Annotated in this window: 49 protein-coding genes and 2 tRNA genes (2 of these 51 cut by a window edge); 24 read left to right on the forward strand and 27 right to left on the reverse strand. The window is 41.5% G+C overall.

The annotated features are described in order from the left end of the window. From Q0058_RS06135 to Q0058_RS06150, 4 genes are all read right to left on the reverse strand, one after another. Positions 1 to 579, reverse strand: partial view of a Calx-beta domain-containing protein gene (locus Q0058_RS06135; protein WP_298221960.1) — the 5' portion only. Its footprint begins 2,832 nt before the window's first position; the window shows 579 of its 3,411 coding nt (coding positions 1-579); its start codon is at positions 577 to 579; its stop codon lies off the left edge, out of view. Positions 580 to 693: 114 nt separating this feature from the next. Beyond that, positions 694 to 3,525, reverse strand: coding sequence for a T9SS type A sorting domain-containing protein (locus Q0058_RS06140; RefSeq protein WP_298221962.1), 2,832 nt, complete (start codon positions 3,523 to 3,525; stop codon positions 694 to 696). Between the two features lie 13 nt (positions 3,526 to 3,538). Beyond that, positions 3,539 to 6,136, reverse strand: a complete 2,598-nt coding sequence (locus Q0058_RS06145) for a T9SS type A sorting domain-containing protein (RefSeq protein ID WP_298221964.1) — start codon at positions 6,134 to 6,136, stop codon at positions 3,539 to 3,541. A gap of 101 nt (positions 6,137 to 6,237) precedes the next feature. Then, complete coding sequence (locus tag Q0058_RS06150) at positions 6,238 to 6,675, reverse strand: retropepsin-like aspartic protease (protein WP_298221965.1); 438 nt, start codon at positions 6,673 to 6,675, stop codon at positions 6,238 to 6,240. Between the two features lie 93 nt (positions 6,676 to 6,768). Here Q0058_RS06150 and Q0058_RS06155 point away from each other — a divergent pair, with 93 nt between their 5' ends. The 6 genes from Q0058_RS06155 (at position 6,769) to Q0058_RS06180 (ending at position 13,869) form a co-directional block, all read left to right on the forward strand. Continuing rightward, positions 6,769 to 7,536 (forward strand): TatD family hydrolase, encoded by a 768-nt coding sequence (locus tag Q0058_RS06155; RefSeq protein ID WP_298221967.1) that lies wholly within the window; start codon positions 6,769 to 6,771, stop codon positions 7,534 to 7,536. A 66-nt stretch (positions 7,537 to 7,602) separates the two neighbouring features. Next, complete coding sequence (locus Q0058_RS06160) at positions 7,603 to 8,739, forward strand: 1-acyl-sn-glycerol-3-phosphate acyltransferase (RefSeq protein WP_298221969.1); 1,137 nt, start codon at positions 7,603 to 7,605, stop codon at positions 8,737 to 8,739. After that, positions 8,729 to 9,757 carry an asparaginase gene (locus Q0058_RS06165; RefSeq protein ID WP_298221971.1) on the forward strand — a complete coding sequence of 343 codons (1,029 nt, stop codon included), beginning with the start codon at positions 8,729 to 8,731 and terminating at the stop codon, positions 9,755 to 9,757. The genes Q0058_RS06160 and Q0058_RS06165 overlap by 11 nt, the downstream gene beginning before the upstream one ends. A 63-nt stretch (positions 9,758 to 9,820) precedes the next feature. After that, positions 9,821 to 9,907 (forward strand) — tRNA-Ser (locus Q0058_RS06170). 720 nt (positions 9,908 to 10,627) lie between these two features. Next, positions 10,628 to 13,279 carry a T9SS type A sorting domain-containing protein gene (locus Q0058_RS06175; RefSeq protein WP_298221973.1) on the forward strand — a complete coding sequence of 884 codons (2,652 nt, stop codon included), beginning with the start codon at positions 10,628 to 10,630 and terminating at the stop codon, positions 13,277 to 13,279. A gap of 230 nt (positions 13,280 to 13,509) precedes the next feature. Continuing rightward, positions 13,510 to 13,869, forward strand: coding sequence for a nuclear transport factor 2 family protein (locus Q0058_RS06180; protein WP_298221975.1), 360 nt, complete (start codon positions 13,510 to 13,512; stop codon positions 13,867 to 13,869). Between the two features lie 71 nt (positions 13,870 to 13,940). Here the strand turns inward: Q0058_RS06180 and Q0058_RS06185 are convergent, their stop codons facing one another. Both Q0058_RS06185 and Q0058_RS06190 read right to left on the reverse strand, forming a co-directional pair. After that, positions 13,941 to 14,690: a uroporphyrinogen-III synthase gene (locus tag Q0058_RS06185; RefSeq protein ID WP_298221977.1), complete on the reverse strand. Its 750-nt coding sequence runs from the start codon at positions 14,688 to 14,690 to the stop codon at positions 13,941 to 13,943. 21 nt (positions 14,691 to 14,711) lie between these two features. Next, entirely contained in the window at positions 14,712 to 15,374 is a 663-nt protein-coding gene (locus Q0058_RS06190; protein WP_298221979.1) for a DUF4271 domain-containing protein, read from the reverse strand. A gap of 422 nt (positions 15,375 to 15,796) precedes the next feature. Between Q0058_RS06190 and Q0058_RS06195 the strand changes: the two genes are divergently transcribed. Genes Q0058_RS06195 through Q0058_RS06205 form a run of 3 tightly spaced genes read left to right on the forward strand, consistent with a single transcriptional unit; the run spans position 15,797 to position 18,267 of the window. After that, entirely contained in the window at positions 15,797 to 16,522 is a 726-nt protein-coding gene (locus Q0058_RS06195; protein ID WP_298222159.1) for a polyprenol monophosphomannose synthase, read from the forward strand. Next, entirely contained in the window at positions 16,522 to 17,862 is a 1,341-nt protein-coding gene (locus tag Q0058_RS06200; RefSeq protein ID WP_298221980.1) for a dihydroorotase, read from the forward strand. The genes Q0058_RS06195 and Q0058_RS06200 overlap by 1 nt, the downstream gene beginning before the upstream one ends. 9 nt (positions 17,863 to 17,871) lie before the next feature. Continuing rightward, positions 17,872 to 18,267, forward strand: a complete 396-nt coding sequence (locus Q0058_RS06205; protein ID WP_298221983.1) for a DUF4296 domain-containing protein — start codon at positions 17,872 to 17,874, stop codon at positions 18,265 to 18,267. Between the two features lies 1 nt (position 18,268). Here Q0058_RS06205 and Q0058_RS06210 read toward each other — a convergent pair whose 3' ends face one another. After that, entirely contained in the window at positions 18,269 to 19,273 is a 1,005-nt protein-coding gene (locus Q0058_RS06210; protein ID WP_298221985.1) for an NAD-dependent epimerase/dehydratase family protein, read from the reverse strand. A 149-nt stretch (positions 19,274 to 19,422) separates the two neighbouring features. Between Q0058_RS06210 and tyrS the strand changes: the two genes are divergently transcribed. Beyond that, entirely contained in the window at positions 19,423 to 20,718 is a 1,296-nt protein-coding gene (gene tyrS, locus Q0058_RS06215) for a tyrosine--tRNA ligase (protein ID WP_298221987.1), read from the forward strand. 41 nt (positions 20,719 to 20,759) lie between these two features. On the opposite strand, the gene Q0058_RS06220 is transcribed toward tyrS, so the two are convergent. The 5 genes from Q0058_RS06220 to Q0058_RS06240 form a co-directional block, all read right to left on the reverse strand. Further along, positions 20,760 to 21,740, reverse strand: coding sequence for an acyl transferase (locus Q0058_RS06220; RefSeq protein ID WP_298221989.1), 981 nt, complete (start codon positions 21,738 to 21,740; stop codon positions 20,760 to 20,762). 77 nt (positions 21,741 to 21,817) lie between these two features. Then, on the reverse strand, positions 21,818 to 23,512 hold the full coding sequence (locus tag Q0058_RS06225) for a T9SS type A sorting domain-containing protein (protein WP_298221991.1): 1,695 nt from the start codon (positions 23,510 to 23,512) through the stop codon (positions 21,818 to 21,820). 105 nt (positions 23,513 to 23,617) lie between these two features. Beyond that, complete coding sequence (locus tag Q0058_RS06230) at positions 23,618 to 23,941, reverse strand: T9SS type A sorting domain-containing protein (RefSeq protein WP_298221993.1); 324 nt, start codon at positions 23,939 to 23,941, stop codon at positions 23,618 to 23,620. Between the two features lie 104 nt (positions 23,942 to 24,045). Then, complete coding sequence (locus Q0058_RS06235) at positions 24,046 to 25,230, reverse strand: hypothetical protein (RefSeq protein ID WP_298221995.1); 1,185 nt, start codon at positions 25,228 to 25,230, stop codon at positions 24,046 to 24,048. Between the two features lie 209 nt (positions 25,231 to 25,439). Then, the gene (locus tag Q0058_RS06240; RefSeq protein ID WP_298221997.1) at positions 25,440 to 28,223 is read right to left on the reverse strand and encodes a TonB-dependent receptor; all 2,784 of its coding nucleotides are present in this window, start codon (positions 28,221 to 28,223) and stop codon (positions 25,440 to 25,442) included. 228 nt (positions 28,224 to 28,451) lie between these two features. Between Q0058_RS06240 and Q0058_RS06245 the strand changes: the two genes are divergently transcribed. Together Q0058_RS06245 and Q0058_RS06250 are read left to right on the forward strand one after the other, a co-directional pair. After that, a complete protein-coding gene (locus Q0058_RS06245) occupies positions 28,452 to 29,138 on the forward strand; it encodes a response regulator transcription factor (RefSeq protein ID WP_298221999.1) in 687 nt (228 codons plus the stop codon). A 70-nt stretch (positions 29,139 to 29,208) separates the two neighbouring features. Next, positions 29,209 to 30,252: an ATP-binding protein gene (locus Q0058_RS06250; protein WP_298222001.1), complete on the forward strand. Its 1,044-nt coding sequence runs from the start codon at positions 29,209 to 29,211 to the stop codon at positions 30,250 to 30,252. Between the two features lie 36 nt (positions 30,253 to 30,288). Here the strand turns inward: Q0058_RS06250 and Q0058_RS06255 are convergent, their stop codons facing one another. After that, positions 30,289 to 31,344: a glycosyltransferase gene (locus tag Q0058_RS06255; protein WP_298222003.1), complete on the reverse strand. Its 1,056-nt coding sequence runs from the start codon at positions 31,342 to 31,344 to the stop codon at positions 30,289 to 30,291. 99 nt (positions 31,345 to 31,443) lie between these two features. Between Q0058_RS06255 and trmB the strand changes: the two genes are divergently transcribed. From trmB to Q0058_RS06290, 7 genes are all read left to right on the forward strand, one after another. Continuing rightward, positions 31,444 to 32,118, forward strand: a complete 675-nt coding sequence (gene trmB, locus Q0058_RS06260; protein WP_298222005.1) for a tRNA (guanosine(46)-N7)-methyltransferase TrmB — start codon at positions 31,444 to 31,446, stop codon at positions 32,116 to 32,118. Next, entirely contained in the window at positions 32,119 to 32,745 is a 627-nt protein-coding gene (locus tag Q0058_RS06265) for a lysine transporter LysE (RefSeq protein ID WP_298222007.1), read from the forward strand. Then, positions 32,745 to 33,071 (forward strand): MGMT family protein, encoded by a 327-nt coding sequence (locus Q0058_RS06270; protein ID WP_298222160.1) that lies wholly within the window; start codon positions 32,745 to 32,747, stop codon positions 33,069 to 33,071. The genes Q0058_RS06265 and Q0058_RS06270 overlap by 1 nt, the downstream gene beginning before the upstream one ends. Positions 33,072 to 33,280: 209 nt before the next feature. Beyond that, positions 33,281 to 34,408 carry an Mrp/NBP35 family ATP-binding protein gene (locus Q0058_RS06275; RefSeq protein WP_298222009.1) on the forward strand — a complete coding sequence of 376 codons (1,128 nt, stop codon included), beginning with the start codon at positions 33,281 to 33,283 and terminating at the stop codon, positions 34,406 to 34,408. A gap of 92 nt (positions 34,409 to 34,500) precedes the next feature. Then, positions 34,501 to 34,740, forward strand: a complete 240-nt coding sequence (locus Q0058_RS06280; protein ID WP_298222011.1) for a NifU family protein — start codon at positions 34,501 to 34,503, stop codon at positions 34,738 to 34,740. Between the two features lie 211 nt (positions 34,741 to 34,951). Beyond that, positions 34,952 to 36,007: an NAD(P)/FAD-dependent oxidoreductase gene (locus Q0058_RS06285; RefSeq protein WP_298222013.1), complete on the forward strand. Its 1,056-nt coding sequence runs from the start codon at positions 34,952 to 34,954 to the stop codon at positions 36,005 to 36,007. 104 nt (positions 36,008 to 36,111) lie between these two features. Next, the gene (locus Q0058_RS06290; RefSeq protein ID WP_298222015.1) at positions 36,112 to 36,438 is read left to right on the forward strand and encodes a 2Fe-2S iron-sulfur cluster-binding protein; all 327 of its coding nucleotides are present in this window, start codon (positions 36,112 to 36,114) and stop codon (positions 36,436 to 36,438) included. A 49-nt stretch (positions 36,439 to 36,487) separates the two neighbouring features. Here Q0058_RS06290 and Q0058_RS06295 read toward each other — a convergent pair whose 3' ends face one another. From Q0058_RS06295 to Q0058_RS06335, 9 genes are all read right to left on the reverse strand, one after another. Then, on the reverse strand, positions 36,488 to 37,492 hold the full coding sequence (locus tag Q0058_RS06295) for a T9SS type A sorting domain-containing protein (RefSeq protein ID WP_298222018.1): 1,005 nt from the start codon (positions 37,490 to 37,492) through the stop codon (positions 36,488 to 36,490). A gap of 140 nt (positions 37,493 to 37,632) precedes the next feature. After that, the gene (locus Q0058_RS06300; protein WP_298222020.1) at positions 37,633 to 38,286 is read right to left on the reverse strand and encodes a hypothetical protein; all 654 of its coding nucleotides are present in this window, start codon (positions 38,284 to 38,286) and stop codon (positions 37,633 to 37,635) included. Between the two features lie 5 nt (positions 38,287 to 38,291). After that, positions 38,292 to 38,990: a LytTR family DNA-binding domain-containing protein gene (locus Q0058_RS06305; protein WP_298222022.1), complete on the reverse strand. Its 699-nt coding sequence runs from the start codon at positions 38,988 to 38,990 to the stop codon at positions 38,292 to 38,294. Next, positions 38,987 to 40,021 carry a sensor histidine kinase gene (locus Q0058_RS06310; protein ID WP_298222024.1) on the reverse strand — a complete coding sequence of 345 codons (1,035 nt, stop codon included), beginning with the start codon at positions 40,019 to 40,021 and terminating at the stop codon, positions 38,987 to 38,989. Before Q0058_RS06310 ends, Q0058_RS06305 begins: the two co-directional genes overlap by 4 nt. Before the next feature lie 105 nt (positions 40,022 to 40,126). After that, positions 40,127 to 42,838, reverse strand: a complete 2,712-nt coding sequence (locus Q0058_RS06315) for a carbohydrate-binding domain-containing protein (RefSeq protein WP_298222026.1) — start codon at positions 42,836 to 42,838, stop codon at positions 40,127 to 40,129. Further along, complete coding sequence (locus Q0058_RS06320; RefSeq protein WP_298222028.1) at positions 42,835 to 43,314, reverse strand: T9SS type A sorting domain-containing protein; 480 nt, start codon at positions 43,312 to 43,314, stop codon at positions 42,835 to 42,837. The genes Q0058_RS06315 and Q0058_RS06320 overlap by 4 nt, the downstream gene beginning before the upstream one ends. Positions 43,315 to 43,449: 135 nt before the next feature. Further along, positions 43,450 to 44,157: an SGNH/GDSL hydrolase family protein gene (locus Q0058_RS06325; RefSeq protein ID WP_298222031.1), complete on the reverse strand. Its 708-nt coding sequence runs from the start codon at positions 44,155 to 44,157 to the stop codon at positions 43,450 to 43,452. Positions 44,158 to 44,204: 47 nt separating this feature from the next. After that, on the reverse strand, positions 44,205 to 44,987 hold the full coding sequence (locus Q0058_RS06330) for a DUF3050 domain-containing protein (RefSeq protein ID WP_298222033.1): 783 nt from the start codon (positions 44,985 to 44,987) through the stop codon (positions 44,205 to 44,207). Positions 44,988 to 45,077: 90 nt separating this feature from the next. Then, the gene (locus Q0058_RS06335) at positions 45,078 to 46,256 is read right to left on the reverse strand and encodes an acyl-CoA dehydrogenase family protein (RefSeq protein WP_298222035.1); all 1,179 of its coding nucleotides are present in this window, start codon (positions 46,254 to 46,256) and stop codon (positions 45,078 to 45,080) included. Positions 46,257 to 46,460: 204 nt separating this feature from the next. Here Q0058_RS06335 and Q0058_RS06340 point away from each other — a divergent pair, with 204 nt between their 5' ends. The 3 genes from Q0058_RS06340 to Q0058_RS06350 all read left to right on the forward strand — a co-directional run bounded on the left by Q0058_RS06340 (position 46,461) and on the right by Q0058_RS06350 (position 52,833). Continuing rightward, a complete protein-coding gene (locus Q0058_RS06340) occupies positions 46,461 to 47,087 on the forward strand; it encodes a response regulator transcription factor (RefSeq protein ID WP_298222037.1) in 627 nt (208 codons plus the stop codon). An 8-nt stretch (positions 47,088 to 47,095) separates the two neighbouring features. Continuing rightward, positions 47,096 to 48,853, forward strand: coding sequence for an ATP-binding protein (locus Q0058_RS06345; RefSeq protein ID WP_298222039.1), 1,758 nt, complete (start codon positions 47,096 to 47,098; stop codon positions 48,851 to 48,853). Between the two features lie 194 nt (positions 48,854 to 49,047). After that, positions 49,048 to 52,833 (forward strand): tail fiber domain-containing protein, encoded by a 3,786-nt coding sequence (locus tag Q0058_RS06350; RefSeq protein ID WP_298222041.1) that lies wholly within the window; start codon positions 49,048 to 49,050, stop codon positions 52,831 to 52,833. Between the two features lie 3 nt (positions 52,834 to 52,836). On the opposite strand, the gene Q0058_RS06355 is transcribed toward Q0058_RS06350, so the two are convergent. The 3 genes from Q0058_RS06355 to Q0058_RS06365 all read right to left on the reverse strand — a co-directional run bounded on the left by Q0058_RS06355 (position 52,837) and on the right by Q0058_RS06365 (position 55,021). Further along, positions 52,837 to 53,544 carry a methyltransferase gene (locus tag Q0058_RS06355; RefSeq protein WP_298222043.1) on the reverse strand — a complete coding sequence of 236 codons (708 nt, stop codon included), beginning with the start codon at positions 53,542 to 53,544 and terminating at the stop codon, positions 52,837 to 52,839. Between the two features lie 276 nt (positions 53,545 to 53,820). Then, positions 53,821 to 54,345, reverse strand: a complete 525-nt coding sequence (rimM, locus tag Q0058_RS06360) for a ribosome maturation factor RimM (protein ID WP_298222045.1) — start codon at positions 54,343 to 54,345, stop codon at positions 53,821 to 53,823. A 13-nt stretch (positions 54,346 to 54,358) separates the two neighbouring features. Then, positions 54,359 to 55,021: a 30S ribosomal protein S16 gene (locus Q0058_RS06365; RefSeq protein WP_298222046.1), complete on the reverse strand. Its 663-nt coding sequence runs from the start codon at positions 55,019 to 55,021 to the stop codon at positions 54,359 to 54,361. Positions 55,022 to 55,232: 211 nt separating this feature from the next. Between Q0058_RS06365 and Q0058_RS06370 the strand changes: the two genes are divergently transcribed. Then, entirely contained in the window at positions 55,233 to 55,727 is a 495-nt protein-coding gene (locus Q0058_RS06370) for a DUF6252 family protein (protein WP_298222048.1), read from the forward strand. 100 nt (positions 55,728 to 55,827) lie between these two features. Here the strand turns inward: Q0058_RS06370 and Q0058_RS06375 are convergent. Beyond that, positions 55,828 to 55,909 (reverse strand) — tRNA-Leu (locus Q0058_RS06375). Between the two features lie 109 nt (positions 55,910 to 56,018). On the opposite strand from Q0058_RS06375, the gene Q0058_RS06380 reads away from it, so the two are divergent. Further along, positions 56,019 to 57,407: a dipeptidase gene (locus tag Q0058_RS06380; RefSeq protein WP_298222049.1), complete on the forward strand. Its 1,389-nt coding sequence runs from the start codon at positions 56,019 to 56,021 to the stop codon at positions 57,405 to 57,407. Positions 57,408 to 57,539: 132 nt separating this feature from the next. Here Q0058_RS06380 and Q0058_RS06385 read toward each other — a convergent pair whose 3' ends face one another. Continuing rightward, positions 57,540 to 57,671: the 3' portion of a glycosyltransferase family 4 protein gene (locus Q0058_RS06385; protein WP_298222050.1), read on the reverse strand. It continues 1,128 nt past the right edge of the window; only the last 132 of its 1,260 coding nucleotides appear in the window; its start codon lies off the right edge, out of view — the gene reads right to left on this strand; the stop codon is at positions 57,540 to 57,542.

The following is a 57,671-nucleotide window of genomic DNA, read 5'->3' on the forward strand; positions in this document are numbered from 1 at the left end:
GGTGACTGTGTTTGAAATGGCTGTAAAATCTGAAGCATTAGCCGTTCCTGTAGCCGTGAGACAAGTAAGCACGACATTAGAATGAAATGGATTGCTCAAAGTGATGGTCATATTAGCGCCTTGCCCTTCTACAATGGTCCTGTTATTAATAGAAATGGCGGGTGCTTTATCATTGTCAACAATGTAAACGTATGAATTGTAAACGGTGTTGCTGGTGTCTCCGGAGATTGCCGTTCCTTTAATGATGAAGTTTTCAAAAGAAGGTTCAATATCAGCATCATTTGTGGTGGCTATCGTCAACGGACCGCTTGACAAAGTTCCGGCTGCTATGGTTACGGTAGTAGATAAAGCAGTAAAATCGGTGCTTTCAGCGGTACCAATCGCAGTATTCACATTAATGACTACCGCAGTGGTATGGGCATTATATAAGTTGACTGAAAACGTATAAGAACTCCCCTCCAGAACATTATAGCCAGACCCGCCATTTGAGATATAAAAACTCTGGTCTTGCGCCGAAGCTGTTGTAAAGAACACCCCTAAAAGGAAGATCCAAAACGAAACCCAAAAATGCTTTTTCATAATAAATTTTATTAATGTATGAGATCGAAATTATATCAAAAAAAGTAAACCCTGCAGTATGATTATTACTTCCAGAGTTTACTATGTATTGTTTTTAAGGTTCAGAAACCATCGTTATTTTCTGCTCACCTTGACTATTTTCTCCTGATGATTTGCTTTCACTTTTACCAAATAAATCCCTTTGGAAAGCGAAGACAAATCCACAGCCGCATTGCTGTAATGAACTGTTTTTGAAATTAATGTTTTTCCTAAAATATCCACCACTTCTATACTATCAATATTCGCATCGTTTTTCATCGCAAACGTGACGACATCTGAAGTCGGATTCGGATAATATTCAAAAACATCATTGTCAAATACATTTACGCCTAGGAAAGGAACAAATGCTGTCGTGCAAGTATTCGTCACAATCGCCGGATTGAAATCAAAGAAAATATCTGCCGTATTCGGGATCACATCGCCTAAAGCAAAACCGCTTTTTGGTTTTACCTGAAAAACAACATAACCATGACCAGTAACTTCATCATTATCCACCGAAGGCGGTAAATCGATACCGTCAAAATTCCAACTGAGTGCATTGCCGATACGTTTTAAAACAAACGGATGGCTGGAGGTAAGCGTTCTTACTGAGGTTTCGTCGAGTTGGCTGTCGAGCACATCACTCACTTTAACATTCACAGCATTGGCCGTTCCGGTATTTTCAAAACGAATGGTATAAGTCAGATAATCGTTTGCCGAAAAACTTGAGAACAAAACCTCGCCGCCATGTTTTTCAGATTTGTCATTCGGATCATAAGAACCGACGACCGTTTGCGTCAGACTTGAGTTGTTGTTGTTGGTATCGGAATCATTCGCAGGAACAGAAACCGAACACGAATTGGTCAGTTGTTGTCCTAAAGCAATAGTAGGAATGGTAGGAACCTGCATGTTTACAGTAATATAGCGTGTTTGATAAGGCAATAAATTCACGAAATCAAAGGTAAATCCGTTAGCGTTAGCGACTGCACCGGGTTCTGAAATACCTGTAATCGACAACAACGAATCTTTGACAAAAGTCACGGTGCCGGAAGCAATGGTTTGGTTGCCATAGTTCGAATAAGCAATTTGATTTTGATAAACAAATCCCGGACGTGGTGGCGCAGAATAGTTGTAAAGTTGTATTAACGAATCTGCAAAAGGCAGCACAGTGATGGGGAAATTATAAGTAATAATTCCTGCCCCAACGGGTACTGTAATGTTAGCATAACTGGCGGGAGCTACTGTATAATGTGATGCTAATGCACTGTCAATAGTGTAGCTTATATTATAACTATTGGCAGGATTAGATTCGTAAATAAAAAGCGCTCCGTCAGAAGACGAAGTATTATTGACTGGTCCGCTGTTGATGGCATAGTGAAATTCCCCAAAGCTAAAATTAGGTTCAAAACTATCCTGAACACCATTCGTATTATAATCTAAAAAAGCATTGAGTTTGATGCCATCTGATAAGTTGAGGTCAAAATTATCTAAGGCAGCAAAGTCTCCTATGGGCACTCCGTTTTGCGTAAGGCTGTAAGAGGTGGTCACCACGCCATTATTGATGTCGTCTTGCGTGATTACATAAGTTGCCGTAAACGTCGTATTGTCAATAGCACCGACAGCCATCACAGGGATTGGCCCTCCAAGAACGGAATAGTCAGAGCTTACAAGCATAACATTCGTCACGTCGCTGCAACTGTCATTGTTAACGGTGAAAGTATAATTCAAAACATCGCCCACATTCGTATAGCCATCATTATTAAAATCGACATAGCTTGCAGCACCATATGCTTCAATACTGAATTGGTCGTTGATCGAGAAATTCAGATTAAAAGAAGGATAGCAATTGGCCAACAAAATATCTTCCGCCAACACATTCAGCGTATAATAAGCAGGCATCAAATTCGGAATCGAAAAGGTCGTTCCGGTTCCCGTATAAGTCAATTGTTGCAGTAATGAAGTTAGTGAAATGGTCCATGTTCCCGCTTCAGGCAAACCTGATAAATTAATTGTCCCTGTCGACACTTCACAAGTGGGCTGGACTAAAGAATCAATCACCGGCGTTGCAGCTCTACAAAAATCAACCGTGATGGTTACTGTGGCGGTGTCGCAATTGTTCGGGTTGGCCAATTCACATATTTGGTAGACTAGAGCGTAAACTCCGCTGGGTGTTTGCGGATCGGCATAAACCTGCCCTTGCGAGTTTAGCCCAACATGAATGTTGGGGGAAGACACCAAAGAAAGCGAGACATTGTTTAAAGAAACCGGAAGGTTATTCAATCGATCATTACTCAGAATGGTTCCAACGCCCGGAGGTACAATCCCGCCCAGATTACTTAAGGTAACATTATCGTCATTGGCATTGATGGTTTGTGGGATATTGCTGTTGTATGTTGCTGAACCCATACAACCATTAGCATCCGTGACCACCACTGAAAATGTTCCTGAGGGCAAATTCAGCACAAAAACACTATTGGTTGTTTCACCAACCAGGGGGGAGCCGTTATAGCTCCATTGGTAAGTGTAAGGTTGCTGTCCGCCAATTGGGTTCGCAATGATATTAGAAGACGGGTCATTTAAAGTCGCAGTCATCTGGACGTTGAGTGTTGTATTGACAATCAATTCTAATGGATAAATTAAAACAGTTCCAACGGTTAAATCCTGAACGCGAATAAAAACAAGTTGTAGCGGAGCAGTAGTTTGATAATTGCCCGGATTTACTATCGCATTGGTATTGGCATTCGCGTCACTTTCTGAAACATGAAAACTGATGTTGAAATTACTCGGATTCTGATTTCCGAGCCACTCACTATTCAGACTTGTCAAATCAAAAGTATTGTCGCCACAATAATTGTCCAAAGACACGATTTGGGCAGCGCCGGTATAACCGATTAAGGCAAGAAGAAGTATTAGGATTGATTTTTTCATGATTACCGCTTTGTTATTCTTTGATTATTTTGATGGTTTTTTCCTCGTTTTTGGCTTTTACTTTCACAAAATAAATGCCTTTGGAAAGTAACGATAAATCGACAGTGGTTTCAAACGCCTCGATGCTTTTCGTCAAAACAGTTTGTCCTAAAACCGAAGTGATGGTCATCGAATCCATCTCAGAATCATTGGTCATATGGAATAGGTTTTTTACCGGATTCGGATACGAAGTGAATTTATCAAAGGCAAAACCTTTTGTGGTTAACGTATTTACGAATTGTGTCGTGCAGGTATTGGTGACAATCGCCGGATTGAAATCAAAGAAGATGTCAGCGGTATTCGGGATGATGTCGCCAAGCGCAAAACCTGGTTTTGGTTTCACCTGGAATACGATATAACCATGACCGATATTTGTGTCTGCTACCGATGGCGGCAATTCAATGCCGTTGAATTTCCAGGTCAGGCTAGAACCGACTCTTTCTAAAATGTAAGGATGACTTGATTTCACCATTCTTACGCTGGTTTCATCGAGTTTGTTGTCAAGAACATCATTGACCCGGATGTTGATCGCTTCAGCAGTTCCGGTATTTTCAAAACGGATGGTGTAAGTCAGGTAATCGTTCGCAGTAAAGGTTGAAAAAAGCACTTTTCCACCACGGCTTTCCGTTTTGTCATTCGGATCATAAGAGCCGACAATGGTTTGTGAATAGCTGCTGTTATTATTGACCGTATTGATGTCGCCTACAGGAATACTAATCGAAACACTGTTGGTCAGTATATTGCCGATAGTCACAATCGGAATCACGGGAACCTGCATGTTGACGGTAAAACTTCTCGATTCGTTAGGAAGCAGGTTGGTAAAATTATAGGTAAAACCTGTCGCATTCGAAACCGTTCCGGCTTGTGAAACCGATATAATGGAAACTAAATTGTCTTTAGTGAAAGTCACAGTTCCAGATGGTATAGCGACATTTCCGGCGTTGCGATAAGTGACATAATTGAAATAAGTAAAACCAGGTCTTGGCGAAACACCATAAGGATAAATCACAATTTCAAGGTCTTTGAACGGCGTCACGGTTACGGCAAAATAATAAGTCGTGATGCCAGAACCATTGGCTACAGTAATGTTGTTATAAGTGGCATTAGTGACTGTGTATTGTCCTGCATTGGCCGGATTTACGGTATAACTCAAATCATAAGAAGTAGCCGGATTGCTTTCATATAAGTAATATTCGCCATTGGAAGCAACGTTGTTCACGATGCCGTTGTTGTTAATTTCATAATGATACTCGCCTAACGGGAAGTTCTGCTCAGAAGCATCTTTGATGCCGTTGCTGTTGGCATCAAGGAACGCCACCAATCGGATGCCGTCGGACACATTCAAAGTTGAAGTTGCCGCCGCTACTGCAGTCACCGTTCCGACACCTGAACCAGTTCCGGTCGCGGTGATTGATTTGTATACATAACCTGCATTGATGTCATTTTGCGTCAGCGGATAAGTGGCTGAGAAAGTCGTAGTATCGGTAGCTCCGGCTGCCAAGTTAATCGGATCGCCTGTAACGTTTAGCCCAAGGCTGCCAACAATAACGTCCGTCAGATTACATGAACTAAGGTTCTTGACGCTGATATCGTAATTGATGATGTCGCCTACATTAGTAATGCCATCAGAATTAAAATCTACATAATTCGCCGTCAGTGTCGTACTCAGATAGCCGACTTCAATCTGTAATGGAGGAGAAAAACAACCACTACCGTTCGCTACGTTGAGCGTGTATTTTCCTGGAGCAATTCCGGTCAGTGTAGTCACGACACCACTACCGGTCTTAATAATGTTTCCATTGCTGTATATATTCCATGTGCCTACCGCAGGTAATCCTGATAATTGTATGGTTGCCGCGGCGCTAAAACAAGACGGTTGCGTGATATTGGCTACAGGCGTACTTACCGAACAGCCGATACTGACTGCAGCGAAACCAGTAGCGCAATTGCCAGGGTTGGCATTTTCACAGACGAAATAGTTGATCGTATAAGTGCCTGCAGGTGCCGGCCCATTGGAAAAGACGACACTGCCATTTTCATTGATTGAAAGATAATTGCTCGTAGAGGAAACCTGCGTAATGGAAACCTGCGACAAAGTCAGCGGCAAATCATTCAGCGTGTCGTTCGCTAAAATGTCCTGAATCACCACTACCGCAGCGGAACCATTCGGCGTATTGGTGTAATCCTTTACGGTACGAATCTGGTTCGGAACCACGTTCACATAAATGTCGGCTTCAGTGCAATTGAAGGGACTACCGATTTCACAGATCTGATAGCCTAAGTAATAACTGCCAATAGGAGCAGGGCCGTTGAACACCAAAGATCCTGTAGCTGTATTGATCGAAAAATAACTACTCGTAGAAGAAATCTGTGAAATCGAAACCTGAGAAATAGTCAGCGGAAAGCCGTTGAGGCTGTCATTGCTTAAAAGGTCCTGAATGACTACAGTGGAGCCATTGCTGTTGATTACTGAACCGATGTCAGTATTTGCGACGATTTGGGAAAAGACAGCATTGCTGAAAAATCCGGAAATGAGCAAGAGAAATCCTAAAAACAAGTAATTTTTTTTCATGGCCTAAGAGTTTAATTCTCAAATGTATGAAAAAGACTTTACAGTAAGATTGAATATTTGCTGTCAATTAGAATTTGACGGTTTCGGATTAGAATTCGCAATTATTTCAGATAAAGACAATGATTATAGTAATCAATAATCGCTTTTCCTTCCAATAGTACGTCCGCGCCGATAATGCCCTGAACAGGTTTCGATTTGTGCTGTACCAAGGCTTCATTCACATGCGACAAATCGAAAATCACGAGGTGGAAGTTTTTATTTTTCCAACGCCCAATCTGCAACTGATTGCCTGTAGCGAGCTGCGTAAACATTCCCGTGGCGCCGGCTCCGGCTGCTTTTGTTGTTGATTTTGAAGCCGTGAGCCCGAACAGTTCGATGCATTCAAAACCCACGCAACTGTTGCTCGCGCCGGTATCGAGGATGAAATTTCCACGGACGCCATTGATGCTTGCCTTCATCAGCAAATGCTGCGTTTTGGTTACTTTAAACCGAATTTTCTTATACTTTTCCTTCTTAAGAAGGTCCTGGAGGTTTTTCATTTTTGATGGCTAAGCCGTAAAGGTCGCAAAGTTTTAGGAAATAGGGGGTTTAATATCGTAATTTTGGCCTTTAAAAAATTTGTATTTCCAAACATGATTGTTACCGATACCCATACGCACCTTTATAGCGAAGAATTCGAACAGGACCGAAATGAAATGATGCAACGAGCCATCGATGCCGGCGTTTCACGCTTTTTTGTTCCTGCCATCGATTCCACTTGCACCCAATCCATGTACGATTTGGAGCAAAACTATCCCGAAAATGTTTTCCTGATGATGGGCTTGCATCCGACTTACGTGAAAGACAATTACAAAACGGAATTGCAGCATGTCGAAACCGAACTTTCCAAACGGAAATTCTATGCGATTGGCGAAATCGGCATCGATCTTTATTGGGACAAAACACATCTCAAAGAACAACAGGATGCTTTCCGCCATCAAATCAAACTTGCGAAACAATACCGTTTGCCGATTGTCATTCATTGCAGAGAAGCATTCGATGAGATTTTTGAAATCCTCGAAGAAGCCAAGTCGCCCGAATTGTTCGGCATTTTTCATTGTTTTACCGGAACTTATGAGCAGGCTTTGCGCGCCATTTCGTTCAACATGAAATTGGGCATCGGCGGCGTAGTCACTTTCAAGAACGGCAAAATCGACCAGTTCCTTCATCAAATTGATTTGCAACATATCGTTTTAGAAACCGATTCGCCATATTTGGCGCCCCTTCCGTACAGAGGCAAACGCAATGAAAGCAGTTACATCGTAAATGTAGTGGACAAACTGGCCGAGATTTACCAGATGCCGTCAAATGAAATTGCTCGAATCACCACCGAAAACAGTAAAGCCGTTTTTGGGATTTAATCTAAAAAAGAAGCCCAAGATGTCAATAAATTTTGTTCTTTTGTTAAACTAAAATGAATTTTTAAGATGCAGAAATTTGATGCGATTCGCCCGTTTTATGACGCGGAAGTCAACCAAGGGATTCGTTCCTCTGTGAATCATCCGATGATGAAAGCGCTGATGAATTTTACTTTTCCGGACACTCCGGATGAAGTCTGGAAAGAACAGTTGTTAAAAACACATTCCATCCGAGATTTTCAATGCAATTTCATATACGAATCGATACAACGCGTTTTGCAGAAAACCTCTGACGGACTTTCGACTTCAGGGTTTGAAAAACTTGAAAAAAATACCGCTTATCTTTTCATCTCGAACCACCGCGATATTATCCTCGACACTTCTTTGCTCAACGCAGCGCTTTTTGAACATGGTTTGGTGATGACCGCTTCGGCGATTGGCGACAATCTGGTTAAGAAATCGTTTTTGCTGACGCTTTCCAAACTCAATCGTAATTTTTTAGTATTGAGAGGTTTATCGCCTCGGGAATTGCTGCAAAGTTCCAAACTCATTGCGGAATACATCAGGCAACTGATACGCCGTGAAAACCGTTCGGTCTGGATTGCCCAGCGCGAAGGAAGAACCAAAGACGGCAACGATGCGACGCACAGTGGTGTGTTGAAAATGCTCGCCATGGCAGCCGATGGGGAAAATCTCATGGATTATTTCAAAAAGATCAAAGTCGTTCCGGTTTCGATTTCGTATGAATACGACCCGACTGACGCTTTAAAGATGCCGCAATTGATGGCCGAAGCGAACAACGAGATTTACATCAAAGAAAAGAATGAAGATTTCATGACGTTGCTCAGCGGGATTATGGGCCAAAAGAAACACATCCACATTCATATTGGTGATGTCCTCAACAGCGAACTCAATCAGATTGCTCAGGAAAACGACAATTCCAACAAGCAAATACAAGCTTTGGCGCAAGTCATTGACGATTCGATTCTCAACAGTTATAAGCTTTGGCCGACGAATTATATCGCCTATGACCTGCTTCATAAAACCAACATTTACGAGTCCTATTATACCGAAAACGAGAAGAAACTTTTCGAGAAAAGGCTTGACATCAAAATCGATCAGGACAATCCGATTGCTTTAGAAGGATTTTTGAATATGTATGCGAATCCGGTGGTCAATAAAATGAAATATCAAAATGCTCACTAAGCCGAACATTCTGCTGATTTATACCGGTGGAACCATTGGTATGATGAAGGATTTTGAAACCGGAGCCTTGAAGGCGTTCAATTTCAGCAAACTTTTGCATAAAATCCCCGAACTCAAACAACTCGATTGCCAGATTGAAACCATTTCGTTTGAAACTCCGATTGATTCCTCGAATATGAATCCGTCGAAATGGGTCAAAATTGCCGCGATGATTGAGGAACATTACACCCAATTTGACGGTTTTGTCGTGCTTCACGGATCTGATACGATGTCTTATTCCGCGTCTGCATTGAGCTTCATGCTGGAGAATCTAACGAAACCTGTGGTCTTTACAGGCTCGCAATTGCCGATTGGAGATTTGCGCACGGATGCCAAAGAAAACCTCATTACGGCCATACAAATCGCGTCGTTGCAACACAAAGGTAAACCGGTGATCAATGAAGTCTGTCTGTATTTTGAATACAAATTGCACCGCGGCAACCGCACTACGAAAATCAATGCGGAACATTTCAATGCGTTCACCTCGCCGAACTATTCGCCGCTCGCGGAATCGGGCGTACACCTCAAAGTGAATCACCACCTGATTTTGCCAAAAAACAGCAACAAGAAACTCATCGTCCACAAGGAACTCGATGACAATGTCGTGGTTTTAAAAATTTTCCCGGGCATCAACGAAAATGTCCTGACATCAATATTAAATATCCCCAACCTCAAAGGGATGATTCTCGAAACTTATGGTTCCGGAAATGCGCCTTCGGAAGAATGGTTCCTTGCTGCTTTGAAGAAAGCCATCAAAAAAGGGCTGCACATCGTTAATGTCACCCAATGTTCTGGTGGCAGTGTCAATATGGGGCAATATGAAACGAGTACCGGACTCAAAAAAATCGGCGTTATTTCAGGCAAAAACAGCACTACGGAAGCGGCGGTCACCAAGTTAATGTATCTTCTGGGGCAGCAGGTTTCGCCGAATGTTTTCAAAACGATTTTTGAAACTTCTTTGCGTGGAGAATTATCCTAAAAAATAGCTTTTTTAATTTCTGTAACTGAAAATTTTTACGGTTCTTTGCAGCCGCAAAACTATAGAGAGGTGTCCGAGTGGTTGAAGGAGCAAGCCTGGAAAGTTTGTATATGGGTAACTGTATCGTGGGTTCGAATCCCATCCTCTCTGCGATAAAACCGAAGCGTGAGCTTCGGTTTTTCTATTTAAGAAAATGTGTTGAAAGTTCACTTTCATAAACATTTTCTTAAATAGAAAAAAGCCTTTGCAAAAGGCTGGGTTTTATCGACAGACGCCCCCGCCAGGGATCACCACAGGTAATCCCAAATCAAGCAAATCCATATAATAACACCTTTTTCTCCCTACACCTATTACAGACGTCACTATTCCTTCCTCCTCATTTTTATCGAAAACCATCCCAGCACTAAAATGATCAAACCCATTATTACCCAAACCCTTGTCATATTTTTGAAAAGCGGTGCTGTTTCGAGGGCTTTTTCTTTTTCTATGGTCAATTCTTCACCCAGTTCCAATACTGTCAACGTCACGGGTAATTTGTCCGTGAAGCGTTCTATGTAATATTGATGGCTTGAAACAATTATCAATTTTTGTGTAAACGATGCTCCTCTAAATTTCAACGTTAGTATACTGAAAGATTACACAAGTACATTGGCTGAAATACTGATTTTGATTTGGTTTATTATTGCATTATAAATCTAAAATTCTGAATCCATCCCTAATTCCTCTGAATGAAGTTGAAGTATTCAATACTTTATATATGTTTGCAATCCAAAATGAAGTAATTTCTGAAAAATTATGACAGTAATAATGTGTTGGTTTTCAAAAGTTAAATACAATAATTTGAATTCTAAATAAAAACAAAAAAACAATATGAAAAGAATCATTACCCTTTTATTGGTGTTCTTGAGCCTGCAAATGTCGGCACAATGTATTCAAAAAGTCGGTGCCGGATCATCCTGTACTTTTGTAATTAAAACCGATGGTACGCTTTGGGCTTGGGGTCGCAATAATTACGGACAGTTAGGCATTGGTTCTGTAGTGAATGCTACTGCAAAAACTAGGGTCGGCACGGCCTCGAACTGGCAAAGCGTAGAAGGAGGACAATTCCATACCGCAGCAATCAAAGCCGACGGTTCGCTCTGGACCTGGGGCTTCAACGCGAGCGGACAATTGGGCATCAACAGTACGACCAATAGCAGCGTCCCTGTGCAGGTTTCGGGCGGTAATGTCTGGAAAAGCGTGGCGGCAGGATATGACCATACGGTCGCCATACGCACTGATGGTTCCATGTACGGTTGGGGACTCAACGATCACGGTCAGGTTGGCGACGGAACCGGCACCAACAGAAACCTACCCGTGCGCATTGGTACCGGCACGAATTGGGCAAGCGTAGCTGCCGGAAACAATGTTACGGTAGCCGTAAAAACCGATGGTACGCTTTGGGGCTGGGGCGAAAGCAGTCAGGTTGGCGACGGGACTACAGCTGATAAACGTTCCCCTGTTCAGCTAGGCACCGACACCAATTGGAAAAGCGTTTCGCGCGGCGTCACCCATACACTTGCATTAAAAACTGACGGTACGCTTTGGGCTTGGGGAACCAACGGCAAAGGACAATTGGGAATAGGTTCTACCGCAGGAGGCTTGTTGCCACCAGTACAAGTCGGAACCGATACCGATTGGGAAAGCATTAAGGCAGGATTCTTTTCGAGCATGGGCAGAAAAACTGATGGCACCATCTGGTCATGGGGCCAAGGCGGATTCTATCAGTTGGGACAGGGGACAAGTACAGCAAGTGTATTGGTTCCTACGCAGATTGGTACCGATACCGACTGGCAGTTCATCACTATAGGCTCAAGTTCTTTGTTTAACCAAGCCGTAAAAAATGACGGTACCTTATGGACCTGGGGTTACAACAATTATTCGCAATTGGGCGACGGGCTGACCGCCGCGCTTCCGGTACCCACATTCATTTCTTGTCCTGCAAGTATCAGCTTAACCGAAACGGCTTGCGACAGCTATACCTGGGCCACCAACGGAACTACATACACCCAAAGCGGACTTTATGTTGATCCGGTTACGAATAATGACCTGCATCTGACTATCAACTACAATACAGCAACAACCATCGATGAAACTGCTTGTGAAACCTATACTTGGGATGCTAATGGAACCACCTATACTGAAAGCGGAACTTACACCAATACAACCAGCAACGCATCAGGTTGTACCGATACAAAGACCTTGCATTTAACCATCAACCGCAATACCGCGTCAAGTATCGATCAAATGGCTTGTGAAAGCTATACTTGGGATGCCAACGGAACCACATACACCGAAAGCGGAACGTACACCAACATCACAACCAATGCATCAGGATGTACAGAAACAACGACATTGCATTTAACCATCGATACCAATACAACCACAACCATCAATGAAGCCGCTTGTGAAACCTATACTTGGGACGCCAACGGAACCACCTACACCGAAAGCGGAACCTATACGAATGTGATCACCGGCGCCTCAGGCTGTACGAATACTACAACGTTGCATTTAACCATCAACCACAATACTGAAGCCTCCATTGATGAAACCGCTTGCTCCTATTACATCTGGGCGGCCAACGGAACCATTTACACCGAAAGCGGAACTTACACCAACATCACGACAAGTGCATCAGGATGTACCCATACGGCTACACTGAATTTGATCGTAGACATGGATTCATTAGGAACTCAGGAGGAAGCGGCGTGCGACAGTTATTTGTGGTCCGTCAACGGAGTAACGTACACCGAAAGCGGAACGTATACCAATACCGTAACAACACCATCAGGTTGTGTGCATCTAACGGAATTATACCTTACAATCAACCACAGCACAGCATCAACGGCTACCGAAACGGCTTGTGGCAGTTATACCTGGGCAGCCAACGGAAATATATATACCGATAGCGGAACGTACACCAATGTCACAACAAATGCCTCAGGCTGCACCGATACCGCTACTTTGAACCTTACGATCAATACTGTCGAAATGCCAATCGGAGAATCGAACCAATCCGTTACAGCCGATGTTGCTGCTGGCGCCACGCTTGCCAATCTTGTCGTAAGTCCTACCACTATTTTATGGTATGCTTCATTGGCAGAAGCTTTGACGCATGAAAATCCAATAGCAACCACTACAGCGTTAACGGATGGCAATATCTATTATGCGGTCAATGCGGTCGACGGTTGTTACAGCGATCCGCTTGCAATATCCGTTTCAGTGACGCTCGCTAGCGATGTTTTCAACGATAACCGCTTCAGTATATACCCGAATCCGACTTCAGGTTTGATTTATATAAAATATGCAAAAGACATTACCACAATATCGGTTGTTAACTTGTTAGGGCAACAAGTCATGGCAAAGTCAATCAACAACCGCGAAGCTACCGTCGATATCTCGGCCTTAGATCGAGGGACTTATTTCCTGAAAATTAATGCTGACCAGCAGGTTAAAACCGTCAAAATCATCAAAGAATAGTAATTAGTTTTCGAATGGATTTTTTATTCAACATTCTGATTTCAAAAAACAATACGTTCAACTTTACCAAATCACTGAGGTTATTGTGGAAAAGAAGTTCACGCACAAGGCTCCCGAAGCCTTCCTCAGAAACGAACATGATTTTGCCATTTTTAATTTCAGAATGGGCCGGAAAAGCATCTTAAACGGAAGTTTCAAAAAACATGTCGAATCTATAAATCAGCAATAAAATGAGCGCAGAAAACAACAAAGCAGTAATCCGAAAACTCAACAAAGGTTTTGAGATGGATAGTGACGAGATGATTCTATCGTGTCTGGCAGACGATGTACGCTGGGATGTCGAAGGGCATTTCACGACGCATGGAAAAGCCGAATTTAAAGACAATATCCGCGGCGAAACTGCTGATGGGCCACCAACAATCACGATTAAAAATGAAATTGCCGAAGGAAATTACGTGGCGGTTGAAGGCCATGTTTCGTGTGGGATGAAAAACGGAATGGTGTTTAACGCGGTATTTCACAATTCGTATTATCTCGAAAACGGATTGATCAAAAGGATGAAATCGTTCGTCGTTCCGTTGTCGATGTAAAGATTAAAAACTACAGAAAATAAAAAAAGAGCCTCTTATGAAGCTCTCTTTTAATCTATTTTTCTATGAATTTATTTTCCTTTGTTTGCCTCGGCGATGTATTTTTCCAAAGCCATCGTCATCGAAGGCGTTTCCGGCGTCGGTGCCAGAATATCGATTCGCAATCCGTGTTCTAAAGCTTCTTTCTGTGTCGTGCTTCCGAAAACGGCGATGCGGGTATTGTTTTGTTGGAAATCCGGGAAGTTCATGAACAAGGACTTGATTCCGGTCGGGCTGAAAAAAGCCAGAATATCGTAATAAACATCAGCCAAATCCGACAAATCGCTCATCACGGTTTTGTAGAAAGTCGCTTGCGTCCAATTCACTTTAAGATTGTTCAAAGTCTGCGGCGCGTCGGCATTCAACTGGTCTGAAGCCGGCAACAGGAATTTCTCGTCTTTGTATTTTTTGATCAGCGGTGATAAGTCAGCAAAGTCTTTTTGACCTACATAAATCTTGCGTTTTCTATAAACTACATACTTCTGCAGGTAGAAAGCAATGGCTTCCGACTGGCAAAAATACTTCAACCCTTCAGGAACTTTATAGCGCATTTCTTCGGCCACCCTAAAAAAGTGATCGACGGAATTTTTACTGGTCAGGATGATGGCGGTGTAGTTGTTGAGGTCTATTTTCTGCAGACGGACGTCTTTTGCGTTGACGCCCTCAACGTGTATAAAAGGTCTGAAATCAACTTTTACCTTATGCTTTTGTTGCAGATCAAAGTACGGAGAATTCTCTACTTTAGGTTCTGGCTGCGACACCAAAATTGTTTTCACTTTCATATTTGACATTTTCTAAATATGCTAACTTTTTGTAAACCAATAACAGATAAAATAGTAGGGCGCTATTTCAAGTGCGCAAAGATATAAAATAAAATAAAACAACTTGCCGATTAATAAATTTTGATAATTCTTCAAAGAAATCACATAAGTTAACAGGTTTGTTAGCAATACCACAGCGATTAAAAAGTAAATAAAGAAATCCGGTAAATTAGCATTGTAAAACAAGATGCTGTCAATAGGCAAAAGCAACAATCCGACGTAAGTTCTGTAGGTCACTTTCTGCAAATTGAACTGATCCGTGAATTCTTCGATGTTGAATGACGTGGCAATAATCTTTTCAATCAGGAATTTCGAAAGCACAAAAACGCTCAAAAAAGTAGTGATTTGGATGAACAGAATGCCGTCCGTTTTGGAAGTATGGAAAAAATGATTCAGGATAAGTTGCACGAAAAAAGCCAAAGAAACGAGCTGCACGACAAAAAGAAAAATGGTAAAACCGCTCATCAGATAAATCGAATCGCGGTACATTTTGATGTATTTATCCGACACGATGAGCTTCATAAAATCGTGGAAACGGCTTTCAAAAACTGATTTCACAATGGCGATGATCACAAACATCAGCACAAAAATAATCGTGGCCCAATCGCTGGCTCCGATAACGCGTGGTTGCAAAATGGTTTCCATTATCATGCCGCAAAATTAGTAAAATTAACGGCATATCAATAGTAGCCGGTTGGTTTTTATTGACACGCTGCGCTACGGACACGCAATGCTACAGACACGCCTGCGGCTTTAGATTTTTCTGGAGCCGGGAACCTGCTATCCGTTGCAATCTTTTGCGCCGAACAACTGCGCAAAAGGATTTTCACTACAAATGCGTAGCATTTACCGAACTCCATTAAAAATAAAAGTTTGGTGAGGTAATCAGGGCTAGGCCACCGTTTTCAAACAACATCTTTAAGTTTTTCAATCCAAAGCCGCAGGCGTGTCCAAAGTGCAGCGTTTCAAAATATCCAGAGCCACAGGCGTGTCCACAATAATTATCGTTTTCTTAAGAAGCAACTCCCATAAAAAGTTTATTTTTGTTCCGTAATTGTACGTTTGCCATGAATGATGGAATTGTAATCATCCCCACTTATAACGAAATTGAAAATATCGAAACGATCGTCAGGGCAGTGTTTTCGCTGCATAAATCTTTCGACGTGCTGATTGTGGATGACAATTCGCCGGATCAAACTGCCGATAAAGTCATCGCGTTGCAAAGCGAATTCAAAGACCGCTTATATCTAGAAAAAAGAGACAAAAAAGCAGGGCTGGGAACCGCTTACGTGCATGGATTTCATTGGGCTTTGGCGCGGCATTACCAATACATTTTTGAAATGGACGCTGATTTCTCGCACAACCCGAACGATCTCGAAAAACTCTACAATGCCTGTCATTTTGGAGAAGCTGATGTAGCCATCGGTTCGCGTTATGTGACTGGTGTCAATGTGGTCAATTGGCCTTTGAGCAGGGTTTTGATGTCATATTTTGCATCGGTCTACGTGAAGATGATTACCGGAATGAAAATTCACGATGCGACCGCCGGATTCATCTGTTACAAGAGAATCGTGTTGGAACAGATTAATATCGACAAGATCAAGTTTATCGGTTACGCTTTTCAGATTGAAATGAAATACAGGGCTTTTGCCCATAAATTCCATATAGCCGAAGTGCCAATCATCTTTACGGACCGCACCAAAGGGCAATCTAAAATGAGTAATGCGATAATTAAAGAAGCCGTTTTCGGAGTCATATCGCTCAGGATTAGAAAGTTTTTCAACCAATTATAATGAATAGGATTCTCATAAAAAACGCCAAAATCGTCAATGAAGGACAAGTCTTTGAAGGCGATGTTTTGATTGAAGACGAATTGATTGTAGACATTGCCGAAAGCATCAGTCCAAAATCGACCAATACCACAATCATCGATGCAGAGGGGAATTATCTGATTCCCGGAATGATTGACGATCAGGTGCATTTTCGCGAACCCGGGCTCACGCACAAAGGCGATATTGAATCCGAATCAAGAGCGGCTATTGCAGGCGGAATTACTTCATTTATCGAGCAACCGAACACGATTCCAAATGCCGTAACTCAGGAAATCTTAGAAGAAAAATACCAAATCGCAGCTCAGAAATCGTATGCGAATTATTCGTTTATGATGGGTGCGACCAACGACAATTTAGAAGAATTACTCAAAACCAATCCGAAGAATGTGGCCGGAATTAAGATCTTTCTGGGTTCATCAACCGGAAATATGCTGGTCGATAATGAAGCGGTTCTTGAAAAAATATTCTCGTCAACACCGATGCTCATTGCCGTGCATTGCGAAGACGAACAAACCATCAAAAATAATCTTGAAGAATATATTGCAAAGTACGGTGATGCTGTTCCCGTAACGGCGCACCATCTGATTCGAAGTGCGGAAGCCTGTTATCTGTCGTCGTCGAAAGCCATTGCGCTCGCTAAGAAAACCGGTGCGCGTTTGCACATTTTTCATTTGTCGACCGCCGAAGAAATGGATTTGTTTACCAATAAGATTCCGCTTGCCGAGAAGAAAATCACGGCTGAAGTCTGCATCCATCATTTGTGGTTTACCAATGAGGATTATGCGACCAAAGGCAATTTCATCAAATGGAATCCTGCCGTAAAAACAGCTCAAGACCGCACAGCACTTTGGGAAGCGTTGCTCGACGACCGCATCGATGTGATTGCCACGGACCACGCACCGCATACTTTGGAAGAAAAAAAGCAGTCTTACCTCAAAGCACCTTCGGGCGGGCCATTAGTGCAACATGCTTTGGTCGCTTTGTTTGAAGCGCATCATCAGGGAAAAATCACGATAGAAAAAATCGTCGAGAAAACGGCTCATAATCCGGCAACGCTTTTTAAAATCGAAAAAAGAGGTTTCATCAAAAAAGGCTATTATGCCGATCTGGTGATTATCAATGCAGGTTTGCCCTGGAGCGTTAAAAAAGAAAACATCTTATACAAATGCGGTTGGTCGCCTTTTGAAGGATTTACCTTTACCTCAAGAATTACGCATACTTTTGTCAACGGACAATTGGTGTATCACAATTTCAAGGTGAAGGACATCCATTGTGGAAAGCGCCTTTTGTTTGATCGATAAAATAAAACTATGAAAAAAATAGTAGCTGTTCTTATACTTATAATGTCTCTAGCAAGTTGTAATCATAATGCTGTTGAGAAACCGGATAAGCTTATTGACGAGGATGTGATGGTCGATATTCTTTATGATTTGTCCATTATGGAAGCTGTCAAATCCCAAAACCCTTATGCGCCGCAAAATGAGTCTATGAACCCTAAGGATTTCATCTTTAGAAAATACAAAATTGACAGCCTGCAATTTACAGAAAGCAACCGCTATTATATTGCGCAGATTGAAGAATATAAAAAAATGTACGATAAAGTGGCTGAACGCATTGAAAATGAAAGTAAAGAAGCAGTAGCGGTACCAAGTACTAAAGATGCGCATCCAATTAGTTCAGGTTCTGAAGCCGGACAAGTGAAATAAATTACTTTTTGTGAGGGTAATATGCCGCGATTTCATCAATGCAGGTTTCAATATCCTGAAAATGAAAGCCTAACGCTGATTTTATTTTTTCGTTCGAATACTGGTGCGTTTGATGTAGCGAACTTGCCATGAATCGGCTCATCACCCTTTTCCTGTTTAAAACGAAAGACAACAAGGCATCCAATCTCCAGTAAATTTCGGTCATCCACGGTTTTGCGTGTCGTTTTGGTGCTTTGACTTTTATGGACACAGCGATGTTTTTTACGATGTCTTGGTATGAAATATTGTCCGCTATGACAATAAAACGCTCGCCACTGATGTCGCTCTCCATGCTTTGAATCATGCTTTTGACGACATCGTTTACACCTACAAATCCGGAGGAACCTTTTGTAAAAAAAGACAGACCGTTGGCGACATTGGTGAATAACAAACCGCTGCCTGAATCCCAAAAACCATCACCTAGTATGATTCCCGGATTAATGATTGTAACTGTAAGACCTTCCTGCAGGCCACGCCAGACTTCCATTTCCGCACCATATTTTGAAATCGCGTAATCGCTGTGCGCTACTTCGGGGTTCCATTCGGTGTCTTCGGTGATCGTGTCTTCAAATTCTTTCAGGTCACCCAAAGCGGCTATCGAACTGACATGACAAAGTTTTTTCACTTGGTAAGCTAGGCAAAAATTAACGATGTTCGCCGTGCCTTCGATATTGATTTTGCGTAACAACGTTTCATCGTTGGGGGCAAAGGAGATTAAGGCTGCGCAATGGTACACATAATCTATATTGGGAAATGCTTTTTCCAGAGAAGGAATGTCGGTAATGTCGGCCTGAATCCACTCAATCTTTTCGAACAAAGTTTCCCTGTTATGGCTTCTAAACAGTGATCTTGTTTTTTCGAGCCCGACGACGTTGCGGTACATGGCGCGGACTTCCTGCCCGTATTCCAACAACTGCAGCAGCAAATGCGATCCGACCAAACCTGTAGCGCCTGTGACTAATATCATGTGGTAAAAATACTATTTAATCATCGATTTGCAGAACGTCGTTATTGAAAAAATTGACCTCAAAAACAAACTTGTCATTAAGCATTAAATTTTATCTTTGCGCACTCAAGGCCATAAGGCTGAATAGACGAAAGTAAAATTGATTTCAAATGAAAAATTTAGTAGCAGAATTGCAATGGCGTGGATTGGTTCATGATATCATGCCCGGAACTGAAGAACAATTGCTCAAAGAAATGACGGCCACTTATATAGGATTTGATCCTACCTCGGATTCGTTACACATCGGCAGTCTGGTTCCGATTATTCTGTTGGTTCATTTAGGGAAGTTCGGACACAAACCGATTGCTTTGGTCGGAGGTGCTACAGGTATGATTGGCGACCCATCCGGCAAATCCGATGAGCGAAATTTGCTTGATGAAGCGACTTTAAACCATAATGTTGAAGGCATTAAAAGGGTTTTGTCGCGATTTCTCGATTTTAATTCCACAGAAAAAAATGCTGCGATTCTCGTCAACAATTATGATTGGATGAAGACTTTTACGTTCATCGATTTTGCACGTGAAGTCGGCAAACGCATTACCGTCAATTATATGATGGCGAAAGATTCCGTCAAGAAAAGATTGTCAGGCGAAGGCGAAGGCATGTCGTTTACTGAATTCACTTACCAACTCATTCAAGGTTACGATTTTTACCATTTACACAAACATTACAATTGCCTGCTTCAAATGGGCGGCAGCGATCAATGGGGCAATATTACGACCGGAACCGAACTCGTACGTCGAATGAATCCTGAAGGCGCAAAAGCTTTCGCGATGACTTGTCCGTTAATCACCAAAGCCGATGGGTCGAAATTCGGGAAATCCGAAGGCGGCAATATCTGGCTCGATGCCGATAAGACTTCGGTGTATAAATTCTACCAGTTTTGGCTTAATACGACGGATGTTGATGCCGAAAAGTACATCAAGATTTTCACGTTTCTCGATGAAGCAACGATTAACAAATTGATTGAAGAACATCACGCCGCACCGCATTTACGAGTGTTGCAACGCAAACTGGCCGAAGAAGTGACGACGTTCGTGCATTCGAAAGAAGATTTGGACAAAGCGATTCAGGCCTCAAATATTTTGTTCGGAAATGCGACTTCGGAAGATCTGAAACAGCTCGATGAAACCACTTTTCTGGAAGTTTTTGATGGTGTGCCGCAAGCTGAAATTTCAAAAAAAGACATCGAAAACGGATTGGATATCGTCGTAGTATTAAATGAAAAAACAGGATTCCTAAAATCGAACGGAGAAGCAAGACGTGCTTTGGCCGAAAACTCGATTGCCGTTAATAAAGAAAAAGTGGCTGAAGGATTTATGCTGACTTCAAAAGATTTAATCAACAACCAATTCGTTTTACTGCAACGCGGCAAGAAAAACTATTTCGTACTTCGAATAGTCTAAAAGTCTTAAGCGCAGCGAGTCTATAGCCTTAGGCGAGTCGTTTATAAAACCATAAGATTACAACCGCGGATATCGCTGTTATCAAAACGTCCCAATACTTCGAAAGTCGTGTTGGGATTTTTTTTGCCTAAATCCTGCGTTGCGATGAACGAACAGGAATTGATGTTCGCGAGATCGATGACGTTGATGCCGCCGGTTTTTCCATCGCCAACATAACTTAAAGCATCTTCGGTGTCGCGTATCAGAATTTGCATCCAAGGCGGACATTCAAAAATACCATCGCCGAGTGAATAGGCTTGTGACAAAAGCTCCGTCATGCCATACTCTGAATGGATTGCATTGACGCCGAATCCGATGCGCAATTCCTCGTGTAAATCCTCGCGAATCATTTCTTTGCGTTTGCCTTTCATTCCGCCGGTTTCCATGATGATGGTGTTCTTGAGTTGGAAGGTTTGTTTTGCAATCAGATCCAGCAAAGCGTAGGTTACGCCAATAAGAATTACATTTTGACCCGATTCGTCTAACGCAATGAGTTTGGAAGTGAGTTCCTCGTAATTGTGCAGGTAAAAGCCGCTGTCGGGATTATTACTCAAATTGATTAAATCCTGAACCATATAAATGAGTGACGAACCTTCACGTTCGAGATAGGACGGAAGCAAAGCTAGGATCGTATAATCTTCAATATTGCCATAAAATTGAGAAAAGCCTCTGCGGTAACTTTCTTCGTATAAACTGAGGTCGGTAATCAGATGTTGACTCGTAATCATTCCGGTTGTTCCGCTGCTCGTGAATATTTTTTCAACGGCGTTTTCTCCGGTAACAACTTCATGACTTTTAAAAAACTGAATCGGCAAAAACGGAATTTGTTGTAATGATTTTACAGCTTGTTTGTCAACCTTCAAATGCTCGCAAAAAGTTCTGTAGACTAAATTGTTTTCGTATTGGAAACGGAAAACCTTGAGCGCGATTTTCTCAAATGGTTTGTGTCCGGTAATCGAAAATATGTCGGAATGGGGAATCAAGATTTTTTTGGTAAAAATAGGAAATAAAAAAACTCCAACGTTTCGGTTGGAGTTTTTAATATATGGAAGTGTTTCAATTATCTAACCACCAATTTACTTGTTGCTGTTTTACCGGCTTCAGTAATTTTAAGGATGTAAACCCCTTTGTTCAATGAAGATACATTGATCGCGTTGTTAGCAGTAGTGGTATTGAATACTTGTTTTCCTAGTACGTCGAAGATTACGATGTTTTTCTCAGCGTTCGCTTGAGTATTAATAAACAAAGTTCCGTTAGTAACAGGGTTTGGATATACTTCAAGACCTGCGATTGCATTTTGTTTTACAGCCAATAATTCTGAAGTACTTGTAGCAATAGTCAACTCATCAATCGTCATGGTTGGTGTTGGGTTGTTGTCTTGTCTTAGAATAAATCCGCCTAATTCAGTAATAGCTGTCGCTGGAGTAACTGTTAAAGTAGCTGGCGTTGAGGCGCTGAAAGAAGTTAAGTCAGGATTCAACCAAGCGTTTAATGTATTGGTGTTAAAGTCATAACCCATTACTACAAAAACTACATCACCAACGTTTCTTAAAGTAGCGTCATAGTTTGTTGTGAATGAAGGCGCATCAAAACCTAATTGGTATTGTGTACCTGTTCTTTTAAAGAACATTCTGGCTTTGAAAGATCTTGAAGCATCGCTTAATGCTGCAAAATAAGTTTCTGCTGCATCAGCTGCAAGTGCTAAATCAGTAACGCTCATCATGAAAGAAGCATATAGTGTTCCGGAATTTGTTGCTGTGAATGGAGAAAAACAGTCAATACCAGAACCAGTAAAGCTTACAGCGTTACCACTTGATGTAGCATTAGGATAACTCAAGCTTCCAGCAACTGCAAGGATGTTGTCCCCTGAGTTAATGTTAGTCCACTGCTCCTGAGCCCCTAAAGAAGCTCCGTCTGCATAGTTGAAATGATCTCTTAAAGGCAAAATATTGATTGGTTTACATTCTGGAGAATTTACAGCAGCACTTGTGTTGCAAGTTCCACCAATAATGGTAGCTGAAAATGCAGTTCCTTCAGGAACACCAGTAATAACGATATTTCCTGCAGCTACAGCGTTAGGATTGTCTCCGCCTACAACACCAGCATTTGGTGTAATGGCGTATGCAGCATTTCCTGCGCCAGTGAAAGGAATGGTTACGGTGTAAGTATCAGTTCCAAGATTAAAACCATCGCAAGAAGCAGTTGCTGTTCCTAAAGCTAGGGTACAAGAAGCTGAAACACTGCTCAATTTTACGTCGTCAATTCTATATTGTAAAATTGTAGAAGATTTAAAACGGATAGATAGCGTTCCCGAAGAAGGAATCACACCACCGCTTATTGTTGCCAAAGTCCAACCTGTTCCTGATGGAGTATAAGTTATAGGAGCCCAGTTAGTACCATTTGTACTTACCTCAACAGTTAAAACGTTAGTTACGGCTGTTGGGGTATTGATTCCGAAAGAAAGCTGAAGGTCAGCAGTATTGTAGGCAGACGTATTCAGACCATCAATTTGAAAATATTCATCAATGGCGTTAATGAATACGTTTCTAACACCTGAAGCACCATTGTATCCGCTAGAGGCAAGAGATGAACGTACGTCAGCAGTTCCTGAGTAAGCAATTGGAGCCCCATTTTCGAAAACATTGTCAGCAATGGCTAAGGTTCCTGTTGCTGTTCCGAAATTCTCAGAGTAGAAAGTCTGTCCGAAAGACGCAGAACTTACCACCGCTAATAATAAAATGTAAAGTTTTTTCATTTTTAAGTTTTTAAATTTAAGACTACAAATATAGAAAGTATTTTTCTTTGTATAAAAGAAATTATTGTAAAATAAAGATTAAGGAAAGGAGGGTGTGAAAAATAACTACTTGACAATCAATTTTCTAGTAGCTGTTGCTTCGCCTTCGCGAATTTTGATGATGTAAACACCCGGAGAAAGACTCGCAATCGAAAGTTCTTTGGCATTGATGGTGGCCTGAAGTACTTTTTTACCCAGCACATCAAAAATAGAAATGTCTTTGTCTAGAGAAGATTTGGAAGTGATATAAATCTTTCCGGTATTGACAGGGTTAGGGTAAAAACTCAAACCATCTATGCTAGCCGATTGCTGCCTGTTGTCCTGAGCCATAGCGGTCAGCGAAAACAAACAGAACAAAAACGAAATTGTATAAAGGTATTTTTTCTTCATGAGTTCTTTCAATGCGGTAAAGATAGGAATTAATTTCAAAACAAAATCATAAAAAAAACACCTCTTGAATTGAGGTGTTTTTCAGTATAGTTGCTTTGAATATTTTAATTCAATAAGTTAATTCCTTCTACAATTGTCCATGCTCCTGGTGTAATTGTAGCTCCAGTAGCTTCAGCACTTAAAGTATAATCAGTGTCTGCAAAAAGAACTGTAATTCCAGATGCACCTGCATATTGCGAGATGCCATCATTGATTTTAACATTCGTCAATTTGATTTTATGTCCATCTACTTGACCCGTATTTGTAGCAGCATCTTGGATACGCACTGCTGTAGCTCCGGTAGTAGTATAACCAGAAATTACAATGTTAGAGAAATCGCCATTACCTTGTTTTTTGAATTGGATAGCATCGTATTCAGCGGCAGAAGTTCCGCCTTCGGTTACTGTCCCCGCAGCTCTTTTCAATGTAATGTTAGTGATTTTTGGCCAAAAGTCATTGTTCACACTTTTAGCTTCTACTTCCATTCCGAAGTTTCCTGTTCCTACTTGAGAAGCAAACCAGTTGCTGTTTAATTGTCCTCTCCAACCATCCTGCCAGTCAAAGGCATCATCCGTGTTTCCGTAAGAAATTAAGTTTGTTGCGCTAACGGTTCCGCCGTAAAATTCGTAACCATCATCAGCACCTTTATAAGAAACCAAATTTTCTAAGATGGTTCCTGAACCTACAGAATAGAAAGAGAAACCGTTCATTTCGCTGGTTCCGTCAGTGATTTTTTTACCTGCATATTCTACGCGAACATAACGTAAAGTTCCGCCGTTGTGCGTAGCGTTAGATCCGCCATAAGTATAAGCTGTTCCTGTTACTGAACTTGTAAGTCCATCTTCGGAAGTAGCGCTTGTCACAGAACTAGCTCCAACGATTGGTGCATCTCCGTAAATAATGATTCCGCCCCATGAACCTGGAACTTTGGTCAAATGCGTACATACAATTGGTTCCGCAGCGGTACCAATCATGATTAATTTTCCTCCGTTTTCTACTACAAGTGCGTCAACACCATCAGTAACATCTGCAGTAATTACAGAACCAGCATCAATGGTCAACGTAACGCCAGCTTTCACACGAACCGTTCCTTTTAGAGTGTAATTTCCTTTTACATAAGTACGGTTGGCACTAAAATCTCCAGAAATTTCTCCTGATGGCGTTGGTGTGCTGTTTGAACTTTCGTCATCAGAAGTACAAGCTGTAAATAAGGTTGCGATTGTAGCAAGACTTAATAGTAATTTTTTCATTGTTAATGTTGTTAAAATTGTTACACAAAAATAGCTTTACCCTTTTTTAAGGCAGTTAGCTAAACATTACATTATGTTTATTAAAGGATAAAGCGATTGTAAATTCTAGGTTAAAAAACTATCGACTTTGTTAATTTATTTGTTTGGCGTAAATGAAAAAGTTCGTCAATCAAAAATTGACGAACTTTTATTTTTAACTCAAGAACTTTTTAGAAAGTATAATTTACACCCAATGAAAATCCGGTACCTCTTTTATATTCTCTTACTGTTAAATCACTTTCTGTAATGGTTTGCGAACTTTCACTTCCCAATACTCTTTTGAAAGATGGATTCAAGATATTATCCACAGCGAATTTCACTTCGATGTTTTTAGAGAATTTACTCGACCAAACGAAGTCTAATTTGTGAAAAGGTTTCTCGTAGATGTGGTCAATTCCGGCAGTTCCTACCGCGTAAATTCTTTCACCAGATACGCCATAAACTAACGAGATTGTGTTTTTCATGTCTTCGTTAAATTTGAAATCATACTTCAAATCTGAATTGACCAACCAATCGGAAGCACCTTGCAAGGCTCTCTTTTTACTGTTTTCTAATGGGTTTTTAACCAAATCAACTTCTACGTCGGTTTTCATGATCGAGGTGTTGAATCCCCAAGAGAAATTATTCAATGCTGCACTGATCTTGTTTAAAGGCAATAAAACTTCTAGCTCGATTCCGAAAAGCAAAGCGCTTTTAGAATTGGCATAGGTAATAATCTGTCCGCCACTACTGGCCGTTGGAATGAAAATTCTCTCGATTGGATTTTTGATTTGTTTTCCGAAAAGCCCAACTACAAAAAGTTGATTTGAATTCGGGAACATTTCATACTTTAAATCAAAATTGACATTGTCGCTATTGACGATTTTTGGATTACCAATTTCAACTGTTCCGTCAGGATTCACAAAGTTCACCGGAAGAATTTCTATCGACGTTGGTCTGGTAATGGTTTTAGAAGCCGCAAAACGAATGTTGCTTTTTTCATTTAAAGTATATTTAACATTCAAAGCAGGTAAAAAGTCGATTTTATCTTTTTTCAATTTTCTGTAGTCGGCATCAAAAGAATCTCCGGTTTGGCGGTATTTGATTTCTCTAATCGAACTTTCAATCCTTACGCCACCATTGATGTCCCATTTTTCAGCGAAATTATAAAACACATTGGTGTAAGCTGAATTAACATTTTGATACAATTTCGAACGCCAATCGCCAGTAGATTCTTCGGTGAATTTTACCAATCCAGCATTCACATCGTTGACAATTGCGTCATTAATGGTATTGATGTTCGTAACAAAAGGCGTTGCCAATAAAGGTCTTCCGAAAACAAAACGATAGGACGATACTTCTTCGTTGCTCAATCCGTTATATCCGACAACCAATTTTGTGTTTTTTCCGTTGTCTTTTTCTTTCAAGGTTACGGCGTATTCTAGCATACCAGAAAAGAATCGATCTCCGGAAACATCGAAATACTGGCGGATTAAATTGTCGGCTCCATAAGTGGTTTTGATTTCTGTTTCATTCAATTTTTCACCTGTAATCACTTTTCTGTCAGGCAAACCATAAGCTGTTTTTACAAATGAAAATCCTCCTTTTAGAGTGTGTTTTCCGTTGGCTGTTAGTTTGTAATTGGCCAAAATTTGGTTGTTCCAGTATTTTGATTCTTCAAATTGATTCAATCGAATTAAAACATTTGGATTGGTATTCAAACTGTTTTTGTAACCCAATTGGTCTTGAATAACACTCGAAGTGGAGCGCAATACAAACGAATTCATCGCGATATCAAAACGATCTGACTTGAATTTAACACCAACCAATCCGGATAAAGTAGTAGTATAATTGTATTTTGAAACCGCAAAATTATTATCGTAATTCCCTTGTCCTTGATTGAATGTTCGGTCAATACCTTCTAAAACTTGGTATTTGTTATCGGCATTCAACGAGAAAATATAACTGATGCTTTTGTTTTTTTCAAGATTGAATTTTTCAGAATGTAAGAAACCAATCCCTGAATTTATCGGGCTGCTTGAATTGTCAACATTCCATGAGTTTTGTTTGCCCGACGCATTGTACTGCGCTGGCGTAAGGATTTTTCCGGATGGCACATTTCCAAAAGTGGAAGGCAATTCACGATCTTTTCCTAACAAACCAAGAAAACCTTGCGTCGTATTGGCGTCTTCTGAAATCAGAAAATCACGACCGTTGTTGTTGGTCGTATAACCTAAACTAGTGCTGATTTTAGTAATGCTCGTCCTTGGTTGTGTGGTTTCGATGTTGATCGTGGCTCCAGCAAAATCGCCGGGAATGTTCGGATTAAAAGTTTTGTAAACATTTAAAACCCCCACAATATCAGTAGGAAATAAATCCAACGGAATAATTTTTTTAAACGGGCTGTTCGATGGCGCTTGCAAATCATTGATCAATAAATTGTTGTAACGCTCTTCCAAACCACGCACAAATAAACCTCTGGATTCTACTTTCGAGACACCAGTAATTTTAGTCAAACCTTCTTGCACATTACTAACGCCTTTTCTCGCCATTTCCTGAGCACCGATACTTTGTTTGATTTCAACCGCTTTCTTCTGGTCGAGTAACAAAGCGGTTTCTTTTTCTCTTCCGCCAGTGGCTTTTACCACAACATCTTCAAGCTTATAACTTCCTGAGCCTAACGCTTTGTTGACTGTAATGGTTTCTCCGGCTTTTACCGTCACGGGAACTTCTACATTTTCATATCCTAAAAAGCTAAAGACTAAAATGTGTTTTCCTTCAGTAACAGTAAGGGTGTATTTTCCGTTTTCATCTGTAGTCGTGCCTATAGTTGTGCCTTTGATGGCAGCGTTTGCAAAAGGCAAAGTAGCATTATTCGCGTCTTTGTCAGTAAGTACTCCAGTAACTGTTCCTTTAGTTTGAGCCAAAGCTATCGTACAAATCAAGAAAGCAGTTATTAAAAATTTGATTTTCATCTTTGTGTATGTTAAATTTTGGTGCAAAGGAACGCCCACGTTGTAAAGTTCATGTTACTTACGGGTTACGATTTGGTTTCTTAAAGATTACGGAATTGTTAACAGATTAAATTACAGTTAATACGATTTACGCATATTCTTTTATCTTTACATTTACAATCGCAAAGCAAGGCATCTGCTTTAATCTTACCGATGAAGTAATGCTATAAACGATTAATTTTGCTACCTATGAAGAAAAAAGACATCAAGATTTTATTGGTCGACGACGAACAGGACATCCTAGAAATTGTAGGATACAACCTTTCTCAGGAAGGTTATCAAATTGTTACGGCTTCCAATGGTAAAGAAGCGATTGTCAAAGCCAAAAAAGAATTGCCGCACCTGATTATCATGGATGTCATGATGCCCGAAATGGACGGTATGGAAGCTTGCGAGAACATCCGCAGAATCCCGGAATTGAGCCATGTTATCATTACCTTTCTTACAGCAAGAAGCGAAGATTATTCCCAAGTGGCCGGTTTTGATGCGGGCGCTGATGATTATATTACCAAACCGATTAAGCCGAAATTACTGGTCAGCAAAGTGAAAGCGTTGTTGCGCAGGTTAAAAGGCGATGAGGCCAAAGGTTCGGAAACTTTAAACGTTGGTGATATCGAAATCAATCGCGAAGAGTACAAAATCGTAAAAGATGGGCGCGAGATTATTTTGCCACGGAAAGAATTTGAACTTTTTTATCTGTTGGCTTCCAAACCCGGAAAAGTATTCAAAAGAGAAGAAATTCTCGACAAAGTCTGGGGCAATGAAGTCATTGTCGGCGGCAGAACCATCGATGTACACATCCGCAAATTACGCGAAAAAATAGGCGACGATTTCTTCAAAACCATAAAAGGAGTGGGTTACAAATTTGAAGTATAACCAACGCATCAAAGTAGTATCTTTACAAGGTCTTTGTGGCGCTGTGTTGGGCATTTTGTAACTACTCGTTATGGCTGTTAATTTTAAAAAAACATATACCTTTGCTGTCAAATCAGCACTCTACATCACTTTTTTTTCTACAGGTGTAGTAGGTTTTCTTACCTATTATTTTTTCGAATTTTCTCTTGAGTTTTGCCTCTGTTTTGCAACAGCCGTGGCACTTTTTGCTTTTTTTGTCTTGCAATACCGCGTCGAGCATTTCATCTACCGCAGGGTCAAAAAAATCTACGATGATGTGTCGCTTTTGGAATCTTCAAGCTTTAGGAGCCAACCGATTACCACTGATATGGCTACATTAACCAGAGAAGTTAAAAAGTTCGCAACCGACAAGAAACTCGAAATCGAAATGCTCAAAGTGCGCGAAGAATACCGCCGCGAGTTTATCGGCAACGTGTCGCACGAACTCAAAACGCCTTTGTTTACGGTTCAGGGTTACCTTTCAACTTTGCTTGATGGCGCGATGAATGACAAAAGCATCCGCAAAAAGTATTTGCAGCGTGCCGAAAAAGGCGTCGAACGATTGATTTATATCGTGCAGGATCTCGATATGATCTCCAAACTTGAAATGGGCGATCTGAATCTAGAAATCCATGCTTTCGATATCGTCAAACTCGTGCAAAATGTTTTTGATCTTTTAGAAATGGAAGCTTCCAAAAAAGACATCCTGTTGCTTTTCGACATGAAATACAATAAACCCATATTGGTGACTGCCGACAGCGAAAAAATTGAGCAAGTAGTGATCAATCTCGTGATGAATTCCATCAAGTATGGCAAAGAAAAAGGTTCGACCGAAGTCAGTATCGAAAGCCTTACGGAAAACAAAGTAATCGTTCGCGTGAAAGACGACGGCGAAGGCATCGAAAAGCACAATATTTCAAGACTTTTCGAACGTTTCTTCCGTGTCGATAAAAGTGGCGCCAGAAGCGAAGGCGGCTCCGGATTAGGTTTGTCAATTGTGAAGCATATCATCGAAGCACACGATGAGAAAATCTACGTCGAAAGTGAATTCGGCAAAGGATCAGAATTCTCCTTTACGCTCGAAAAGGCAAAATAGAGTTGAAGCGTTAAAACAATCAGGAGATGCACAGGCTCACTTTTTTTCGAACAAGCAAAATAGATTTTTCCAATGAATGCGTTCGCTTTTTAAAATAGCGTGTTTATACAAATCAATTTCCGTTAATTTTTCGAAAGTGAAATCTTCCTGTTTTGAATAGGGGAACAATCCGTGTTTCTTGAGCCTTTTGGCCAAATATTCCTGTTCGTATTGTCCGGGTGTCGGGATAAAAAATGCTTTTTTCTCCAAGGCAGCCAAATCCATCACGGTCGTATATCCCGAACGGCAAAGCACGATCTCACTTTCATTGAACGTTTGTTCGAGTTGCTCCGAGGTCATAAAATTGTAGTAAGTCACATGGTCAATTTCAATTTTAGATTGCTGCAAAGCCATTTTCCCGCAGATGAAAACTACGCTACCTTTGAAGTCATCAATAGAGTCTCGCAAACGGTGCTCTAATATACTGCGTTGCGGCTCCGGCCCGGAAAGAATAATCATTAGATCATATTTTACCGGAACCTCTTTTTTTTCCAAACGGCTCAGCGGGCCAATATATTTAATGTGGTCGAGCGGTTTTTTTAAATGACCAAGTTTTCCGGTTAAATTCGGCGCATCTTCATAATCAGGAACCCAGCATTCGTCATACTTTTTGATAATGTGCTGGTGCAGTTTACTCGAAATCCAGGTGGTGTTGCCCGTCAAAACATTCAACTGATGTGTCATAAAAACAGAATGTACTTTTTTACTGTACACACCCAATCGATTGTCGGAAATAATGCCTGTAAGGTTGTATTCTTTCACCCATTGCTTGACAATTTTTTTCTCTTCAAGAATCGCGTCCATCATTCTGGGCATGCTTTTGAGCATTTTCCATTTGAAATCAGCGCCGTCTTTCGCATATTCGATTTCATACGAAGGCAATTCCAGCGCTTTCAGATAGGGAAACTCTTTCTTTAGCATCGCCAAAGCATCGCCATCAGAAGCCAGAATCGGCGTAAACCCGTTTTCTTGCAAAGCTTTGATGATCGGGATGCAACGTGTGGCGTGGCCTAAACCCCAATTCAACGGCGCGACTAAAATATTTTTTTCCATAGAAATCATTCAAAGCGAACTCGCCTTAACAGGGCGCAAAATAAAAACATTTCCGGTCTTGTATATTTCCTTAATTTTGCCAAAACATTAAATAACATCGTGGGAAGTAAAAATAAGTTAAAAAGGTTTAAGGAAAACGAAACGTTCCAAAACGTTTTTCAGCCGACGCGCGAAGAAGTCGTTTCAGGAAATTTTGCGCTCAAAGGCAAATGGAACAGCGAATTTTTCAAAAATGAAAACCCTTTAGTTTTAGAATTGGGTTGTGGCAAAGGCGAATATTCCGTCGGTTTGGCCGAGCGTTATCCGGATAAGAATTTTATCGGCATCGACATCAAAGGCGCGCGGTTCTGGCGCGGTGCGAAAACGGCGGTTGAAGACGGTTTGCATAATGTAGCCTTCGTCCGTACGCAAATCGAACTCATCGACCATCTTTTTGCCGCGCACGAAGTCGACGAAATCTGGATTACTTTTCCCGACCCGCAGATCAAATACAAACGCACCAAACACCGCATGACCAATACCGAGTTTTTGAAATTGTATAAAAAAATCCTCAAAAAAGACGGCGTGGTCAACCTCAAGACTGACAGCGAATTCATGCACGGCTACACTTTAGGATTGCTGCACGGCGAAGGGCACGAAGTTTTATATGCGAACCACAATGTCTATAAAAACGAAGGCAGTCCCGCAGAAGTGACCGCCATTCAAACGTTCTACGAAAAACAATATTTGGAAATCAACAAAGCAATTACGTATATTCGTTTTAAAATCAAATAGATGGCTTTTGTACTTCCGCTTTTTTTGGGTTTTTGTATCGCAATCTTAGCGGTGATCCTTCCGGGATTGATCAATATGACAGCAGCAAAAATCAGCCTTGAGGAAGGGAAAACACAAGCCTTGAGTTTTATTTTTGGCGCCTCGGTCATTGTTTTTTTTCAAACCTATGTAGCGGTACTTTTTGCGCGGTTCATCAATGCGCACCTCGAAATCATTTCATTGCTGCAGGAAATTGGAATCCTCATTTTTTCCGGGCTCAGCATTTACTTTTTCTGGATTGCCAAGAAACCCAGGAACAAACATCAAGGGCTTAAAATCCGTGGGAAATCCAATCGTTTTTTCTTTGGCGTTTTGCTGTCGATGCTCAACTTTTTGCCGACGCCTTTTTATGTTTTTACAAGTATTAGCATCGCGCATTCGGGCTATTTTCATTTCGAGCCGTTGGAAATCTTTAATTTCGTTTTAGGCGTGGTTTTAGGGTCGTTTTTAGTGTTTTATTTATATATCGTTGCGTTCAAATCGATTGAGAAAAAGACGCAGTTCCTAATGAAAAACATGAATACGATCATGGGAACCGTGACCGCTTTGATGGCGCTTTTCACCCTTTTTAAATTGTGTTGCAAATAATCATGGAAGCCAATTTCTTCGAGCGCGTTTATGCTGTGGCCCGACAAATTCCTTACGGGAAAGTCACTTCTTATGGCGCGATTGCGAAAGCGCTCGGCAGCGGAAGATCTGCGAGAATGGTAGGCTGGGCGATGAATGCCTCGCACAATATTGACGATGTTCCCGCGCACCGCGTCGTCAACAGAAAAGGATTGCTTACGGGAAAACACCATTTCGGAGGCACGAACTTAATGCAGCAACTGCTCGAAAGCGAAGGCATCAAAGTCATCGACAATCAAATCATCGATTTCGAAAAACACTTTTGGCAGCCTGAAGTGGAAGTTTAGTTTTTTGACTTCATTAAAATCTGGAGTATCGTTATCGTTTTTGCAATTTTTTAATTGTGAATTGTACATAAAAACCCACCGTCAAACCTGACAATAACAGCATCGAGATTTTCAATTCATTAACAGCAGTTTCTATCAAATTCCTGTTATCTTTGCAATCTAAAATCAGTTTAAATAAACATAGTTTTAAACAGCCAACGATTCTTCAAATGAAATTAGACAGAAAAGAAATCCTCAAAGCACTCGAAACCATTACGATTGCTGGCGAAGGAAAAAATATGGTCGAAAGCGGCGCGGTCACCAACGTCCTGACTTTTGGCGACGAAGCCGTAGTCGAATTGGTGCTTCACACGCCGGCGATGCACATCAAAAAACGCGCGGAAGACGACATCCGAAAAACCATCCACGATTTGGTGTCGCCTGATGCCAAAGTCAAAGTCAACATCAAAGTCGAAACGCCCGAGAAAAACGAAGTCAAAGGCAAAGCGATTCCCGGAATCAAAAATATTATCGCGGTCGCTTCAGGAAAAGGCGGCGTTGGAAAATCTACCGTAACTGCAAATTTAGCCGTAACCTTAGCCAAAATGGGATTTTCCGTTGGAGTATTAGACGCTGATATTTACGGCCCATCGATGCCGATCATGTTCGATGTAGAATCCGAAAAGCCAATTTCAGTAACGGTCGATGGCCGTTCGAAAATGAAACCGATTGAAAGCTATGAAGTTAAAATCCTATCGATCGGATTCTTCACTTCCCCAAGCCAGGCAGTAATTTGGCGCGGGCCGATGGCTTCCAAAGCATTAAACCAAATGATCTTCGACGCCGATTGGGGCGAACTAGATTTCATGCTGATCGATTTACCACCGGGAACAGGCGATATTCATTTGTCGATCATGCAGTCTTTACCGATTACTGGAGCCGTGGTTGTCAGCACACCACAAGCTGTAGCACTAGCCGATGCCAAAAAAGGCGTGTCGATGTTCCTGTCCGAAAGCATCAATGTTCCCGTATTGGGAATTGTTGAAAATATGGCGTATTTCACACCAGAAGAATTGCCGAACAACAAATATTACATCTTCGGAAATGGCGGCGCGCGCAACCTTGCAGAAGATTTGCAAGTACCGTTCTTAGGCGAAGTGCCGATTGTGCAAAGTATCCGTGAAGCCGGAGATTTCGGTCGTCCAGCTGCGATGCAAACCGCTTCGGTCATCGAAAAAGTATTCGAGGAAATCACCAGAAACATTGTGCAGGAAGTCGTCAGCAGAAACGAAAACCTACCACCGACCGAAGCCATTAAGATTACGACTATGGCGGGCTGTTCGGCAGTGAAAAAATAGATGGTGAGACGGTGAGATTTTAAGATGGTAAGATGGATTCTTACTTCGAAAGTCTTACCGTCTTAAAGTCCTAAAATCCTAAAATCTAAAAAATGACAACAGAAGAATTAACCACCAACGTAGAAAAAGCCCTCGAGGAAATTCGCCCTTTTTTGAATTCCGACGGTGGTGACATCAGTTTGGTTTCGATCGAGGATGACAAACACGTCACGGTGCGTCTTGAAGGCGCCTGCACGGCCTGCAGCGTCAACCAGATGACCCTCAAAGCCGGTGTCGAAACTACGATCAAGAAGTATGCGCCGCAGATCGAATCGGTGGTCAATATCGCGTAATATTGGGGCGTGACCGCAAGGGTCGGGCTTTCCGCACTCGCTTTTTTACGCCGAACGCCGGCGCAAAAAGAGCTCAGACAAAGCGCCAATCCCTCACGCACTATCGTGGGCATTGAAAATTTTGTCCAAAAGTGACAAATATCACTTTACAGAAGCTTCAGTTTTCTGACCTTAGCGCCTCAAAACTTTAGTACCTCAGAACCATAACAGCATGATTGAAACAGATATACTCATCATCGGCGCAGGACCCACCGGACTTTTCGCCGTTTTCGAAGCCGGGCTTTTAAAGCTCAAATGCCACATCATCGATGCCTTGCCACAAATCGGCGGGCAGCTTTCGGAACTCTATCCCAAAAAACCTATTTTCGATATCCCCGGATTTCCCGAAGTTTTGGCGGGCGATCTCGTCGACAATCTGATGGAACAGATCAAGCAGTTCCAACCCGGATTTACGTTAGGCGAACGCGCGGAAACCATAGAAACTCTAGAAGACGGAACTTTCATTGTTACGACGGATAAAGGCACAAAACATCACGCCAATTCCATCGCCATTGCGGGCGGACTCGGAAGTTTTGAACCCAGAAAGCCATTAATTGACGACATCGAATTCTACGAAGGCAAAGGCGTCAAATATTTTATTAAAAACCCTGAGAAATTCCGCGACAAACGCGTCGTGATTTCCGGTGGCGGCGATTCGGCTTTGGATTGGAGCATTTTCCTGGCGAATGTCGCTTCAGAAGTCACTTTAATTCACCGACGTAACGAATTCCGTGGCGCGCTCGATTCTGTTGAGAAAGTACAGGAACTCAAAAACCTTGGAAAAATAAGACTGATCACGCCAGCTGAAGTCGTCGGACTCAACGGGGCAGAACGCCTCGAATCGGTAGTTCTCGATGACGGGAAAGGCGGACAGCAGAAAATAGCGACCGATTATTTTATTCCGTTGTTCGGACTCACGCCTAAATTGGGGCCGATTGCGAATTGGGGATTGGAAATTGATAAGAACGCCATCAAAGTCAATAATGCGCTCGATTACCAAACGAACATTCCCGGTATTTATGCCATTGGCGATGTGAACACGTATCCAGGAAAACTCAAACTGATTTTGTGCGGTTTCCATGAAGCGACTTTAATGTGTCAAAGCGTGTATCAAAGAATGAATCCCGGAAAAAAATATGTGATGAAATACACCACAGTTTCTGGCGTTGACGGTTTTGACGGTACGAGAAAAGAAGCGGAAAAAGCGGTAGTAAAATCAATAGACTAAAAGAAAACGTAGGCCTAGCCCGGATGGGAACAGCATCCTTTTGTTCTGGGGTTCAGAACAAAAGATACCGTGGACAGCCGGATCAGCTCCTGAAAAAATAACTTATGGACGTTTCAATTAAAATCACCGACCGCGAAGGCATCACCCACCAAGTAGATGCCCCAACAGATATGAACATGAACATCATGGAACTTGTGCGTGCTTACGAATTAGCTCCAGAAGGTACCATCGGAATTTGTGGCGGTATGGCCATGTGCGCTTCTTGCCAATGTTATGTTTTGAATGATGTTGCTCTGCCTGAAAAAGGTGATGATGAAGAAGCGATGTTGTCGGAAGCGTTTCACGTAAAACCGAATAGCCGATTGGGTTGTCAGATTCACATAACGGAGGATTTGGAAGGGCTTGAAATCGAGTTGGCACCAGAGTCATAAAAAAGCGGAAATTACTTCCCGCTTCTTCCATCACTAAATCAAACAATTCTTATTGTACAAGCATTTTTTTGTTTTCGGTGAAAGTCCCATCGTTGTTGCTGATGGTCACTTTATAAATATAATGACCGCTACTGAGTTTGGCACTGCTACGGTCTAGATTGATGTTATTGGTTCCTGCCGGGAAAGTACCTCGAACAGGCGTGCTGATATGTTTTCCGCTAATATCGTATATTTCGATAAGCACTTTTGAAGAGGAAACCAGCATAACCTGAATCGTAGTGTTATAGATAAAAGGATTTGGGAAATTTTGGCTAACCTGATTTTGGGTATAATTGATTTCTTCAAGCCCTAAAGTCGGTCCGGCTACAAAAATCGTGTGGTTTAGAGTATAACCCGCAGCCACACTTCCAGTCACTGTGCCAAGTTCATTGGTTACACCATCAGAAAAAACATTATCAGAAGCATTATAAGTATAACCTGTCATGCCTTTGGTATAGCCATTTGCAGTAGAAGCATTGACTTGCACCGTTGCGCTGTTTGTGCCTTCGGGAAAAGCAATCTGCGTCACCAATAAAGATGTTCCAGCTGCATTGTATACATGAACGTGAATGTGTGTCGCTCTTCCGGAATACCAACCTGGATAAATAGAAGTAAAAGTCACCAAGCCATTCGCATCCGTTACTTGTCTTCCTCTAAGGAAATGCACCGCAGTAAAATCGACTGTTTGCATTCCTGAACCACCGTATTCTGAGTAATAACCATCTTTATCGCAATGCCAAATATCTACAATCGCACCAGCTAAACCAGTGCAGTTTCCGTTGGTATTGTTGATGGTAATATTAACAGTCATTGGAATACCCTGACGATCACTGACAATATTGGCGGAGCTTAAAGAAGCCGGTGTATGCGTAGGAAAAGGCCCGGCGGTTTCGCTATTCGTTACCGAACAAACGGTAACTTCCGTATCTTTTTGACTCGCTCTTAAAAGCGAAGGAGCCACGACAGCCATTCCCAGAATGCCGATGCTTTTTCTTAAAAATTCTTTTCTTTCCATGACTATAATTTTTAAATCTTCGTCAAACCTATTTCTTAAAAATCAAACAAAAAAAGAATTGAGGTAAAGGTGGATTTTTTTGCGGTGTAGATTGTTAATTACTAATCAACAGATTAGTAACCGTTTGAATGTGTTATACCCTAGTTAGAAATAATAATTTCCACAACGAGCAACATGGCGTTTTCGGATAACGCTTCAAATTCAACGGTTTCAATTCCAAGTAAATGTAGCGCATCGCCTGATTCTAATAATCTATTTTGAAATTCAAATGCACCTTGAATGATGAAAGTGAACAGTCCGTTTTTGTTTTGATTTATGGTATGCGTTTCTTCCGTACGACCATCATAAATGCCTATGAAAACATTCGCTTTTTCATTTTCAAAAATAGGAATCAGTTGGTTTCTTTGAGATAAATTAAAGTCGTTTTGAAAGTCATTTTCATCATTAACAGAATGCAATTGTATTTGAAAATAACGCACCGATTCGTTTTCATAAGGATTTGAAATGTCAAAAGAGTGCCCTTTTTTTAAATGCAAGACCTGAAGTTGATTGATGTGAAAAAACCCATTTTGATGATTCGATTTAAAATCAACGCCGCCTACAATTGGCAAAAGTAAAATTTGAGAATCGGCCGTAACTTGATGTAAAATAGTCGCACTTGCAGTTAAAGTTTCATCATTAAAAACATGCAATACGCCAAAAGCATTATCCGTAGTATTGAAAGTCGACCAACAGCAATAATCCGAATGCTCCACTTTATTACGCCAGTCGGCTTTGTAAATTTTACCTTCCATCACGGTTATTTTTTATGTGAAATGGCTCCTGAAAAAGCAGCTTCGTAACTCCCGCTAACTGGAATTTCCTCATCACCAATATAGATGATTTTGTTGCGCACTTTTTCTATTTTCGAAATCGGAATAATGAAAGAACGGTGCACGCGAAGGAATTCCGAAGCCGGTAATTTTTCAAGGATGCTTTTCATAGTCATGCGTGTCACAATTTTTTTTTGGTTTTGAATGTGAATCTTGAGATAATCATCCAAACCTTCAATAAAAAGGATATCTGCAATCAGAATTTTATGTAAACTATAATCGGCGCGAATAAAGAGATATTGCCTTTCTGTACTTTGAACTTGGTTTTTGGTTTCATAAACGCTTCTGGCTTTTTCGGCAGCTTGTAGAAAGCGCTCAAATGAAAATGGTTTCAATAAATAATCGGTGGCATTTACATTAAAACCTTCTACGGCATATTCGCTGTAAGCTGTGGTAAAAATCACCATAGGGTTGTGTTCTAGCATTTTATAGAAATCAATGCCATTTCTAGAGGGCATTTGAATGTCTAAAAACAACAAATCTACCGGAAACTTTTTCAAGTGTTTTAGCGCTTCACTTTGTTTGGTGAATGTTTTTTCTAGGCTTATAAAATCAATTTGATCGCAATAATGCGCAATGATTTTCAATCCAAGTGGCTCGTCGTCTATGGCTATAGCAGTAATCATAGCAAATCTAGTTTAAGGTGCACATGATAAGTGTTTGCGTCTTCTGTAATTACTAATTGGTGTTTGTTTGGGTAAATGAAATCGAGTCGTTTGGAAGTGATTTCAAGGCCTTTTTCGCTTTTAAATTCTTCAGCAATATTGTCAACAACCATTTTGTTTTTCACATCAATGTGCAGCTGCGATTCATGAATTTTAATAACAATACTAATCTCAGATTCTTCTTCTGGATTGATGCCATACTTAAACGCATTTTCAATAAAAGGAATAAGCACCAAAGGCGCAATGTTTTTCCCGATGGGATTGCCTGATACAGAAAATTCAAACAGCATATCCTCACTCATGCGTAGCTTCTGCAAATCGATATAATCTTTAATATAATTGATTTCTTTTTCTAGTGGAACAAAGTCCTGAGCACTTTCAGTTACCACATAACGCATGATGCCTGATAATTTTAAAACTGCGTCTGGCGCTTCATCCGATTTGGTAATCGTTAAAGCATATAAACTATTCAGTGTATTAAATAGAAAATGCGGATTGATTTGGGCTTTCAAATAGGCAACTTCAGCGTTCAGCTTTTCGGTCTTTATTTCTTTAATATGTTGATTTAATTTTGCTAAAAAAGACAAGCACAATACAAAACCATAGGAAATGATTTCACCAAAATCAAAAGATTCAAAATGATTTCTATGCGGAATACCGCGACCTTTAAAATGTGGGTTTTTAGCCAAAGCTTCAAAATCAATCGGAATGATAAGATTTGGAATGCTTAAAAAAAGCAGAAAGCAAACTACAAGTACAAAAACATATAGTACTTTCTTCTGATTAAAATAAAACTTCGGTATCAGATAATAATAATTGAAATAGAAAAAAAGCAGTAACAAAACATAACTCAAGAAATCCCTTTGAAAAGGGGGAATGGTTATTAGTTTTGCCATTCCGTAGTCAAAATCTGGAGAGGAAATAATAGGAATGCTCAAGAAAGCTAGACTTCCAAGTGCATGAAGAATATTATTTCGCGTTTCTTTTGTCATTGCATTTAATAAAGTAGCTACCTTGAATTCTTTATCAACAAAAGTACTATAATATGAAGTCGCAAAACAAAACCTGCAGCTTAGATTTCTAGTGCCGGTTTTGTTTTAAAAAGTTACGGTATTTAAAGTGCTAGCCGCTGATGAAATGAAAGTGCTTTTTAATGTGCCACCCACAGTTGAATATGTGCCGCCAGTATACAAGCCCCAACCATTTGATCCGCCAACAAAGCTTCCTCCGGTATAGTTGCCGCCATAATACACTTTATAACTCGTGCTAGCCGTTATATTTGAACTCGAAAAATGGAAATAGTATACCGCATTTTTAGGTTTAAAAGTAACCATCTCGGTTCCAGCTGCATTTTCAATATGCAAAATAGAAGTGGCAGGCAATTGGGTACTCGATTTCAAATACATCGTGCGTTGTGTTGAGGTAGCATTAAAGTTCTTGGTCATGTTTGAATTGGAACCAGCACAAATAATAAAACCGCCATTCATAACAAAGGTACCGTTGAAATCTAAACCTTCTTCCGGACTTGTGGTTACTCCACAAACAATGGTTGTGCCACCCGTAATTGTGATGTTTCCATTGCTGTCAATCGCATCTTTTCCGGCAACAATTACAATGCCTCCAGATATGAAAAGATTACTGCCATCATTTGATTCTGTTCCGCCACTAACGGTTCCGTAGGTCGCATTGATTCCGTCGTTGGAAGCGGTGATGTTTGTAACGCCACCAGTAAAACGAATCGTTGGGGCTTCAACACCTTCGCCGACACCGTTGGTAGTTGAGATCGCGCTAATCGTATTGGTGCCACCATTAATAGTAACCGATACATCAGAATGAATACCGTCGTCAGTGGAAGTAAGCGTGTTGTTTCCGTTGTTAATAATGATAGCACCTGAGGCTACGATTGTTTTGGGATGATTGTAATCGCTTCCTGAAGTTAAAAAACGAGTTCCCGTTGTGGTAATGTTTAAAGTCGGACTCGTAGCCAAAGTTCCAATGGTTATGATGCCATCAGCTTTAAGACCTTTCCCGCCAGTACCAGAACTGGTTGTAGTAACGGTTCCGCCGTTGATGGTAAGATTGACATCAGATGAAAAAGCAGCAGCAGAATACGAATCTAAAGTTCCTAAGGTATTGGTGTATGTAGCTCCAGTTCCGGCATTTGTCAAGGTGATGTTTCCGTTATCAACGGTGATATTGCCATCAGCCGAAAATCCTTTGGCGCCTTTAGCACTAGCCGTAGCTTGAATGGTAATATTTCCGCTGCTTACGATGATATCGCCGTCTGCTTTCACGCCAGTACTATACGATGGATTAAATCCGCTACCCGAAGCTACTAAAATGATATTGCCAGAAAGGGCTATTGAAGTAGTTCCGCCTATGAAAGTTACGTTGCCATTAGCTTTGATCCCTTTCCCTGCACTTCCAGAATTGGTGATGTTGATTTGAGCTGTACTTGAAACCGTTACGTTTACATCAGCGGCAATTGCTTTTCCATTGGTTCCGCTGTTGGTTAGGTTGAAGGTTCCGCCCGAGATATTTACATTTGTGTCAGAGGTAAATCCTGAAGTAGAAAAAGTATCAGCTGTACCAGTAATGTTGGTAAAATTGCCGCCATTTCCTGCGGAATTTAAAGTGAAATTACCGCCAGAAATATTGATTTCACCATCCGCAGAAAACCCTTTTCCACCATCCGCAGCAACCAATAATTGCATTGTAAATGTACCGCCACTGATAGCAATTTGACCGTCAGATTTCAGACCGCAAGCATAAGATGGATTGAACCCACTCGCTTCGGCTACAAGTACCGTTACACCAGAAAGCGTAATAGTAAATGTTCCGTTGGTAATTATAATATCACCTTTAGCACTAATTCCTTTTGATTGTGCCCCTGAAACGGTTAGATTGATATTTCCACCAGAAATCGTAATGGTATTGGTTCCGGTTTTAATCGCTTTAACATCATTTGAGGTTGATGTGATATTGATGGTTCCACCAATGATAGTAATGGCTCCGTTTCCGGCATCAATACCGTCGCCTAAAGATGTGATAGTTGCATTTCCAGCATTTATAGAAAATCCTTCAGCATGAAAGCCATCCGAAATTGCACTAACACTGATTGTACCATTCACTATTGCTAGTGTTGATGCCGTATTGATTCCATGTTTTACCAAACTGGTTATGGTCAACATACCTGTGTTGTTGATTGTTATTGGTCCGTCGGTAGTAATGACGCCATTTCGGGTACTGGTTGCCCCGTCTGAAAGGGTATTTGTTGTTCCTTGTGTCAATATGAAATTAGTCATTTTGCCACCCAAAATATCAATGGCTGCTCCGTTTGGGTTGGTCAAAGTAAGGTTGGTTAAAATCAAATTCACATCCTTATCAGTGTTGATAGTCAAGCTACCATTGGCACTTGATCCTAATATATTGTATTCTAAATTGTCAATTCCTGAAGTTGCGTTTACAGCAACTGTTCCTGCTGTTACCATAATGTTTACGCCCGCAGTTGCATAGGGATTGATGATGGTAGCATTGTCGGTTCCGTTGTAAATGATATAAATTTTATCAAGATTTACTGCGCTTGTAGTAAAGGTTAAACTATCAATGATGGTCTTTTGAATGTCTAAGGGATTGGTGTCGTCAGCAAGTTTGAATTTTGCGTACGTGTTGTTCAACTTGATACTGTCAATGCTACTCAATTCTTTAGCATACATGGTATTGCCAGCATTGTGAACGCGTATTTTTTGTTGTCCAAACGATAAATTTGCCAACAAAGAAAGTAAGGTGATTAAATATATTTTTCTCATTTTTTACTGAATTTGATGGTTAAACCGTTTACTTGAACAAGATATAATCCTGAGGCTAATGATGACACGTCGATTTCTTGGTTGGATTGATATATGCCAGCGAGCATCAATTGACCAGTTAAAGAATAAATTTTGGTTTTTAAAGATTCATACGCATCTGATTTAATCCGAATCACATCTGAACTTGGATTCGGATATAGCGACAACTTATCTTCGTTATTACCGAAAGGCGAAGTTGCTAAAGCATTTGAAAAAGTAATTTTTCTGATAATGTTGACTGGAATCATAGTTGACGTTGTAGTAGCATTTGTTTTAATAAACAAATTATCGTTGGCAAAATAGAGCTTTCCTGTTGCAGCAACATTAAAAGTTTGGTTGTTTTCGTCGTAATAGGTAACGTTTACGCCTGTTTGTGCAATAGAGTAGGAACAGACCATCAAAAACAGTAAGTACGTAATTCTTTGAATTGTTCTCATAAATTTTTACTTTAAGGTGCGAAGTAAATCAATTCTATAAGTACAAAGAAATGATTGCGGTAAAGAGTTGAAATGTTGCGGTAAAACTAAAAAGCAAAAAAAGCTTGAATAGAAAACTAATTTTTCAATTTGAAATTAGTTTTGTACCGTCGCCACAGCTTTCGGCAAAATCCGCTCAACAAATTGTGCATAAGCCAATTCAGAAGGATGCAAACCATCAGAAGCTACAAGGGCTGTGTTGATTAAACCTTGTTGGGTAATGTCGGTAATGTAAACAAATTCAATTTGGTTTTGATTGCAATAATCTTGGGCAAAGGCATTGTACTGATTGAGTTCATTAGAAATATTAGCCGCACCTTGTCCATAAGGTGTATATGCGTAATCTGGAATCGAAACCACAATCACATTCGTTTTATCACCTTTAGCTAGCATGATGGCTTTGTTAACCAATGCTGGAAACTCTTGTTCATACAATGAAAATGGTTTTCTTTGGTACTGGTTGTTGACGCCAATTAGTAAAGTGACAAGGTCAAAATTTGTCGAAGGATTGGCCAAATTAATTTCTGAAATTAAATTCGTCGTCGTCCAACCTGTTTTCGCAATGACTTGCAAAAGCAAAGGATTATTAGGATAAACAGTTTGCAAACACGCTTTCAACTGTTCGGGAAATCTACAAGTAGTACAAACACTTTGTCCAATCGTATAACTGTCACCCAAAGCCAAATAATTGATTTGTTTGTCGTTAGGTTTGTCAATATAATATGGTATTGTTTGTTCTTGACTACAACTGCAAAGCAAGATACCCATGCTTAATAAAAACAAAATTTTCGGATGCCATTTCATACTTTATTAATTTTACTTGGAGTTACGTTACAGCGTCTCTAATGGTTTTAAGCCATAGCCACATGCATTATGATTCTTTCTTCAATCGCATCCCAAAGACCGATGCGTTTTTCCAAGGCCAAGATTGAAGTTTCTTCTACTTCCTGCCATTTTACAGCGTCGTTTCCACAAAGTTCTGAAATCATTTGCATCGCCATGGGGCCATGTTCGTCAGCATCGAGTTCGATATGTCTTTCAAAGTAATAAATGAGTTTTTTCAAATCAGTTTCGGGGAGGTTTTGCTCAAAATTTCTAAGGATTTCGGTAAACATGACTGGAATCAAATCTTCTCTTCCAAAAGTAAAAGCCGCGGCTATTTTGTGGGTTTTTCCTTCTTCAATGGTTTTGAAAGTGAAATCTAAAAACGCTTTTATGTTTGGATGTAATTGACTTTGTTTGATGGCCACGAAGATGTTTTGCAACGAAAATACATTCGCAATAAACGATTCAATTTCATCTGTATTTGCACCACTAGCACGCATAGCATCGAGATACATTTCGAAATGACTTTGGCGTTTACCATCTAAAGTCAAATCAGATTCTTCTGCCACAACAATTTCATTAATCAAGTACCGCATTTCCGAATTTGAAGTCGCAAACCAAGGCGTTGTCGTGCAAGTGAGTTTCGATTGTAAAGCTTTCAAGAGCGACATAAAATCCCAAACGGCGTACACATGGCTTTCCAAAAAGCAATGCAAGTCTTCTAAAGTCTGCACTTTTTCATAAAGTGGGTGCTGCAGCAATTGTTGTTTTTGGGTTTGAATACTATTGTTGATGGAAGCAATGTTCATAGCAATTTTTTTATAAAAGTAAAAAAGCTTCCAGTGACCGGGAAGCTTTTCTATTGAATTTATGAATACTTTAATAATTGTTGAAATCGTTTATTTGAACGCCGGAATCCCAGTGATATCAGCCCCTGTAATGAGCAAGTGGATGTCGTGGGTTCCTTCGTAAGTAATCACCGATTCTAAGTTCATACTGTGGCGCATGATCGAATATTCTCCGGTGATTCCCATACCGCCTAAAATCTGACGCGCTTCACGTGCGATATGAATCGCCATATCAACATTATTTCTTTTCGCCATCGAGATTTGAGCTGTTGTCGCTTTACCTTCGTTTCTCAAAACACCCAAACGCCAAGTAAGCAATTGCGCTTTGGTGATTTCAGTGATCATTTCGGCCAATTTCTTTTGTTGCAATTGGAACGAAGCAATCGGTTTGTCGAACTGGATTCTTTCTTTCGCATAACGCAAAGCCGTATCGTAACAATCCATGGCAGCACCGATGGCGCCCCAAGCGATTCCGTAACGCGCCGAATCCAAGCATTGCATCGGAGCACCCAAACCGGATTTTCCAGGCATCAAGTTTTCTTTAGGAACTTTCACGTTGTTGAACACCAATTCGCCTGTAGCCGAAGCGCGAAGCGACCATTTGTTGTGCGTTTCAGGCGTTGTAAAGCCTTCCATGCCGCGTTCAACAATCAATCCGTGGATTCTTCCTTCTTCGTTTTTCGCCCAAACCACTGCGATATCTGCGAAGGGTGCGTTCGAAATCCACATTTTGGCGCCGTTCAATAAATAGTGGTCGCCCATGTCTTTAAAGTTGGTCACCATGCCACTCGGGTTCGAACCAAAATCAGGTTCGGTCAAACCGAAACAGCCCATGAATTCTCCTGTGGCTAATTTTGGTAAATATTTTTTGCGTTGTTCTTCGGTTCCGAATTTCCAGATCGGATACATCACCAAAGACGATTGCACTGATGAGGTAGAACGTACACCAGAATCACCTCTTTCAATTTCCTGCATGATCAATCCGTAGGAGATTTGGTCCAAACCAGCACCGCCGTATTCTTCGGGAATGTAAGGCCCAAAACCGCCAATTTCACCCAAACCTTTGATGATCTGTTTTGGGAATTCGGCACGTTGCGCATAGTCTTCAATAATTGGGGAAACTTCGCGTTTCACCCACGCACGAGCGGAGTCGCGCACTAATTTATGTTCCTCGGTGAGTAAATCATCCAACAAATAATAATCGGGAGCTTGAAATAAATCTGGTCGCATAATGTTTAATTTGGTTTACGAAAACGTTTGCAAATTTAAGGAAACAATTTGGAGAAACTAGTCAACAATTGTTATAATTTTCTGCTTTTTCCACTGTAGAAAAGTTCCTGAAATCTTTTTTATGAACCGCTTTCACTTACGCGCTAATGCGTATTTCATATTATAAATAGTATCTTTAACATTGTACTTTAAATCTTCAGTAAGATGAAAAGAAGAATCTGCATTGTGGAAGACGATCGCGATCTGCGCGAGGCGATGAGCCTTATGATCCAGTTTACGGAACATTATGAGCTCGTGAGTGCTTTTCAGAATGCTGAGGAAGCGCTTGAAAAATCGGATGTTATTGAAGTCGATGCCGTCTTGATGGATATCAATCTTCCGGGCGACAGCGGGATTGAATGTGTCCGGAAATGGAAGGCGCTTTTCCCTAAAGTACTTTTCCTGATGTGTACTTCGTATGATGATGACGATAAAATTTTCCAAAGCCTTAAAGTCGGCGCAAGTGGTTATATTCTCAAAACCGATGGTCCCGTAAAAATCATCAACGCGCTTGACGAACTTTTTGAAGGAGGAAGCCCGATGACCGGAAGTATTGCGCGCAAAGTGGTCGCCAGTTTTTCCAAAATGGACCATAACAACGCTCATGTAGAAGCCTTAACCCAACGCGAAAAGGAAATTCTTGAGGCGCTCGCCCGTGGCAGAATGAACAAAGAAGTGGCCAACGAATTGGAAATCAGCATCGGAACGGTCAGAAAACACATTCAGCATATTTATGAAAAACTGCATGTGAACACGCGCGTCGAAGCGGTCAATTTGTATCTTAAAAGATGAAGACGCGCATGAAATTTCAGCATATAATTTTTTTTCTTTTTTGCATCCATTGTGGCGTTGCGCAAAGCATTGTAAAGCCTCCGATTTCTGTAAAATTTAAAAGTTGTAAAACCCAAGCCTGCAAAATTTCCAATGCGTTTCTGACGGCAGAATATTATCTCGAAGCCGACGACATTCAATCTTCGCAGCAATGGCTAAATAAGACGAAAGACTTTTTAAATCCTGAACTTACGGATTCTACGGCCTGTTTTGTTCACAGCCTGCAGTCCGAATTGTTTTATTATAATAATCTGTTTCAATTCGGGATTGATGAAGCGCGAAAAGAAATCATCACCGCCAAAAAAAACAACGACAGTTTGCTGGTGGCTGATGGCTACTTTTTTCTCGGAATCAACCAAATAGAATTGAATGAATTGCCCCAGGCGCAACAATCTTTGTGGAAATCAAGAAAGTATTTTCCGAAGTCAAAAAGCTCCAAGCATCTTCGGAACATCATTCAAAACGAACACATCTTCAACAATCTGGCGCAGGTTAAGAGTAAACTTCACCAAACCGATTCCGCATTTTGGTATAACAAAAAAGCGCATGCCTTTGCCGTAGCGGCCAATAGCAAACGTGGCATTCCCAATACCGAACAGACCTTCGGCGAGATTTATCTCAGCAATCAATGGACGGACAGCGCCGCGGTCTTTTTTAATAAAAGCATCGAATCAGCCTACAAAAGCAACTATTACGACACGGTGTTGCTGAACTACGGTTTTTTGATTGAATGTTATAAAAACCAACCAAAACTACGAGAGCAATATTTTCAAAAAGGATTGGAATTGATGCGACAACACATCGTGAATGCGTCATTTAAGAAATATTTTTATACAAAAGCCTTATCCGTTTTCAAACTGACAGATGCGGCAAAAACCATTTTCCTCCAAAATCATATTATCGAAATTGATGACAAGACGCAGGCGCAGGGCAATTGGTACATTCAGCATTTTACCGACCAATACATCAGCCATGAAAAAAAGCTGTTGGCGCTCGAAGTGCTTAAACTTAAAAAGCAAAAAGACATCGTTTTGTTTCAATTGTTGGTGGCTTTGCTGGCGGTTGTGGTTTTGGCACTTTTGGTCATGCATATTCGTCGGAAAAACAAAATCAGTACGACGTTGCTCAACCAAAAGAACGAGATCAGCAAAGATTTGCATGATGATATCGGCAGCGGCATTTCGAGCATTCTGATCCATTCGGATTTGCTGCAGAAGAACCCCGAAACCGACCCGAAGCAAAAGGTTTTGCTCGACAAAATCAGTGTGACTTCGCGCGAAGTGTCCCAGCGGATCAATACGTTTGTGTGGTCGCTCGATCCTGAGAACAATACGTTTCAGAATTTCATGGAATATCTGAAATTGTATGCGGAGAACCTGTTTGAAGGCACTTCGATAGAACTTGAGTTTATCGAGCAGCAGAAAGCAGATACTTCTTTTCTAATCGAAGGGAAAACAAGGAAAAATTTGTTTTTCAGTATCAAGGAGCTTTTGAACAATGCGCTTAAACATTCACAGGCCAATAAAATTTCAATCCGGATTGCGATTCCCGACAGGAAAAATCTTTTCGTCGAGGTTCGGGATAACGGCATCGGGATTTCGCGTCAGCATTATTTTGGCAACGGACTTAAAAACATCCAGAAAAGGGTTGAGGAAATGAATGGAACCCTTCAGATGGAAACCCAAAACGGTTTGTTGACCCGAATTCAGATTCCACTTCGCTTTTGACCTATACGCCATTGTGCGTATATCACTTAAAAATTCGCTTGAAATGCCGCTTTTCAACTTCACAAAGCCAATGCGGTACTCTTAATGTCGTATTGCGTACGGTTTAAATAAATTCGATTTTTACGGTTCATCCGGAGCTAATGATTTGTTTTTTAAAACTTTAAATCAAGAGCTGAGGTTTAAAAACTTTAAAAATGAAAATCTTCTCAATAACATTGATGTTGTTTTGTATTCAATATGGAATAGCACAAGTAGGAATCAACACGACGGCTCCGCAAGCCCAACTCGACATCCGATCGAGCAACCAAGCCGCGCCGACCAATACCGATGGCGTCCTGATTCCTAAAATCGATATCTTTCCGGTTCCCAATCCTACGGCAGCGCAACAAGGCATGCTGGTGTATCTGACGACTTCAACCACTTTTTCAGGAAACCCAAAGCCGTTTGGTTTTTATTATTGGGACAACAGTTTTGCTGATTGGATTGCTATGGGAAGCAATAACCCGAACAGCTGGAATACGACTGGGAATGCGACGACCAATTCAAGTACAAACTTCATAGGCACGACTGATAATACCGATGTAATTTTCAAAAGAGATAATACCGTTTCGGGAAGATTAAGTTTCAGCAATACGTCATTTGGGTACAACGCCTTGCCCAATCCGCTCAACGGTTTCAATTCTGCTTTTGGAAGCTTTTCGTTGGCAAACATTGGTTCAGGGAGCAACAACACCGCATTGGGGAATTCCTCGATGCTTTTTAATCAGAACGGCAGCAATAATATTGCGATTGGCTATGAAACGTTGCGCAGCACACTTTCCAGTAACAACATAGGCATTGGAAATCAGGCACTTTATACGAATGCCACCGGCGAGTTCAATACAGCGTTAGGAATTTCGGCGCTTCAGTTCAATACCGGCAATGACAATACCGCTATCGGATATCAATCACAACTGAACAATACAACAGGTTTTGAAAATGTAGCCATTGGGAAAAACGCCATGCTCGGAAATTCGTCAGGTTTTGGTAATACTGCTGTTGGAACTTCAGCACTGGCGGGTAGCTATAGCGAATTTTCTACGGCTATTGGCTATCATGCCTTAATCAATAATAACACTTATGACAATACCGCAGTTGGAAGCGAATCGATGGCTGCCAATACTTTTGGAAGGTTTAATGCCGCGCTTGGGAAAAATGCACTGAACGCTAATATAACAGGTGAAAATAATACTTCCATCGGAATCAATTCATTAAAGTTTAACACCAGTGGAAGCAGCAATACCGCTTTAGGCTCCGAAGCTACAACGATGTTGAATAACCTTACCAACGCCACGGCAATAGGAGCGAACGCGATGGTAGCGGATAGTAATTCAATGGTCTTAGGAAGCATAGCGGGCGTGAATGGTTCATTCAATAATACCAATGTCGGGATTGGTACAGTCGTTCCGAGCGAAAGGTTGCATGTCGAGGGCAACATCAGGATGGTTGATGGCAATCAGGCGGCAGGCAAAATCCTTACTAGCGATACTAATGGAGTGGCTTCCTGGCAAAACATAGACAATGCCGCGTGGGGAATTTCAGGAAATTTCGGTACGAATCCGGCGGTTAATTTTATCGGGACAGCTGATTTTACCGATGTCGTTTTTAAAAGAGGCAATTTGCTTTCGGGTTTTTTGGGAAGTTCCAATACTTCTTTTGGCTTTAAAAGCGCAGTGACTGGTAGCAATAACTCCGTTTTTGGGACAGAAGCTTTTTCAACAGGTTCAGGAAATAATAATGCCGTATTTGGTTATCAGGCGCTAGGTTTTGCCTCAACGTGTTTTGATAATGTTGCCTTTGGAACCAGTGCGATGATATCGAATAGCAATGGGAGCTTCAATGTCGCGGTAGGGTCGAGCGCCTTAACTTTGAATAATTCCGGGTACAACAATACGGCACTTGGCTACATTGCAGCGCAAAACAATACAACCGGATTTGGAAATACTGCCGTGGGTTCGCTGTCTTTAAACGGAATTACTACAGGCAATAACAATACAGCAGTCGGTACCGAAACCAAGTTTAATGCGGGAAATCTTACCAATGCTGCAGCGTTCGGTTCCAAAGCCCAAGTAGATGTAAGCAATGCTATGATTTTGGGTAGCGTCAACGGCGTTAATGGAGCGACGAGTTCTGTCAATGTCGGGATTGGAACCACTTCACCTTTAGACCGTCTGCATGTGGTAGGATACATCCGAATGGTCGATGGCAATCAGGCTGTCGGAAAAGTCCTGACCAGCGATGCCAACGGAACCGCTACATGGGGAAGTGCATCAGCCAATACTTGGGGTTTGACAGGCAATTCTGGCATTAACGCGGCAACCAATTTTATAGGTACGACCAACAATGCGGATTTAGTATTTAAACGATTTGGTTCCGAATCAGGCAGGATTGGTACAGCGAATACCTTCTTCGGATTGCTCAGCGGAAGCGTTGCCACGGGAACACTCAATACTTATTTGGGCACTGAAGCCGGAAGGGATAACGCTACGGGCCAACAAAATGTTTTTATAGGCAGGCGTGCCGGAGCCAGCGGAATATCAGGTTCGGACAATGTGCTGATTGGTTCAGCGGCAGGAATTTTAAATACAGCGAATCAGAATACATTCGTGGGTTCTTTTTCGGGAAATAGCAATCTCGCGGGAGCTAATAATACTTTTTTGGGCTATTCTTCCGGAAGTGCTAACGGAGCCGGGGGGCTCAATACTTTTTTGGGTGCCTTTGCAGGACAGGCCAATACAGCCGGAATTGGGAATACTTTTGTCGGATCGTCGGCCAATGCGGCTTCCAACAGTTTGACGAATGCTTCGGCTGTAGGCGCTAATGCTTTTGTCAGCGCCAGCAATTCGTTGGTTTTGGGAAGTGTTAGTGGTGTCAACGGAGCGACAAGTTCGGTCAATGTCGGCATTGGAACAACAACGCCCTTAGACCGTCTGCATGTAGCAGGCAACATCCGTATGGTCGATGGCAATCAGGCTGCAGGAAAAGTTTTGACCAGTGACGCCAACGGAACGGCCACCTGGCAAAACAATTCCACTTGGAGCTTAACCGGTAATTCGGGCACAAACGATCCTGCAGTTCCGGTGACTTACGGCACTTCAACAATCGGCGGATCGGAAAACTGGAGCGGCACGACCGACGCCAACGATTATGTACTCGGCACCAACAATATTGAAAGACTCAGAATCAAACAAACGACCGGAAATGTAGGAATCGGAACCAGCGCACCCTCGCGGAAACTGCATGTTTTCAACGGTGCGAGCGGAGGAACGCCCAACGGAAGTGCTGCGTTTGTTCTTGAAGGGAGTGCTGCCATCTACCAACATTTTTTGGCGCCTTCGACCGCCGAGACGGGTTTGCTTTTTGGTTCTGATTTGGGCACGATACGCGGCGGCGTGTTGTTTAATAACACTACTGAAATGTTGCAGTTCCGCACGGGTGGCAATGCCAACAGAATGGTGGTCACCAATGCAGGCGATGTAGGAATAGGACTTGTGCCCGGTGGTCAATTCCAGCTTTCTTTGGACGAAGGCAGAAAACCCGGAACCAGTACCTGGACCATCGTTTCAGATGAGCGATTGAAAAACATAAAAGGAAATTACAATAAGGGATTGCGTGAAATTTTGCAATTGCATCCGGTGCGCTTTCATTATAAGAATAGTGGCAAACGAGAATTTGAGGACGAAGTGCTCGATACCGAATATGCGGGTTTCATTGCGCAGGAAGTTCAGCCTTTGTTTCCCGATGCGGTAGGTACGGATGCTGATGGTTTTTTGAATTTGAACATTCATCCTATATTGATTGCGACCGTCAATGCGTTTAAGGAACTCAATGCCAAAAACGAGGCGTTGCAAAAAGAGAATGAAGCTTTGAAAGCAAGCATGGAAACCATGAATCAAAAAGTCGAGAAAATCCTTGTGGAAATTGAAAAGCTCAAGAAATAGCGTTTACATTTTGAGATAGAAATCCTGTGTCAGGGCAATGTATTCCGGAGTATATTGATGGCGCGTAGTTTCAATGATGAGTTCGTCGGTTGGGAAATTTTCGGAAGTCGTTCTGGAAAAAGCGAGCAAACTTCTTTTAATTTCTGAAGTTGGCGTTCCTTTGACGCGCGTGATTCTGGCTGGGAATAAGTCGAAATCTTTGGCCAATGCGATGAATCTTGTTTCATCTTTGTAAGGAATGATGACGGCCAGAATGCCATTTTCGGACAGCAACAAATCGGCGGCTTCGACCAAATCTTCAAAAGGCAGAGCGTCTTGAAATCTTGCCAAATCTCTTTGTTCGTTTTCGGTTTTGTAATCTTCGGCATAAAACGGTGGATTCGAAACAATCAGGTCGTACTCGTCTTCGGGTTCTTCGATGAATTCGTCGAGTCCGGCGTGAAAACAGAACAAACGATCGCTCCAAGAGGAATTTTCGAAATTATCTACCGCTTGTTCGTATGCTTCTTCCTCAATTTCTAACGCATCAATCTGTTCGGCAGTAGTTCTTTGGGCAAGCATTAAGGCAATCAATCCGGTTCCGGTTCCGATGTCGAGAATGGAATAGGGTTGGTGTTCCGTCGGTGCCCAAGCGCCGAGCAATACGCCATCGGTGCCGACTTTCATCGCGGTTTTGTCTTGATTTATTGAAAACTGTTTGAATTGGAACATAGATTTGTTTTTGGGACACGCTTCGCTTTGGACACGTTTTGCTCAGGACACGCCTGCGGCTTTTGACTCGCTTCGCTTTTGGATTGCTTTAGTTAAATAAGTAATATTTTATGTTTTGAAATCGGATGCCTAGCCCTGATGGTAGTGGAAATCCTTTTTTGTTTTTCTTTAAAACAAAAAAGATTGTATCGGACAGCAGGTTCCCGGCTCCTTAAAATCCTGAGCCGCAGGCGTGTCTTAAGCGTAGCGTGTCCAAAAGTCCAAAGGGCAGCGCGTCTATAAATACATCTCGACTAAGCCTTCCGGCAAGTCCATGATGACTTTTTTATTGTCGCGGTCGATTTTGACCAGGAAATGATCGATCATTGGGATCAGGATTTCCACTTCGCCGTTGACGACTTCGAACAGGGGTTGGGCCGTACTGTCGTTGACCGCTACGATTTTTCCGAAAACCCCGAGGCGTTTGTCTTCAATCTCGAAACCGATGACTTCATGGAAATAGAATTTGTTGCCGGTGAGTTTGGGCAGCATTTTTAAAGGCAGATAAACGGCACTTCCGAGCAAACGGTCGGCTTCTTCTTCGTTGTTGACGTCTTCGAAACGCACACGCAGGAAATCGTTTTTGTGGAGCGAACTATTTTCAATAAAAAATGGAACCAGATTGTTGTTGAATTCAACAAACACTGATTCCATATTTTCATATAATTCGGGTTCATCGGTGTCTAAATAGATGAGCACTTCCCCCTTGAAACTAAATTTTTTCGCGATTTTGCCTAAATAGAAACAATCTTCTTTACGCATGATCGCTAATGAATTAAGCTTCTGCTTCTTCGCTGGTTTCCTCAGCAGCCGGAACCTCTTCTGTAGTTTGCTCCGCCAGTTCGCTAGCGCTCGGGTCAGCTACTGGAGCTTCTTCTACTTCAGCAACTGTTTCTTCAACAGCAGGAGCTTCTGCTTCCGCTACCGGAGCTTCTGCAACCACTTCTTCTGCAGTTTCTTCAGCAGCAACTTCTTCCGTAGCAGCTTCAGCCTCAGCGGCAGCAGCCATACGTTTTTCGTTGGCAGCTTTTTCTGCTTTCAAAGCTTTGGCTTTAGCATCGGCTTGCGCTTTTGATAAACCGTCTTTTTTGGCATCTACTTTACCTGCTTTAGCTTCTAACCAAGCTGCTAATTTAGCGTCTGCTTGCTCTTGTGTTAAAGCACCTTTACGAACGCCACCGTCAAGGTGATGTTTCAATAACGCTCCTTTGTAAGAAAGGATGGCTCTTGCCGTATCGGTTGGTTGGGCACCATTGTGCAACCATTGCACTGCGCTTTCGAGGTTGATGTCAATCGTCGCAGGATTGGTGTTTGGATTGTAAGTACCGATTTTCTCTAAGTATTTACCATCTCTTTTTGAGCGTGCATCAGCCGCTACTACCCAGTAAAAAGGTTTTCCTTTTTTCCCGTGTCTTTGTAATCTAATTTTTACAGACATAATCTTATGATTAAATTTTGAGGTACTCGACCTCTGTTAATTAAGGGCGCAAAGATACAATTTAAATTGAAAAATACTAATGCCTGTTTGATTTTTAAAAAAGAAAATCTAACGGCTTGTAAGTTTTAAATGTTAAACGGTTATTTTTTTCGGAATTTAATTAGAATTTATGGTTTAAAAAACTATTTTTGTTTCTCAAATTTAAAAAGTAATGAAAAAATTTCTTTGTTTTATAATTATTGCTGCTTCTTTGGTTTCGTGTGGAGAAGATATCAGCAATGATAACACAGGTGTTTTCAGAGGCATCAAGGATAATGGTCTTTGGGAAGGCGGCAATTCGAAAGCTACGATTGGCGTTGGGAACAGGTTGACCATTGAAGCCGCTACGTTGACCGAAGTGATGTCTTTAAAAATACCGTTGCCTCCAATGACGATCGACCCAAGCAACGAAAATACTTTTGTGACCCATATTCTTGGAACCAGCGATACCAAAGTGGCTATGTATACTTTAACAACCGCAGACAATGTCTATATTTACAAAACGGGTATCGGATCAGGTGATGGTCAGGTTGTGATTTCGCAATATGACGGACAAACCGTTTCGGGAACTTTTAGGTTTAATGCCCTGAATCAGGACTTAGAATCGGAAGGACAACCTTCGGTAAACTTGCAGGAAGGTGTTTTTTATAAAGTACCTGTTTATTAAAACTTAGTTTATAAAATAAAAAAGCCGCCTCACAATCTGAGGCGGCTTTTTTTATATTGATATCATAAAAAAGTCCAAACGTTAGTTTGGACTTTTTTAGTGCGGATAATAGGACTCGAACCTACACGCCTTACGGCACCAGATCCTAAGTCTGGCACGTCTACCAATTTCGCCATATCCGCATTGGTGGGTGCAAATATAAATATAAATATCAAATCGCAATGGGCAAATCCTGATTTTTTTATCGCGCTTTATTTTATACATTTGAAACTATAAAACACACCAACCAACATGGACACTATAAAATCTTATGTGCAGCAGCACAAAGACCGCTTTATCAGCGAGTTAATCGAATTGCTTAAAATCCCATCGGTCAGTGCCGACCCTGTTTATTCCCAAGATGTCATTGATACCGCGAATGCCGTAAAAGAAAGCCTCGAAAAAGCCGGCTGTGATTTTGTCGAAATCTGTGATACACCGGGTTATCCAATCGTCTACGGAGAAAAAACGATAGATAAAAACTTACCAACCGTTTTGGTCTACGGACATTACGATGTGCAACCGCCCGACCCGATGGATTTATGGACTTCGCCGCCGTTCGAACCTGTGATTAAAACTACCGAAATCCATCCCGAAGGCGCCATCTTTGCACGCGGCGCCTGCGATGACAAAGGCCAGATGTATATGCACGTGAAAGCATTAGAATATATGTTGCAATCGAATACTTTGCCTTGCAATGTCAAATTTATGATTGAAGGTGAAGAAGAAGTCGGTTCCAAAAGCCTAAGTTGGTTTGTGGAGCGCAATCAGGAAAAACTTAAAAACGATGTCATCTTGATTTCCGATACCGGAATGATCTCGAACCAGCAACCATCGATTACGACCGGTTTAAGAGGTTTGAGTTATGTGGAAGTCGAAGTGACCGGACCCAACCGCGACCTACATTCAGGGTTGTATGGCGGTGCCGTAGCGAATCCCATCAACGTTTTGGCAAAAATGATCGCTTCCTTACACGATGAAAACAACCACATTACGATTCCCGGTTTCTATGACAAAGTCGAAGAACTTACCGCGGCTGAAAGGGCAGAAATGGCCAAAGCGCCGTTCCATTTAGAAAACTATAAAAAAGCGTTGGACCTCAATGATGTTTATGGCGAAAAAGGTTACGTGACCAACGAAAGAAACTCGATTCGCCCGACTTTAGACGTCAACGGAATTTGGGGCGGCTACACCGGCGAAGGTGCTAAAACTGTCATCGCAAGTAAAGCTTATGCAAAAATTTCGATGCGTCTCGTACCACACCAGGATTGGGAAGAAATCACCGAATTGTTCACCAAACATTTCGAAAGCATCGCTCCGTCGGGCGTCACCGTCAAAGTGAAACCGCATCACGGTGGACAAGGTTACGTAACGCCGATAGACAGTATCGGTTATCAGGCGGCGAACAAAGCCTACACGGAAACTTTCGGCGTTCCGGCGATTCCGGTGCGTTCGGGCGGCAGCATTCCGATTGTCGCGCTGTTCGAAAAAGAACTCAAAAGCAAAACGATCCTCATGGGATTTGGTCTAGACAGCGACGCCATCCATTCGCCGAACGAGCATTTCGGGATTTTCAATTACCTCAAAGGCATTGAAACGATTCCGTTGTTCTACAAATATTTTGTGGAACTCAGTAAATAAGATACAACACGGATTTTACAACTTGTGAAATCCGTGTTTTTTTTATGGGCGTTTCCCAAGGGTCGGGCTTTCCGCACTCGCTTTTTTACGCTGAACCCCAGCGCAAAAAGAGCTCAGACAATGCTACAATCCCTAACGCGGTTTCTCGGAAGTTTGCTGGTTTTTCAATTCAATCCAGCGCGACATATATCTAGTGCTTGCCGTCGTATGATGCATCAATAAAGAACCGATGAAATTGTTGTTCCGATGTGCTTTCAGATTTTC

This window comes from Flavobacterium sp., assembly GCF_027484705.1.
GTDB lineage: Bacteria > Bacteroidota > Bacteroidia > Flavobacteriales > Flavobacteriaceae > Flavobacterium.

Bases quoted from the DNA above. Each gene is read 5' to 3' on its own strand.
- Q0058_RS06140 (WP_298221962.1), bottom strand. From the start codon at position 3,525: ATGAAAAAATCAATCCTAATACTTCTTCTTGCCTTAATCGGTTATACC.
- Q0058_RS06145 (WP_298221964.1), bottom strand. From the start codon at position 6,136: ATGAAAAAAAATTACTTGTTTTTAGGATTTCTCTTGCTCATTTCCGGA.
- Q0058_RS06150 (WP_298221965.1), bottom strand. From the start codon at position 6,675: ATGAAAAACCTCCAGGACCTTCTTAAGAAGGAAAAGTATAAGAAAATT.
- Q0058_RS06155 (WP_298221967.1), top strand. From the start codon at position 6,769: ATGATTGTTACCGATACCCATACGCACCTTTATAGCGAAGAATTCGAA.
- Q0058_RS06160 (WP_298221969.1), top strand. From the start codon at position 7,603: ATGCAGAAATTTGATGCGATTCGCCCGTTTTATGACGCGGAAGTCAAC.
- Q0058_RS06165 (WP_298221971.1), top strand. From the start codon at position 8,729: ATGCTCACTAAGCCGAACATTCTGCTGATTTATACCGGTGGAACCATT.
- Q0058_RS06175 (WP_298221973.1), top strand. From the start codon at position 10,628: ATGAAAAGAATCATTACCCTTTTATTGGTGTTCTTGAGCCTGCAAATG.
- Q0058_RS06180 (WP_298221975.1), top strand. From the start codon at position 13,510: ATGAGCGCAGAAAACAACAAAGCAGTAATCCGAAAACTCAACAAAGGT.
- Q0058_RS06185 (WP_298221977.1), bottom strand. From the start codon at position 14,690: ATGAAAGTGAAAACAATTTTGGTGTCGCAGCCAGAACCTAAAGTAGAG.
- Q0058_RS06190 (WP_298221979.1), bottom strand. From the start codon at position 15,374: ATGGAAACCATTTTGCAACCACGCGTTATCGGAGCCAGCGATTGGGCC.
- Q0058_RS06195 (WP_298222159.1), top strand. From the start codon at position 15,797: ATGAATGATGGAATTGTAATCATCCCCACTTATAACGAAATTGAAAAT.
- Q0058_RS06200 (WP_298221980.1), top strand. From the start codon at position 16,522: ATGAATAGGATTCTCATAAAAAACGCCAAAATCGTCAATGAAGGACAA.
- Q0058_RS06205 (WP_298221983.1), top strand. From the start codon at position 17,872: ATGAAAAAAATAGTAGCTGTTCTTATACTTATAATGTCTCTAGCAAGT.
- Q0058_RS06210 (WP_298221985.1), bottom strand. From the start codon at position 19,273: ATGATATTAGTCACAGGCGCTACAGGTTTGGTCGGATCGCATTTGCTG.
- tyrS (WP_298221987.1), top strand. From the start codon at position 19,423: ATGAAAAATTTAGTAGCAGAATTGCAATGGCGTGGATTGGTTCATGAT.
- Q0058_RS06225 (WP_298221991.1), bottom strand. From the start codon at position 23,512: ATGAAAAAACTTTACATTTTATTATTAGCGGTGGTAAGTTCTGCGTCT.
- Q0058_RS06230 (WP_298221993.1), bottom strand. From the start codon at position 23,941: ATGAAGAAAAAATACCTTTATACAATTTCGTTTTTGTTCTGTTTGTTT.
- Q0058_RS06235 (WP_298221995.1), bottom strand. From the start codon at position 25,230: ATGAAAAAATTACTATTAAGTCTTGCTACAATCGCAACCTTATTTACA.
- Q0058_RS06240 (WP_298221997.1), bottom strand. From the start codon at position 28,223: ATGAAAATCAAATTTTTAATAACTGCTTTCTTGATTTGTACGATAGCT.
- Q0058_RS06245 (WP_298221999.1), top strand. From the start codon at position 28,452: ATGAAGAAAAAAGACATCAAGATTTTATTGGTCGACGACGAACAGGAC.
- Q0058_RS06250 (WP_298222001.1), top strand. From the start codon at position 29,209: ATGGCTGTTAATTTTAAAAAAACATATACCTTTGCTGTCAAATCAGCA.
- Q0058_RS06255 (WP_298222003.1), bottom strand. From the start codon at position 31,344: ATGGAAAAAAATATTTTAGTCGCGCCGTTGAATTGGGGTTTAGGCCAC.
- Q0058_RS06265 (WP_298222007.1), top strand. From the start codon at position 32,119: ATGGCTTTTGTACTTCCGCTTTTTTTGGGTTTTTGTATCGCAATCTTA.
- Q0058_RS06275 (WP_298222009.1), top strand. From the start codon at position 33,281: ATGAAATTAGACAGAAAAGAAATCCTCAAAGCACTCGAAACCATTACG.
- Q0058_RS06280 (WP_298222011.1), top strand. From the start codon at position 34,501: ATGACAACAGAAGAATTAACCACCAACGTAGAAAAAGCCCTCGAGGAA.
- Q0058_RS06285 (WP_298222013.1), top strand. From the start codon at position 34,952: ATGATTGAAACAGATATACTCATCATCGGCGCAGGACCCACCGGACTT.
- Q0058_RS06290 (WP_298222015.1), top strand. From the start codon at position 36,112: ATGGACGTTTCAATTAAAATCACCGACCGCGAAGGCATCACCCACCAA.
- Q0058_RS06295 (WP_298222018.1), bottom strand. From the start codon at position 37,492: ATGGAAAGAAAAGAATTTTTAAGAAAAAGCATCGGCATTCTGGGAATG.
- Q0058_RS06300 (WP_298222020.1), bottom strand. From the start codon at position 38,286: ATGGAAGGTAAAATTTACAAAGCCGACTGGCGTAATAAAGTGGAGCAT.
- Q0058_RS06305 (WP_298222022.1), bottom strand. From the start codon at position 38,990: ATGATTACTGCTATAGCCATAGACGACGAGCCACTTGGATTGAAAATC.
- Q0058_RS06310 (WP_298222024.1), bottom strand. From the start codon at position 40,021: ATGACAAAAGAAACGCGAAATAATATTCTTCATGCACTTGGAAGTCTA.
- Q0058_RS06315 (WP_298222026.1), bottom strand. From the start codon at position 42,838: ATGAGAAAAATATATTTAATCACCTTACTTTCTTTGTTGGCAAATTTA.
- Q0058_RS06320 (WP_298222028.1), bottom strand. From the start codon at position 43,314: ATGAGAACAATTCAAAGAATTACGTACTTACTGTTTTTGATGGTCTGT.
- Q0058_RS06325 (WP_298222031.1), bottom strand. From the start codon at position 44,157: ATGAAATGGCATCCGAAAATTTTGTTTTTATTAAGCATGGGTATCTTG.
- Q0058_RS06330 (WP_298222033.1), bottom strand. From the start codon at position 44,987: ATGAACATTGCTTCCATCAACAATAGTATTCAAACCCAAAAACAACAA.
- Q0058_RS06335 (WP_298222035.1), bottom strand. From the start codon at position 46,256: ATGCGACCAGATTTATTTCAAGCTCCCGATTATTATTTGTTGGATGAT.
- Q0058_RS06340 (WP_298222037.1), top strand. From the start codon at position 46,461: ATGAAAAGAAGAATCTGCATTGTGGAAGACGATCGCGATCTGCGCGAG.
- Q0058_RS06345 (WP_298222039.1), top strand. From the start codon at position 47,096: ATGAAATTTCAGCATATAATTTTTTTTCTTTTTTGCATCCATTGTGGC.
- Q0058_RS06350 (WP_298222041.1), top strand. From the start codon at position 49,048: ATGAAAATCTTCTCAATAACATTGATGTTGTTTTGTATTCAATATGGA.
- Q0058_RS06355 (WP_298222043.1), bottom strand. From the start codon at position 53,544: ATGTTCCAATTCAAACAGTTTTCAATAAATCAAGACAAAACCGCGATG.
- rimM (WP_298222045.1), bottom strand. From the start codon at position 54,345: ATGCGTAAAGAAGATTGTTTCTATTTAGGCAAAATCGCGAAAAAATTT.
- Q0058_RS06365 (WP_298222046.1), bottom strand. From the start codon at position 55,021: ATGTCTGTAAAAATTAGATTACAAAGACACGGGAAAAAAGGAAAACCT.
- Q0058_RS06370 (WP_298222048.1), top strand. From the start codon at position 55,233: ATGAAAAAATTTCTTTGTTTTATAATTATTGCTGCTTCTTTGGTTTCG.
- Q0058_RS06380 (WP_298222049.1), top strand. From the start codon at position 56,019: ATGGACACTATAAAATCTTATGTGCAGCAGCACAAAGACCGCTTTATC.